The following is a 56199-nucleotide window of genomic DNA, read 5'->3' on the forward strand; positions in this document are numbered from 1 at the left end:
CGACGATATTCTTCTCGACGACCGCGTTGGGCGGGAGCGGCTCCACCGCATAATGCTCGACGCGGTAACGACCGCCCGACTGGCTGAGCTGCAGGAGCTTGACTGCCGTCGAACTGATGTCCACCCCAATCAGCGGCGGCGCTTTCGGACTGAACAGGCCCACATTTTTCCCCTTCCCACGCGCTCTTACGAGCGAAAGATGCGCAGTGACATTAAATACGAATCTTAACCAAATCGCAACGGGCCTAAGAATATTCTCTAAGGCGCTGAAAATCCGTGGGTTTTGTCACGCAAACTGGACGGATTACCGGCGAAATCGGCTATCAGCCGAGCCGGGGCGAGATCTATACTCTGGCCTAAGTCATACCGACTTTGACTGCCATCACAATCCCGGTTGATCATGCGCGTTCTCCTCCGCTTGGTCCGCTACGCGCTCTATCTGGCGCTCAGCGGAGTCCTGCTCGGGTGCCTCGCAATAGGCATCGCTTATTGGTTGATTTCCCCACGCCTGCCGTCGGTCGAAACGTTGCGCGATGTGCGCCTGCAGGTGCCGTTGCGAGTCTACACCTCCGACGACAAGCTGGTAGCTACTTTTGGCGAAACCCGCCGGATACCGGTTTCCATCGAACAGGTACCCGCCAAGGTCAAGAACGCCTTCCTCGCTGCCGAGGACGCCCGGTTCTACGAGCACCCGGGTTTTGACATGCAGGGCATTTTCCGTGCGGTGTGGCACCTGGTGCGTACCGGTGGCGACAAGGGCCCGGGCGGCTCAACCATCACGCAGCAGGTCGCGCGCAACTTCTTCCTGAGCCCGGAACAGACGTATACACGTAAGATTTCGGAATTGTTCCTGGCACTGCGTATTGAAAATGCACTGTCCAAGGACGAGATCCTCGCGCTGTACCTCAACAAGATCTTCCTCGGACACCGCGCCTACGGCGTGGCGGCCGCCGCCGAGTTCTACTACGGCAAGACGCTCGACCAGCTCGACCTTGCCGAATGCGCGATGCTGGCCTCGCTGCCCAAGTTCCCCTCGACCGGCAATCCGCTGTTCAACCGCGACCGTGCGGTACAACGCCGCAACTATGTGCTCGCGCGCATGAGCGAGAACAAATTCATCACCGAGAAAGAGATGAAGGAAGCGATGGAGCAGCCTGATCGCTCCTACGCGCACGAGCCCCCGATCGAGGTCGAGGCCCCCTATCTCGCCGAGATGGTGCGTGCCGACGCCATGGAACGGCTGGGCAACGACGCCCTGACCGACGGGTATTCCATTCGAACGACCATCGACAGTCGCATGCAGGAGGCCGCCAACAAGGCACTGCGCGACTCGCTGATCGACTACGACCGCCGCCACGGCTACCGCGGCGCGGAAGCGCACGTCGAGCTCAAGCCGGGCGCGAAGCCTGAGGACCTCAACCGCGAACTGGCCAACTTCCGTCCGATCGCTGGACTGGTTCCCGGGATCGTCTCCGAAGTGAGCAAGGAGCAGGCCCAGGTTTACCTGGCCGACGGCCAGACGGTCATCCTGGACAAGGCCTCGGTGGAATGGGCACGTCCGTACCAGAGCGAGAACAGCCGGGGTCCGGCACCCAAGACCGTCGACAGCGTCCTCAAGGCAGGCGACATCGTCCGGGTTGCCCGGAACGATGAGGATAAATGGACTTTGGGACAAATCCCCGCCGCGCAGTCCGCCCTGGTGTCGCTGGACCCGGACGACGGCGCGATCCGCGCCCTCGTCGGCGGATTCAGCTTTGGCCGCAGCAAGTTCAACCGCGCCACGCAGAGCGCACGCCAGCCGGGCTCGGGCTTCAAGCCCTTCCTGTATGCGGCGGCGTTCGAGCACGGCTTCACGCCGGCATCCATTCTCAACGACGCGCCGTTGTCCTTTCCCGATCCCTCTCGGCCGGGCGGCGTGTGGTCGCCGTCCAATGACGATGACAAATTCGAAGGCCCTATGCGCCTGCGCGAGGCCTTGGTCAAATCGGTCAACCTCATCTCCGTGCGCCTGCTGGATGCGATCGGCGTGCGTTACGCGCGCGAGTTCATCACGCGCTTCGGCCTGCCCCTGGAAGCGATGCCCGAAAACCTTTCCATGTCGTTGGGTACGGCTGCGGTGGCACCGCTGATGATGGCACGCGGCTACGCCGTCTTTGCCAACGGCGGCATGCTGGTCGATCCGTACTTCATCGCCACGATCAAGGACCGCGACGGCAAGGAGATCTATACCGCGCAGCCGGCCCGCGCGTGTCGCGACTGCCCCGAGCGCCTGCTGGACGACGCCCGCCTCGCGCGCGCGGCAGCGGCCTCCGCGGCCACGGCAGCTACAGTGCCCTCTGCTACTCCGGGCGATATTGCCGCGGCGGCGACGATCGCTCCTGCCGCCAGCCCCGCCAGCCGCTTCGCTCCGATCGCCGCGGCCAGCGCCGCCACCACGGCGCCGGCCACGCCAGCCGAACCGGGCAAGCCGCGCCTGGCCCCGCGTACCCTGGACGTACGCACGGCCTACCTGGTGTCCTCGCTGCTACGCGATGTCGTGCGGCGCGGCACCGGCCATGCGGCGATGGAACTCAAGCGCAACGACCTTGCCGGCAAGACCGGCACCACCAACGAGCACCGTGACGCGTGGTTCAACGGCTTCAACGACCGCGTGGTCACCAGCGTGTGGGTCGGCTTCGACGACTTCAGCTCGCTCGGACGCGGCGAGTTCGGCTCCAAGGCAGCCCTGCCGATCTGGATCAACTACATGCGCGTGGCGCTCGACGGCCTCGCCGAGCGGCCATTCGCCACGCCTCCGGGTATCAGCACGGCGCGCATCGATCCGGGCTCAGGCTACCTTGCCTCCAGCGATGACGCCGGCGCCATTCTGGAATATTTCAAGAGTGAAGATATCGACCGCCTGGCGGCGCCGCCGCCGGAAGACATGCTCGATGAGGAAGGCCACCAGGAGGCCTACGACATTTTCTGATGGGTGAACACCGACCCCACTCGCGCGGACGCGCCAACGTGCGCGCCGATGACAACCGACGCCGCATCGCCGTGGAGGCGGCGCGGCTGATCAGTGAACTTGGCCTGCGTGACTATCACCAGGCCAAACTGCGTGCGGCCGAGCGCCTGGGTATCCATGACGAGCGGGCGCTGCCGCGCAATACGGAAATCGAGGACGCGCTACGCGAGTACCAGCGGCTGTTCGGCGGCCAGGCACGGATCGATCACCTGGACGCCCTTCGGCGCTGCGCGGTCGAGGCCATGCGGTTCTTCCACACGTTCCAGCCGCGACTGGTGGGTGCGGTGCTGGAGGGCACGGCGGACGAACACTCGGCCGTCTGCCTGCACCTCTTCAGCGACGATCCCGACGCGCTGTCCCATTTCCTGATCGACCAGAATATCCCGTTCGAGCAGATCGATCGCGTGCTGCGCTGGGAGCGGGACGAGCCGGAATCGTTTGCCGCTTACCGATTCCAGGCCGACGATATTCCGGTCGACCTGACTTTGCTGCCGCTGGATGCGCTGCGCCAGGCACCGCTGGACCGTATCGACGGCAAGCCGATGCGCCGGGCCAACGTCACGGGCGTGCAGCAACTTCTGGGCGAGTCCGCGTCCGATTCCTGAGCCGGATTTTCCGCACCCGGAAACGACGACGCCCGCCGAATGGCGGGCGTCGGTTTCAAGCGCCAGCGACGGTACTCAGCGCTTGTCGACCGGTACGTAATCGCGGTTGCCCGGGCCGATATAGACCTGGCGCGGACGGCCAATCTTGGCGTCCGGCGTTTCGTTCTGTTCGAGCCAATGGGCGACCCAGCCCGCCGTGCGGCCAATGGCGAACATTACCGTGAACATCTCCGTCGGGATGCCCAGCGCCTTGTAGATGATGCCCGAGTAGAAGTCGACGTTCGGGTACAGCTTGCGCTCGACGAAGTAGGAATCCTTCAGCGCGGCCTGCTCCAGTTCCATGGCCACTTCCAGCAGCGGGTCATTGACGCCCAGCTCGCCCAGCACCTGGTGGCACATCTCGCGGATGATCGTGGCGCGCGGATCGAAGTTCTTGTAGACGCGGTGACCGAAGCCCATCAGGCGGAAGCCGGAGTTCTTGTCCTTGGCGCGCTCGACCGCCTTGCCCACGTTTTTCGCGTCGCCAATTTCGGCGAGCATCTTGAGCACGGCCTCGTTCGCACCGCCGTGCGCCGGCCCCCACAGGGCGGCAATGCCGGCGGCGACGCAGGCATACGGGTTGGCGCCAGTCGAACCGACCAGACGGACGGTCGATGTCGACGCGTTCTGTTCGTGATCGGCGTGGAGGATGAACAGCAGGTCCAGCGCCTTCGCCGCCACCGGCGACATCTGCAACGGCTCGCTGGGCACCTCGAACATCATGTGCAGGAAGCGCGTGCAATATTCCAGATTGTTGCGCGGATAACGGATGGGCCAGCCGATCGAATAGCGATACGCGGCAGCAGCGATCGTCGGCATCTTGGCGATCAGGCGAATCGCCGCCAGCTTGCGCTGGGCCGGATCGTTGATGTCCAGCGAGTCGTGGTAGAAGGCCGCCAGCGAGCCAACCGCAGCCATCAGCATGGCCATCGGGTGCGCGTCGTAGTGGAAGCCCTGGAAGAAGTTCTTGAGCGACTCACGCATCATCGTGTGGTGCGTGACTTCGTGCTCGAATTTGCCGAATTCCTGCGCATTAGGCAGTTCGCCGTTGATCAGCAGGTACGCCACTTCGAGGAAGTTCGACTGCTTGGCCAACTGCTCGATCGGATAGCCGCGATACAGCAGGACGCCCTTGTCACCATCGATGAAGGTCACCGCACTCTTGGTCGCGGCGGTCGACATGAATCCCGGGTCGTAGGTGAAGTAGCCGGTGTCCTTGTTCAATTTGCCGATGTCGAATGCAGGATCGCCCAAAGTTCCCGAAACCACCGGCAGGCTGGTCGAGCGGTTGGACGTGGCATCGGTTAGAACGACGGTCTTGTCGGACACGAGTGGCTCCTTGGCGCGGTACGGGCCATTACGGCGGTTAGTGCGGGTCGAACCGGCGGTCGAAACCACCGTTGGCCGCGATGCGGCGCACAATTATCGCACAAGCGTTTGAATGGGAAAGCGGTAGGCGCACATCTCGCCGCACGCACACAGGAAAGGCGCATTTCCCGCCTGTTCGCGGCCGTTTCCGGAAGCCGGAAACACAAACGCCGACCCGAAGGTCGGCGCTGGTGTTCACCACCGGATCATCCGGTGGAACGGGCGCATCCCTGCGCCACGCAAAGCCCTGTGAGCTTCGCTTACTTCTGATAGCGGCGCTTGAACTTGTCGACGCGGCCGCCGGTATCGATGATCTTGTGCTTACCGGTGTAGAACGGATGCGAAGCGCTGGAGATATCCACCTTGATGAGGGGATATTCCTGACCGTCTTCCCATTTGATCTTTTCCTTGCTGCTCATGGTGGAGCGCGTAAGGAACGAGAAATCGGTGGTCACATCCTGGAAAACCACCGGGTGGTACTTCGGATGAATGTCGGCTTTCATGGTGGCTCCAGAAAGAAAACGTCGGGCGGAAAAGGGCAGTATGTTATCGTCTCCAATGCCCCCGGCGCAAGTTCTGCCAGGAGCAGGGCTTTCCGCCCCTGGATGACGCGCCCCGTTCCACCCCCGGAGTACCACCCATCGCCATGTTCCAGTGGCTGCAATCTGTTGTCCTGGCCGGTTTTTTTGCCGGCGGTAGCGTTTCCGCGGCGGAGCCGGCGGATTCCCTCGTCCAGTGGCGCCAGCGCCATGCCGAGATCCGGGTCGCACCGGATCCGGACTTCGCGCCGATCGACGCCACCGACGCCAACGGCCAGCACCATGGCCTGGCGGCCGACTACCTGCGCCTGATCAGCGAGCGTTCCGGGCTGAAGTTCCGCATTGTACCCGTCCGGTCGTGGCCGGAGGCGCTTTCGGCGCTGCGCGAGCGACGCGTCGACATGCTTTCCAGCGCCTTCGTGACGGCCACGCGGGAGGAATTTGCCCTCTTCAGCGTTCCCTACCTGCGCCTGCCCTGTGCCGCATTTTCGCGCAAGGGCCGCGATATCCGCCTGGAACAGCTCAACGAACTGGCGGTGGGCCTGGCCCAGGAACACGTCTGCCAGGAAAACCTCGCGCGGCAGGCCCCTCAGGCCAAGGTGACCTTCTACCCCTCCACCTCAAAGGCGCTGACGGCGCTGCACCAGGGCAAGATCGATGTGCTGGTCGGCGACCTGGTGACCGCGCAGGCCGCGGCCAACCGTGCCGGCATCCGCGGCGACCTTGTCGTCGTCGGCCAGATCGGCGAGGACGACCCGCTGGCATTCGCCGTGCGGCGCGACTGGCCGGAGCTCAAGCAGATTCTCGACCAGGCGCTCGGCCAGGTCAGCGTCGAGGACGAAACGCGGCTGCGCCAGCGCTGGCTGAAGGACCTCCTGCCCGGGGTGCAGACCGCGGCACCGGCGCCGGCGGCCGAACCGCAGGCCAGCAGCCTGGCCGGCCAGATCCGGGCCGCGAAACAGGCGCTGGGCGAGGCGACGGCCGCCAACGCCGATGCCCATCGCGCCGCGGTGGGCGAGCTCGATGCCGCACTGGCCGACGATGCCCAGGCCGACGCGGCCAACGCCGAATGGCAGGCATTGCGTACAGCGGCGGCCAGCGCCGCCGCGGATCTGGCCGCGCTCGAACAAGGCCTCGCGCGCGACAACACCGCGAACCTCCTGGCCTGGCGCGCCAGCCTGCCGGAGCGCGCCTCGGTCGAGCAGCTGGAAAGCCTGCTGGCCACCGAACAGGCGCAGCTGGCCGATGCGCGCAGCGCCGTGACGGCGCTGCAGGGCAGCGTCACCCGCCAGCTGGAACGCCCGGCGCAGATCCGCGACGAAATGAAGTCGGCGCAGGATCTGGCCGAAAAATCCAGATCGGCCCCGGAAGCCGCCAAGGACGCCCCCGCCCTCGGTGTCGAGCCGGCGCGTTTGCGGCGCCTTGCCGCCGCGCGGCTGGCCCAGGCACGCATTGCCAAGCTGGAAGAAGAACTGCGCAGCTATGACCTGCGCGTGCGCCTGGAATCGGCCCGCCTGCGCGAACGGCAGCGCGAGGCTGCGGACCGGCAGAGCAAGGTGGAGGCGCTGCAGAACCTTATCCTTGACCGCACCAGCGCTATCGCCGCAACGCTCAACGAGCGCCTGCAGCGCGAAGCTGCCGCATTGGCGGACGCCCATCCCGTACTGCGCGAACCGGCCCGGCTCAACGCCGCCTACGGTGACGAGCTCGCCCAGGACATCTCGCGACTGGCCGAAATCCGCACGCAGAAGGACGAGTACGCGCGACTGCGCCGCGATACGGTGCAGGCCCTGGAGAACACCCGCGAACGCGTGAAGTTTGGCGGAGTCAGCGAAGCGGTCGGCCTCATTCTGCTGGCCGAGCGACGCAAGCTGCAGCCGGTGGCGGTGCTGCGGCGCAAGCTGTCTGCCCTGCAGACTGAACTGGCGCAGACGCGCATCCGGCTGGTCGACCTGCGCGAGGCCCAGCGGGCGCTGGAAGACCCGACCGCACGCGTCGCCGAAGAACTGCGCCGCGTGCCGCAGGACGGCGAGGCCGATCCCACGCTGCGCCAGGCGCTCTACCAGCTCTTCGCCACGCGTGCGGAAGTGCTGCCCCAGCTCACCCTTGCGCAAACGCGCCTGGCCGACGCCCAGACCGAAGCCGAGCAGGAGCTGCGCGACCTCACCCAGTCCACCGCCGACCTGCGCGACATGCTCGACGCCCGGCTGCTGTGGACGCCCAGCCATTCGCCGGTGAACGCTCGCTGGCCACTGGAAATCGTCAACGGCGCGATCGACACGCTGCATCCGGGACGCTGGTGGGACGCCGCCAAGCTCACGGCCCGACTGCTGTGGACGCGCCCGCTGTCGACGCTTCTGGGCGTGGCGGTCCTCACTGCCCTCTGGCTGGCGCGTCGCCGCGTGCCAGCGGCACTGGAGGCGATCGCCCAACCGATGCGCCGGATCCGGACAGACCGCTACCGCCTCACCGGGCGCGCGCTGCTCCTGACGCTGCTGGCCAGCCTGCCGCTGCCGGCGGCGGTGTGGATGCTCTCGCGCCTGCTGCAGCGCGCGGCCGAAGCGGGCTACCCCTTCAGCGATGCGCTGGGCCTCGCCCTGGGCGAGCTGGTCGCGCCGCTGGCCACGCTCTCGTTCCTGCGCTGGCTCACCGCCGATCGTGGCCTGGCAGCCGCGCATTTCCGCTGGGCCCAGGGGCGACGCCATGCACTCGACACCCTGCGCCGCTGGTTGACCGCGGTTTTTGCACCTGTCCACTTCTTCCTTTCGCTGTATTTCTACTACGGTGAACAGCTGGCCAATGCGGGCCTGGCGCGACTGGTGTTCGCCGGCAGCAGCCTGCTGCTGGCGTGGCTGATCTGGCGCTCGTTCACCGACACGGGGCTGTGGGCCCAGCGCGGCAGCCAGAATACGCCACGGCGATTGCAGCAGATCCTGCGCGTGCTGCTGACCGGGTTCGCGCTCTCGTGTGCCGTACTGGCGCTGGCGGGCTATTTCCTGACGGCGGTCACGCTGGCCCGTCACCTGGTCGGCTCGGGCATCGTGGTGCTGGCGATCGGCGTGTTGCAGGGCATGGCCATGCGCTGGCTGTCGCTGGGCGAGCGTCGCCTGGCCCTCAAGCGCATGGAAGAAAAGCGCGGCAGCGAAGAAGCGACGCGCGACGACGGCGAGCTGGAAACGCGCGCGGAATTCGCCGCAGAAGCCGAGCAGATCACGCTGGCCAGTATCAACCAGCAGACCCGTCGCCTGCTGCGCGCCCTGACCACCGTAGTGCTGGCCGGCGCGCTGCTCTGGGTCTGGTCGGAGGTGACGCCGGCGCTGGCCTTCCTGGGCAACGTCAACGCCTGGGAAACCACGTACGCCGTCGATGGCAAGTCGATCACCATCACCGTCACGCTCCGTTCCCTGCTGTTTGCCGCCGTGGCCTTCATGCTCACCTGGGTCGCCACGCGCAATATTCCGGGCCTGCTGGAGATCGGCGTGCTGCGCCGGCTCGACCTCGATGCGCCAACCCGCTACGCCGTCACCGCAGTTTCACGCTATGCCCTTGCCATCGTCGGCGCATTGTTCGGCCTTTCCCTGCTGGGGCTGCGCTGGGGCCAGCTGCAATGGCTGGCGGCCGGCCTCACCGTCGGCCTGGGTTTCGGGCTGCAGGAGATCTTCGCGAACTTCGTCTCGGGCCTGATCGTGCTGTTCGAGCGGCCGATCCGCGTAGGCGATGTCATCACCATCCGCGGCGTCGAAGGCACCGTGATGCGCATCCGCACACGCGCCACGACCATCGTCGACTGGGACAACAAGGAAGTCGTGATTCCGAACAAGACCTTCATCACCGACCAGCTCATCAACTGGACCCTTTCGGACAGCGTGACGCGCGTGGTGCTGAAAGTCGGCGTGGCCTACAACAGTGATCCGGATCTCGTGCGTACCCTGCTGCTGGAGATGGCGCGCAACCATCCCAAGGTGCTCAAGGACCCGCCACCCAGCTGCTGGTTCACGGCGCTGGGATCGAGCACGCTGGAATTCGAACTGCGCATCTTTGTCGCGCACCTGTTCGAACGCAGCGCAACACGCAACGATCTGTACACGGCGATCCTGCGTGAATTCGCGGCGCGCGGTATCGAGATGTCGTACCCGGCGATGGATGTCTGGGTGCGCGAGGCCAATCCGCTCGCACCGCCGGGGCGGCGACCGGATGCCGCAGCGGCCTCACCGGCGCAGCCACGCTGACGCCGGTTTCGTTACGTGTGCGGCCGCCGCGAAAGGGCGGCTGCAACAGGAAAGTTCAGGCGCCGAGCGCCGCGGCGACCAGTTGCTCGAAGCGCGCCTGGTCGACGTCGAGCACGATGCGCGCATTGGCCTTCCGGCCGGACCGGCGCTCCCAGTCGACGATGGTGGCACCGCGGGTATGACTGCCGGTCAGCTCGACGCTGACGTGACGCTCTTCGGCACGCGTGACGCACGCCGGATCCAGCGCGACCGCCATGGCCAGTGCGTCGGCCACCAGCACGCCGGGACGCCCGCGGGCATGGCTGAATTCGCGTGTGCGGCGCGAGATGGCGCCGTAGAAGCGGGCGCGCTGGTCGTCCATCGCCAGCCACTGTTCGAAGCGCTCGAAATCGATCGCATGCCGTACCGTGGCTTCCCAGTCGACGAGGTCGAACTGCGGCCAGCTTTCAAACACGATATGGGCGGCCTCCGGATCGAACCCGATATTGAATTCCGCCGGAACGGAGGTGTTGCCGCGACCGGTCACCGCCCCGCCCATGATCAGCAGACGGGGAATGCGCGTCGGCAGGGTCGGGTCCAGGCGCAAGGCCAGCGCGAGGTTGGTCAGCGGCCCCAGGGCCACCAGGGTGAGCTGGTCGGGCCGCTCGTGACTGAGCCGGAGGATGGCCAGCGCCGCGTGCTCGCGCTCTGCTGTGCGGGTGGCCGGCAGGTAGCCCGTGTCACCAAACCCGTCACGACCATGGACGAACGCCGCGTCGGCCGCCGGCAGCACCAGTGGTACGGGACATCCCGCGTGAACCGGCGTATCGGCGCCGACCAGCTCCGTCAATTTCAGGGCATTGGCAACCGTGTTTGTCAGCCCGACATTGCCCGCGGCGATCGTCAGCGCGGCCACCTTGGCATGCCGGTACGCCATCAGCAGGGCCAGCGCATCGTCTACGCCAGGATCGGTATCGATCAGCAGTGTGGTGTTATCCATTCGGTTCTCGTGAAGTCGTTTCTGTCAGGCGGCCGCGTAGCGTGCGGCAGCGCCGACCCAGCGTGCAACCAGCCGTTCGGCCAGCGGCGGATTCTCCGCCAGCAGCCGCTCGCCGATTTCCTGCACCAGGGGCAGCAGGGCGCTGTCGCGCTGGATGTCGGCAATGCGGAATTCCAGCCGGCCGGTCTGCCGCGTGCCCAGCATCTCGCCGGGGCCCCGCAGTTCGAGGTCCTTCTCGGCAATACGGAAGCCGTCATTGGTTTCGCGCAGCACGTTCAAGCGTGCCTTGGCCATCTGCGACAATGGCGGCTGATACAGCAGCACACAGCTGGAGACCACGCTGCCGCGCCCCACCCGGCCGCGCAGCTGGTGCAGTTGCGCAAGGCCCAGGCGCTCGGCATTTTCGATCACCATCAGGCTGGCGTTGGGGACGTCGACACCGACTTCGATCACCGTCGTGGCCACCAGCACCTTGAGCTCACCGGACTTGAAGGCGTCCATGACGGCCGATTTTTCCTTCGGTTTCATGCGCCCATGGACAAGCCCGACTGGAATACCGGCCAACACATTGCACAATTCTACATGCGCCACTTCCGCGGCCTGCGCCTGCAGTTGCTCGGATTCCTCAATCAGGGTGCAGACCCAGTACGCCTGACGCCCCTCGACGCAGGCGGCGCGAATCCGCGCGATCACCTCGTCACGGCGGGCGTTGGAGATGGCCACGGTCGTGACCGGCGTGCGCCCTGGCGGCAATTCGTCGACCACCGAGACGTCGAGATCCGCGTATGCGGTCATCGCGAGGGTGCGCGGAATCGGCGTGGCCGTCAGTACCAACTGGTGCGGCACGCGGTCGCCCGTGCGGCCCTTGTCGCGCAAGGACAGGCGCTGATGGACGCCGAACCGGTGCTGTTCATCGATGATGACCAACCCCAGCTGGCTGAACGCGACGCCTTCCTGCATCAGCGCATGCGTGCCAATGGTGATGGATGCGCCGCCCGCGACGGCCGCCAGCGCCGCCGCGCGGTTCTTGCCCTGCACCTTGCCGGCCAGCCAGACCACCTCGATGCCCAGCGGTTCCAGCCACGCCCGGAAGTTGCGCAGGTGCTGCTCGGCCAGCAGCTCCGTCGGCGCGACCAGTGCGACCTGGTATCCCGCTTCGACCGCCGTCAGCGCAGCCAGCGCCGCGATCACCGTCTTGCCGGAGCCGACATCGCCCTGCACCAGCCGCAGCATGGGCTCAAGCGCTGCCAGATCGGCCGCCACTTCGGCGCTGACCCGGCGCTGCGCGCCAGTGAGCTGGTACGGAAGCCCTGCCGTGAAGCGCCGGCGCAGACGACCATCGCCCTTGAGCGACGGCGCACTGTGGCGACGCACGTCGCGTCGCAGTTGCTTGAGGCTCAGGTGATGACTGAGCAGTTCTTCGAAGGCCAGCCGCTGCTGGGCCGGATGCGCGCCCAGCGCCAGCCGGCCGACTTCGGCATCCGGCGGCGGGCGATGCACATACAGCAGGGCCTGGCGCAGCGACAACAGGTGCAGATCACGCCGCAGCGCGGACGGGATCAGCTCCAGCTGTTCCTCGCGCGGCAGACGCTCCAGCGCCTTCTGGATCAATCCCGCCAGACGCTTGTATCCAAGGCCTTCGGTCGTCGGATACACGGGAGACAGGTTCTCTTCCACGGCGCCCGGCTCGTCCGACACCAGGCGCTGGTACTGCGGGTGGACGATCTCCAGACTGTTGGCGCCGCGGCGAATCTCGCCGTAGCAGCGCAGCCGCGTGCCGGGCTGAAGCTGATCGACCTGGGCACCACGGAAGTGGAAAAAGCGCAGCACCAGCGTCTGCTGCGAATCGTCTGACAGCGCCACGCGCAGTTGCGGCCGGCCGCGAAAACTGCGTTCGACCGCATCGACCACGCCCTCGACCTGCGCCGCGTCACCCGGCCGCAGGTCGGCGATCGACACTACCCGGGTGCGGTCCTCGTAGCGCAGGGGAAGGTGGAACCACAGGTCCTGCAGGGTGCTGAGCCCGAGCTTCGCCAGGCTCGCGCGCAGGGATGGTCCGACGCCTGGCAGCGCCGACACCGGGACCAGGCCGGGATCTTCCATGAGTGACGTCGTCGGATTCAAAGACAGTCAGGCGAAAAGTTCTTGCGACAGGAACAGCCGCGGACGGAAGCCGGCGGGCGGCTTCCGTCCTGCAGCGGTCAGTCCAGCACAGCGACCAGATCCACTTCCACCTGCGCGCCACGCGGCAGCGACGCTACGCCAACGGTGGCACGTGCCGGGTACGGCGGCTTGAAGTACTCCATCATGACGCCGTTGACGTCACCGAAGTTGCCCAGGTTCGTCAGGTAGATCGTCACGCGTACCACGTCCGAGAACGTGCCCCCGCCGGCATCCACCACCGCCTGGAGGTTGTCGAATACGCGTCGCGCCTGGGTGGCGATATCGCCCGGGACGAGTTCGCCGGTCGCCGGGTCCAGGGGGATCTGGCCGGAAGCGTAGATCGTCTTGTCGACCTTGACGGCCTGGGAATACGGTCCGATCGCCTGGGGTGCGCGATCCGTGACGATGATGGTGCGGGACATGTGGCTCCTTGCTGGTTGGTATTGCGCCCGAACTTCGACGCGACGGTCCGTCGACGACCTGCTCCGGCGGAGCATCCGGCTTCCGCGACGCAGGCCGCGGCGCCGGGCGTCGCGACGTGTGGCGGAAACGTGTTCCTGGCCACTCAGACCGGGTGGCGATAGACGCCGTGCACCACGCCCAGGCGGCGCACCCGACGCATGACGTCAGCCAGGTGCTTGCGGTTCTTCACTTCGATGGTGAACACGATGATGGCGGACATCACGCCGCGATCCTGGTATTCCACATTTTCGATATTGGAATTGCTCTCGGCGATCGCGGCGGCGACGGACGCCAGCACGCCGGGCTTGTTCTGGATGTCCACGCGCAGCTCGACCTTGTAGTCGCCGCTGACGTCGCGGTCCCATTCCATCGCAATGCAGCGCTCGGGCGACTTGCGGAACTCGGTGACGTTCGGGCATTCGAGCCGGTGCACCACCACGCCCTTGCCGGCCGACATGAATCCCATGATGTCGTCGCCCGGCAGCGGGTGGCAGCAGTTGGCGAAAGTCAGCACGCCCCGCTCGGCGCCGGTGATGCGAATGCTCTCGGCCGTGCGCGATACGCGCAGGCGTGCCTTGCCACCCTTCAGGCGCACCAGCTGCGCCGCCACCTGCTCTGCCACGCGATTGCCCAGGGCGATATCGGCGAGCAGTTCTTCCAGGCGCTTGAACTTGTTGTCCGACAGGTACTGGTCGAGCAGGTCCACCGGTACGCTTTCCAGGGCGATACCGGCCTGGTCGAGCGCACGGTCGAGCATGCGATGACCCAGCTCCACGGCGTCCTCGTGCTGCAGGCGCTTCAGGTGATGCCGGATCGCGGTACGTGCCTTCGCCGACACCACCCACTCCAGCCACTGCGGATTCGGTTGCGCCGAGGGCGCCGTGATGACCTCGACCGTCTGGCCGCTCGACAGCCGGGTGCGCAGCGGCGTTAGCTTGCGATCCACGCGCACGGCCACGGCATGGTGACCGACATCCGTGTGCACGGCGTAGGCGAAGTCCAGCGCGGTGGCATTGCGCGGCAGGGCAAGGATGCGGCCCTTGGGCGTGAAGAGGTAGACGTCGTCGGGGAACAGATCGACCTTGACGTTCTCGATGAATTCCAGCGACGAGGCCGTGCGCGCATTGCTGTCGACGAGACCTTCCACCCACTCGCGCGCACGCGAGTGCGCGGCATTGCCGTGGCCCTCGCCGGACTTGTAGGCCCAGTGCGCCGCAACGCCGCGCTCGGCGACCGAGTCCATCTCCTCGGTGCGGATCTGGATCTCGATCGGCGCACCAAAGGGGCCGAATACGACGGTGTGCAGGGACTGGTAGCCGTTGGCCTTGGGAATGGCGATGAAATCGCGGAAACGCGCATCCAGCGGCTTGTACAGGCCGTGTACCGCACCCAGCGCGTGATAGCAGCGCATCACGCTGTCAGTGACTACGCGAAAACCGTAGACGTCCATCACCTGCACGAATGATTTGTGCTCATTCAGCATTTTTGTATAAATACTGAAAGGCGACTTGATGCGACTGACCACACGCGCAATGATGCCCTCGGCCGCCAGGCGCGCGCGCAGGGCGGCCTCGATCTTGGCCATCGCCTCGCGCCGGTTGCCCAGCGCGCTCTTGATCCGCGTCTCGATCACACGATGGCGATCGGGATACATCGCGCGGAAGCCCAGTTCCTGCAGCTCGCCCTTGAACCGATTCATGCCCAGGCGCTGGGCGATCGGGGCGTAGATCTCCAGCGTCTCGCGGGCAATGCGGCGACGCGCCGACGGTTCCATCGCCCCCAGCGTGCGCATGTTGTGCAGGCGGTCCGCCAGCTTGATCAGGATGACGCGCAGATCGCGCGCCATCGCCAGGAGCATCTTGCGGAAACTCTCGGCAGCCGCTTCCTGGCGGCTCTTGAAGTGCAGCTTGTCGAGCTTGGTGACGCCGTCGACGAGTTCGGCCACGGCCTCGCCGAATTCCGCCGCCAGCTCGGCGCGGGTGAGCGGGGTGTCTTCCAGGGTGTCGTGCAGGATGGCCGCGATGATGGTTTCGTGGTCCAGCCCCAGCTCGGCCATGATGGAGGCCACAGCCACCGGATGGGTGATGTACGGCTCGCCGCTCTTGCGCTTCTGTTCGCGGTGGGCGTGGGCGCCCACTTCATAGGCACGGCGCACCAGCACGACCTGCGCAGGCGTCAGGTAGCCGAGCAGCTTTTCTTCCAGCGCGCGGACGTAGGCGGGAGGATCGCTTACGGTCGGCGCCTGCTGCGAAATCAGGGCCGTCTCCACTGGGTGCTCCGCCGAGTGACCAGGCACGCTGCCGCGTGTACCCGGTCGAGACACTTAGAGGTCGTCGCCGCCGCCCTTGAGATCGTCGTCAACTTCAGCCGCAGCCCATTCCAACGCTTCGCGTTCGGCGCGTTCGCGTTCGAGCTTCTCGACCTGTTCGATCAGGGCATTGTCGACTTTGCCATCCGCGATCTCGCGCAGGGCGAGCACGGTGGGCTTGTCGTTTTCCGCCGGCACCAGAGGGTCGGAACCCTTGGCCAGCTGGCGGGCGCGCTTGGTAGCCATCAGCACCAGCTCGAAGCGGTTGTCGACCACTTCAAGGCAGTCTTCTACGGTAACTCGGGCCATGTGAACCTCAAAAACAAAAAAGAATCAGATGCTTGGATGGGGCCCATTGTAGCCGCCGGATTTCCCATGGCGCAAACTGGCTTATACGAAGTTCAGTTGGCCGGTGTATCCTTCGCGGTTCGCGTGCCCGCATGACCTTGAATTCCTTAGAGAGGTCGTCATGTCCGCCCGCTGCCCCACGTCGCAGGAAGCTGTCTGCATGTCGCCCGAATCGCGCTGGAAGTCGTATCGAACGCTGGCATTGGCTGCCGCCATGGTGGTCCTGGCCGGTTGCACGATCGCCAGGCCGCGAACCGACGACCCGTGGGAGAAATGGAACCGGAAAGCCTACGCTTTCAACGACTTCGCCGATCGCACCGTGATCCGGCGCGTGGCCGTGGGCTACCGCAAGGTCACCACCCCGAATATGCGGCGCGTGGTCACCAATTTTTTCACCAATGTGCGCACACCGGTCACCATGGCCAACAACCTGCTGCAGGGCGAGCCTCGCGCCTTCGTCCGCAGCACGGGCCGGTTCCTGATCAACACCACGATCGGCCTGGTCGGATTCTTCGATCCGGCCAGCCAGATGGGGATCAAGCTGCAGGAGCAGGATTTCGGCACCACGCTGGCCAAATGGGGCGTGCCGGATGGTCCGTACCTGGTGGTACCGCTTCTCGGCTCCACCACGGCCCGCGACGTTTTCCGCTTCCCGGTCGACCGCCTGGCCGATCCGCTGGCCATGTATGCGCGCCACCAGTCGGGCCTGCGCTACCACGCCGAATACATGCCGACCTGGCTGTTCCTGGTATCGCTGCGTTCGCGCGGCATCGATGCCGAAAGCCTGCTGGAAGGCGTCTACGACCCCTATGTGTTCTTCCGCGATGCCTATCGCCAGCAGCGCATCTACCAGATCTACGACGGCAATCCGCCGGTCGACGTGATCGAGCAGCTGCAGGGCGTGGACGGGGATTTCGATCCCGAGGAACTACTCGAGGAACAGCGGCAGTTCCAGCAGAACGGCGGCGGACAGTCGGCCACGCACGAGTCGACCAGCTCGGTTGACACCACGACATCCGACGACGCCGCGACGCCCCGCACGGGCGGCTGATTACCGTCGGATTCGCCGTCCGGCAATTACGGACGGATCCGCTTCAGCTTGCCGCCTTTGCCGTAGAACAGATAGGACGCGAGCGCCGGTTCCGATGCCAGCGCGCCCCGGATCCTGAACGGAAAACCCGAGGCCTCCGCCAGAATTGGCTGCGCGGCCAGCATGGCGCGAAGCTGGCCCATCGGCCATTGGGCATTGAGCAGCTTCCGGATCCGCCCGAGTGCCGCCACGTCCCCGGCCGGAACCCCATCGACGTAGATGGGCGCGCGCATCGGCAGCGGGCTGGCCGCTTTTTCGGGCGGCAGTGCAAAACCACCCTGCTGCCAGGTGGCGAAATCCGGCGAGACAAGGCGGAAGTCCTCGACCATGAGACTGCCCAGATCGACGCTGTGCACGGGCGCGCCGGCGCGTGCTTCGAGCAGGTACGCCCTGTCGCCCTCCTGTCCAATCATGAGGTATTGCGGCAGCGACGCCTGGATCCCGTAGGTCGTGTTGCGCTCCTGGAGGTCGGCACCCACGTACAGCACCGTGGCGTCGTCCGCCAGCCAGACGCTGCCTTGCTGATCGGCCAGCCATTGCTGATAGGCCATGTCGGCACCGAGGATCAGGGGCGCGACCAATGACATGGAATCACTCGCGGATGGCACACCGCGCAAAGAGTACCTCCAGCGCCGGCATGTTCACACCGGGGAGGCGTCCTCGCCGGCCTGCAGGCCGAGCAGGGCATCAACTTCGCACAGCTGCGCCAGCGCGAGAAGGCTGGCGGGTGCGTGCCGGATCGGCAGCTCGGTCCCCTGTCGGCGAGCCTGGCGCACCAGCGACAGGACGACTCCCAGGCCGGCACTGTCGGCAACGGTGACCTTGGCCAGATCCAGGGAGCGGGCCTCTCCCCGCGCCAACGGTGCCCGCGCCTCTGCCAGCGCCCGTGCCGCGGTGGCGAACACCAGTGCCCCGGTGACGGCGAGCACGCCGTCCCGGACACCGACCTGGCAAGTCACCGGGGCGCTCACGACTTGGTGTTTTCCAGGCTTTCCAGCGCCTTGGAGCCCTGCGTCTCCAACCGCGCGATGAGAGCATCAAGACCGGATTTCTGAATCTCGGCCGCGACCTGGTTGCGATAGTTCGAGACGTAGGAAATCCCCTCGATCACGACGTCGTAGGCCTTCCACTCGCCTTCCCTGGTCTTGTGGAAGACGTAGTCGACCGGGACTCGCTTGCCGTCATCGAGAATGACTTCGGTACGCACCAGCGAACGCTTGTCGTTGAGCTCGCCCTTGTAGGGCGTGATGTTGATGCGACCACGGGTGTAATTGAGCAGACCCTCGGCGTAGCGGTGGGCGATCGAGTCATAGAACGCCTTGGCAAAGCGCGCGCGCTGCTGCGGCGTGGCGGCCCTGGCGTTCTGGCCGAGCACCAGGATGGAGGCGTAGTCGATATCAAAATGCGGCAGCACGATCTGGTCGATCAGCTTGATGAGCTTGTCGCGGTCGTTGCGCAGCTCGTCCTTGCGGCCTTCCAGGGCGCTTCCGAGGTCATCGGCAATACCCTGCACGACAGCATTCGGTTCGGCCGGCGCGGCCTGCACAGTGCCGACGGCCGCAAACAACGACGCAGCAAAAGCGAAAATGAGAGAACGCATCATCATCCACTCCTTAATTCGTACCGGATGCCTTGGCATCGTCTTTTTCGTTCTTGCCCGGCGAATTGCCACCCACCAGGTACTTGCCGATCAGCTCTTCCAGCTGCATGGAACTCTGGGTCAGCACGACTTCGTCACCGTCCTTGAACATCTCCGGCGAACCGCCCGGCTGCAGGGCAACGTACTGATCGCCCAATAAACCACTGGTGAACACAGCGGCGGCCGAATCGTCCGGTAGCTGGCTGAAGCGCTTGTCGATAGCCAGCGTCACCAGGGCTTCCAGGCGATCAGGCTCCAGCTCGATCGTCTGCACGCTGCCGATGCGCACGCCAGCCACCTTCACGGGCGCGCGAAGCTTGAGCTGGCCGATATTGGTGAAGCGCGCCTTCAGGGCGTAGGTCGGCCCCTGGCGATAATTGGCCAGGCTCGTGGTCTGGGTCGCCAGGTAGCCAAGCGCGGCAAAGCCCAGCAGGATGAAAAGGCCAGTGCCGATTTCGAAGGAACGTCGTTGGGTCATGGCGCTACGGTCGTCGCCTCACATCAGGAATGCGGTCATCAGGAAGTCGATCGCGAGCGTGGCGATCGCGGAATACACCACGGTGCGGGTGGTCGCGTAGGCCACGCCTTCGCTGGTCGGCGCGGTCGTGTAGCCCTGGAACGCGGCCAGCAATGTCACCACGCCGCCGAAGACCAGGCTCTTCCACACGCCGTTGATCACGTCAGTCCACACGTCGACGCTGTCGGTCATGTTGGACCAGAACGTGCCGTTATCCAGTCCGAGCCAGCTCACGCCAACCACATGCGCACCAAGGATGCCCATCAGGTTGAAGATGCAGGCCAGCAGCGGCATCGCCAGGATGCCCGCGAGGAAACGTGGCGTGACGACATATGCCAGCGGATCGACCGCCATCATCTCCATCGCCGACAGCTGGTCGGTGGCACGCATCAGGCCGATTTCGGCGGTGATCGACGTGCCCGCCCGACCGGCAAACAGCAGGGCCGTCACCACCGGGCCCAACTCGCGATACAGCGACAATGACACGACGCTGCCCAGGGCCGCGGTACCACCGAACTTGCTCAGTACATAGTAGAGCTGCAGGCCCAGCACCATGCCGACGAAGAGGCCGCAGGTGGCGATGATCACCAGGCTCATCGCACCAATGAAATAGACCTGCCGTACCGTTTCGCGCAGGTAGCGCAGGCTGCGGGGAACGGCTGAGAGTACCGACAGCAGAAACAGCCCGATCGCGCCGATTTCCGCCAATCCGCTACCGAACACGCCATTGCTTCGCGGTGTCGTCATGGCGAACCCTGCTTGAAACCCAGATCCGCGGCGTAGTCGCGCGCCGGATAGTGGAACGGTACCGGACCATCGGCCTCGCCGCCGAAAAACTGGCGTGTCCAGTCCGTGTCGCCGCGGCGCAGGGTCTCCGGGTCGCCGTGCGCGGCAATCTTGCCGGCGGCGATGAGGTAGATGTGATCGGCGATGCGGCTGACGGCCGACAGTTCGTGCGCCACGACGATGCTGGTCAGGCCCAGCGTCTGATTGAGCGTACGGATAAGCTTGAGCACCTGGTTGAGCGCGATCGGATCCAGTCCGACGAAGGGTTCGTCGTAGATCAGGAGCATCGGGTCGCGCACGATTGCGCGCGCCAGCGCCACGCGTCGGGCCATGCCGCCGGACAGCTCGGCCGGCATCAACTCTGCCGCACCACGCAAGCCGACCGCCTGCAGCTTGGTGAGCACGATCATGCGGATCAGTTCTTCGGGAAGGCGCGCATGCTGACGCAGCGGAAACGCGACGTTCTCGAAGACGCTGAAATCGGTCAACAGCGCGGAGTTCTGGAAGAGATAGCCGATGCGTTCGCGCAGGGCAAACAGCCCCTCGCGATCGAGCGTCAGCACATTCTGGCCGTCGACGCGGATCTCGCCCGTGTCTGGCCGCAGCTGCCCGGTGATGTGGCGCAGCAGCGTCGTCTTGCCCGTGCCGCTGGGGCCCATGACGGCCGTGATGCGGCCGCGCGGGATGTCCAGGTCGACACCGTCGAAAATCGTCTTGTTGCCCAGCCGCGTTTTCAGTCCGCGAATGCGGACCAGCGCCGGATCCTGCGCAGGTGAAGTGACGGTTTCAGTCATCGAAATGGCGAAGGCACGTGGTTTCCCTTCCGGCGCGCCGGTCAGGCAGAGGGGCGCCGCTCGAAATCGGAACCCGCACCGAGCTGGCAAGGTACTGCCATCGGCCGGGGCACGGCGCGGCGTACCTTACGCCATGCGCGTTCCCGGCGAAAGCCGGCGAATTCAGGCGTCCTTAAGCAAATCGCCCATCAGCACGGCGTGCCGCTTTAGCTGGTTTGCCGACTTCAGTCGCTGCGCCGCGACCACGGCACGCATCTCTGCAAGGGCGTCTTCGAAGCGGTCGTTGATGACGAGGTAGTCGAACTCGTGGGCGTGCGCCATGTCGTTGCGCGAATCGTCCAGGCGGCGGCGGATCACTGCCTCGCTGTCGGAGGCGCGGGCACGCAGGCGCCGTTCCAGTTCCTGGCGCGACGGCGGCAGGATGAAAATGCTGACCGAATCCTGCACCTGGGCACGCACCTGCCGGGCGCCTTGCCAGTCGATCTCCAGCAGGACGTCGCGTCCGGCGGCCAGCGCCTGCATCACCGGCGCGCGCGCCGTGCCCTTGAGATCTCCGTGCACCACGGCGTGCTCGAAAAACTCGCCGCGTTCGATCATCAGCTCGAACACGCCGCGCGAGACGAAGTGATAGTGCACCCCGTCCACCTCGGCCGGGCGCGGCGGTCGCGACGTATAGGACACCGACAGAGCGATATCACGCTCGCGCTCGATCAGCGCCTTGACCAGGCTGGTCTTCCCCGCGCCCGACGGCGCCGCAACGATGAACAGGGTGCCGGACATTATTCGATATTCTGCACTTGTTCACGCATCTGCTCGATCAGCACCTTGAGCTCGACCGCCGCCTGCGTGGTGCGCTGGTCGACCGATTTCGAACCCAGCGTGTTCGCCTCGCGATTGAATTCCTGCATGAGGAAATCCAGACGCCGGCCGTTGGCGTCGGCCAGCTTGAGGATACGTCGCGTCTCGGCCAGGTGCGCGGTGAGCCGGTCCAGTTCCTCGTCCACGTCGATACGCGACAGCTGCAGCACCAGTTCCTGTTCCAGCCGCGCCGGATCCGCCGTCTGGCGGAAGTCGGCCAGGCGTGTTTCCAGCTTTGCCCGCAGCGCCGCGCGGATGTCCGGCAGCCACTGGCGCACCTGCGCCACCGTGGCGGCAATGCCGTCCAGGCGTTCGGTGATGAAACCACACAGGCGCTCGCCCTCACGCTGGCGGGTGGCGACCAGGTCGTCCAGCGCCCGGTCCAGCACGGCGAATGCGGCGGTGTGGATCTCGCCCTGGTCGATCTCGGGCTTGACCAGAACGCCGTCCACGGCGAGAAGGCCCACGAAATCGGTGGACATCGCCGGAAAGCGTGCGCCCAGCCGCTGCGCGGCCTGTTCGAGCTGGGCCAGGAGCGGCTCGTTGAACTCCAGCCGCCCGATCGCCGCACCCTGCGACCGCAGCCGCAGACCGACGTCCACCTTGCCGCGGGTGAGGCGGGCCGCGACCCGTTCGCGTAGCTGCGGCTCAATCGAGCGCAGTTCCTCGGGCAGGCGCGGGCTGAGTTCCAGGTACCGGTGGTTGACCGATCGCACCTCGCAGGACAACAGCCCGAGCGGCGTCGTGCTCTCGGCACTGGCATAGGCGGTCATGCTGCGGATCATGGCGGTCCCGGACGGGAAAAAGGGCCGCAATGGTAAACTCCGCCGCCCCAATCCCCAAGCTCCCCTGCCGATGACCGCCTTTCAGCGCCCTTCCGGGCGCGCCCCTGATCAGCTGCGCCCCGTTCTCCTGGAACGCCATTACACCCGCCACGCCGAGGGCTCGGTCCTCGTCGCCTTCGGCGATACCCGTGTGCTGTGCAACGCCACGGTGGAAGAAAAAGTCCCGCCGTTCCTGCGCGGCAAGGGCGAAGGCTGGGTCACTGCCGAGTACGGCATGCTGCCGCGCGCCACCAAGGAGCGCACCCAGCGCGAAGCCGCGCGCGGCGGTCAGGGCGGCCGCACCATGGAAATCCAGCGGCTGATCGGCCGCAGCCTGCGCGCCTGCGTCGACCGCGCCGCACTCGGCGAGCGCACGATCACCCTCGACTGCGACGTGCTGCAGGCGGACGGCGGCACCCGCACCGCGGCCATTACCGGCGCGTACGTGGCGATGGTCGACGCCGTCAATCGCCTGAAACAGCAGCGCCTGATCAAGAAAGACCCGGTCATCGGCGCGATAGCCGCCGTCTCGGTAGGCGTGTTCCGCGGCGTGCCGGTGCTGGACCTGGACTACGCCGAGGACGCGGCGGCCGATACCGACATGAACGTCGTCATGAACGATGGCGGCGGATTCATCGAGTTGCAGGGCACTGCCGAGGGCCATGCCTTCCGTCGCGACGAACTGGATGCCCTGCTGGCCCTGGCCGGCAAGGGCGTGGCGGAACTGGTGCAACTGCAGCGCCAGGCCCTGGCCCACGTCACCGGATGAACCGGCGCATCGTCCTGGCCAGCGGCAACAGAGGGCAAGCTGGCCGAGATGGCCAGCCTGCTGGCGGACTTGTCGATCGAACTGGTCCCGCAATCCGCCCTTGGCATCGACGACGCGGTGGAAACCGGGTTGAGCTTCGTCGAGAACGCCATTCTCAAGGCGCGCCACGCGGCACGCCTGTCCGGCCTGCCCGCCCTGGCCGACGATTCGGGCCTGTGCGTCACTGCCCTGGGCGGGGCGCCGGGCCTGTATTCGGCCCGCTATGCCGGCCAGCATGGCGACAATGCGGCCAACAACGCCAAGCTCCTGGCGGCACTGGACGGCGTCGCCGAAGCCGGCCGCAGCGCCTGGTTTCATTGCACCCTCGCCCTGCTGCGCCACGCGCAAGACCCTGCACCCGTGATCGCCGAAGGGCGTTGGCACGGCCGCGTGCTGACCGCCCCCCGCGGCAGCGGCGGCTTTGGCTACGACCCGGTGTTTTTCGACCCGGTGCGCAACGCCAGTGCCGCCGAGCTTGATCCCGTGGGGAAAAACCACGCCAGTCATCGCGGCCAGGCCATGCGGCGCCTGCGCCAGGCACTCGAAGACGGCGCGCTCTGACGCGCCCGGCCGGTCCGCCGTGTCCGGAAACACCGGACTCCCCGTGGCCGGCCACACTGCCTAGAATAGCCCCATGATGATGACCGCGCCGCCGCTGGCACTGTACGTCCATATCCCGTGGTGCGTGCGCAAATGCCCCTATTGCGATTTCAATTCGCATACCGCGCCCGAAGGTCTTCCGCAGCGCGAATACGTCGATGCGCTCATGGCAGACCTCGACCAGGACCTGGCCGACTACGCCGGCGCGCTGACCGGCCGCCCGATTGTCAGTGTCTTTTTCGGCGGCGGCACGCCCAGCCTTTTCGCGCCCGACCAGATCGGCGCGATCCTCGAACAGGCGAGCCGGCGCATTCCGCTGGTAAGCAACGCCGAAATCACGCTCGAGACCAATCCCGGCACCGTGGAACACGGGGTGTTCGCCGACTACCGCGCCGCAGGCGTCAATCGCCTGAGCTTCGGCGTGCAGAGTTTTGACGACGACAAGCTGGTTCGCCTGGGTCGCATCCATGGTGCCAGCGAAGCACGGCGTGCAGTCGAGAAAGCACAGGCCGACGGTTTTTCCAATATCAATCTCGACCTGATGTACGCCCTGCCGGAACAAACCCTGGCCGGTGCGTTGACGGATATCGACCAGGCCGTCGCGCTGTCGCCCTCGCACATCTCGCACTACCAGCTCACGCTCGAACCTAACACCCGTTTTGCGGCCAACCCGCCGCCGCTGCCGGATGACGAGCTCGCCTGGGATATGCAGGAGGCCTGTCAGGATCGGCTGGCCAAGGCCGGCTATCTGCACTATGAAACCTCGGCCTATGCGCGGGCGCACCAGCAGAGCGTTCACAATCTCAACTATTGGCAATTCGGCGACTACCTGGGCATCGGTGCCGGCGCCCACGGCAAGATCAGCCATCCGCAGACCGGTCAGATCCGGCGGCGATGGAAAGTGCGGGCACCCCGGGGGTACCTGGCGCATGCGGCGACCGCGCGACGGATCGGAGGAGACACGCCCGTCGCTCCGGACCAGATCGCCTTCGAGTTCATGCTCAACGCCCTGCGGCTGGACCAGGGATTCCCCCTGGACCTGTTCGAGCAGCGGTCCGGCCTCGCGCGCAAGGACATCGACCAGGCACTGTTCGCCGCAACGGCCCGCGGTTGGCTCGACGTCGACGGCAGCCAGGTGCGCCCCACCAGCTCCGGCCAGCGTTTCCTCAACGATGTGATCGGACTGTTCCTGCCCTAGCAGGCTGGGGAGCCACCATGCCGACCGCCCTGGTGACCGTCACCATCCATTGCCCCTACTGCGGGGGCACCTATGGCACGACGATCGACATGACCGTCGGAGACCAGTCCTACATCGAGGACTGCGGCGTCTGCTGCCAGCCGATCACGTTGACCGTGTCGGTCGACCTGGACGGCGAGCTCGAATCGGTCACCGCACGCAACGACAGCGACTAGCGGGCTGCCAGTTCACGCTCGGCCTGCCGCCACGGGTTACCGCGGACTGGTGGCAGCCGCCGCGGCGGGAATAGAATCCACGCCACCAGGGTGCGGGGGGAGTACGCCATGCGTCTCACGGATCCATCGGTACGCAAGCCGGCATCAACGGTCGAGCTGACCACCATCAGCGCCAGCTCTCACCTGCCGGTGCGCGTCCGCAGCGCGCTCGAGGGCGTCCTCGGACTCGCCGGCGGCATGCTCGAGCGCCTCCTGGTGCTGGCCCTGACCGAGTACGAACAGGTGCTCTTCAAGCTGGCCGAGAAGGCCCGCAGCAGCGATGAACAGCATTCGGTGTTCGAAACGCTGCGCGAGGTCAAGCGCGGTCGCGCTGACATCGCCCCGCGGTTCATGCTGCACCTGGAATCCACGCTGGCCCAGCTGGATGCCCCGAAGAAGAGCGAACCCAGCAACGCACCGAAGCGTTTCCAGGACCTCTCACTGGTCGATTCGCGCGAACTGGAGGAAGACATCTCGCTGCGCGAGATCGCGGCCAAGGCGGAAATCCGCCACAGCCAGACGTTGTTCGCACTCGGCCATCGTTTCGGCGTGCTCGCCTGTTCGCCAATGCTGGAAGCCGACATGCTCCCCGTTGGCCCCAAAGCCGTCTGCGACGCACTCAAGTTTGCCGGCGGCGCGCTGGTGATTTCGCTGGAGCATCGCATCCTGATGTACCGGCAGTTCGACAAGTCGGTCATGCCAGAAATTGGCATTATCTATAACGCTATAAATGACTACTTGATCGAAAAAGGCATTTTGCGTAATTCGCCGATCATCACGCCGCGCCTGCCCAGCACCCATGCCCTCTCGGAGAACGCCCGCGGCGATGATCACTATTCGCCGCACACGGACCTGGCTGGTCATCGACCGACAACCCCGGACCTGCGCGCGCATCCGGGCCATGCGATGTACGTCCAGCAGGAGGACGGTGAAGCCAGCTCCTTCGGTCTGGGCGAGGCCGACGCCTACAATTCGCCCGGCAGCCACGCGGCACGACCCCGCGAAGCGCGCCCGCTGCCGCATCCATCACCGCGCACGCCGTCCGCATCGCCCCGCGAGGAGCCACGCGACACCGAGGTATTCAGTACCCTGCGCGAATTGCTGGCCGGCCGCCGCGTCACGACCAGCGCCGCCGCTCCTCCCGCAGGCAGCAGCTCCGACTACCAGGCCAGCGCCGAAGACCTCCAGGCCGTGCTGGGATCGCTCCAGTCGCGTCCAGCAGCACCCATGATGATGGGCGGACGCCTGGTGCCGCGCACTGTCGGGCACGTGCGCCAGGACATGCTCAACCAGCTGCGTCAGCTCACACCGGACGGCAAGCCGCCACAGCTGGCCGCCGAGGACGCCGACACCATTGATCTCGTCGGCATGCTGTTTGATTTCATCAACAAGGACGTCAAGGCCACCGGCGCCACGCAATCGCTGCTGACCAAGCTGCAGGTACCGATCCTGCGCGTGGCACTGCGCGACAAGTCGTTCTTTACACGACGCAACCATCCTGCACGCCAGTTGCTCAACACCATCGCCGAAACCGGCCAGTACTGGCTCGACGACAGCGAGAACGAAAGCGACAAGATGCTGGTCGAGAAGATGCAGCTGCTGGTCGATCGCGTCACCGGCGAGTTCGACGGCAAGCTGGAACTGTTCGAAGAGATGCTGACGGACCTGAGCCGTCACATGGGCACGCTGGCGCGCAAGGCCGAAGTGGCCGAACGACGCAATGTCGACGCCGCCAAGGGCCGCGAGCGCCTGGACATGGCGCGCGAACGGGCGATCGGCGCCGTGAACGAGCGCCTGGCCAACCGCAAGGTCAGCCGTCTGGTGCGTACCCTGCTCGAGCAGGCCTGGACCGACGTGCTCGCCCTGACCATCCTGCGCCAGGGCGAAGATTCGGAGAGCTACCAGCGCCGCATCAATGTCGCGGATCGCCTGATCGATGGCACCGCCGCGCACGCCGACGGCGTCCGCGCGGAACTGGAGCAGGGGTTGAGCCAGGTTGGCTTCCACACCGAGGAAGCCCAGACTATGGTGCGGCAGGTGCTCGCGATCGAGGATGAGAGCGCGGCCGATTCCGGCGACAGCGCTGCAACACGCACCGAAGTGGCCATCAAGATCAAGAACAAGGCGCGCCTGGGCGAAGACCCCGCGGCACCCGAGCGCCAGCGCGCCAGCCAGCGTCAACAGCACATCTCGCCCCCCTCGACCTTGAGGAAACCACGATTTTCGAGCGCCTCAAGACCATGCCCTACGGCACCTGGTTCGAGTTCGTCACGAACCAGCAGGGCGAGATGGTGCGGCGGAAACTGTCCTGGTTTTCGCCCCTTACCGGGCGCTGCCTGTTCGTCAACCAGCGCGGCGCACGCACCGACGAGCGCACGCTCGAGCAACTCGCCCGCGACATGCATCGCGGCCAGGTGCGCCTGGTGACCACCGAGCGCGAATCGTTGATCGACCGCGCCTGGCACGCCATCATGGACACGCTCAAGCAATTCACCGGAAAAGGCGTGACTTCCGCCGCTGCAACGTGATGGAGGATCGTGATCATGGTCGAACACCGGCGAGCTCCGCGTAAACGCGCCGAGGAAATCATCCAGGTCACCAACGCCATTACCGGCGAAGTGGTCGGGCGTGTCGGCAATCTGTCGATCGACGGCATGATGCTTGTGGCCAACCGTCCCGCGCGCGAGGACGCCCTCTACCAGTTCATCTTCTCCCTGCCCGACGAGCGCGGACACCTGCACCAGCTCGAAGTGGGCATGCACGAGCAATGGACCGAGCCGGCCAACGTGCCCGGCCAGCACTGGGTGGGAATGCGCTTCATCGATATCGGCGCGGATGACCTCGCTGTTCTGCACGGCTGGCTTGAACGCGGCCGTGCCCAATGGGAATGACGCTTGAAACGCATGCCATGGATGGTCGCCCTCGTCGCGGCCACGGTGCTGGGCACTATCGCGCTATGGATTTACAAGCGCCCCGCCGTCCAGAGCGCGACATTCGTCGTCTTTGGCGGCATCACGCAGGTACAGGTCCGCGGCGCGACAGCGCAATCGGCGGCTGACGCATTCGGCGAAATCGGCCAGCGCCTGCGCAAAGACCACGACGACTGGCACGCCTGGGATCCCAGCGAGCTGACCCGCCTGAACGCGGGGCTCGCCGCGGGGCGCACGGTCCGCGTCAGCGAGTCGCTGGCCGGCCTGATCCGTGAGGCCCAGCGCGGATATGTGCTGAGCGAAGGCCTGTTCAATCCGGCGATCGGCCGCCTGATCGCCCTGTGGGGATTTCATACCAGCAACTTCCCGATCCTGTCTCCCGCACCCACCCGCGAACAGCTCAATGCCTTGTGGACGCAGCCGCCGCGCATGGACGAACTGCAGATCAGCGCCGATGGCAACGTGAAGTCGTCCAACCCCCTGCTGTCGCTCGACCTCAATGCCCTGGCCGAGGGCTATGCCGCGGACCAGATCGCGGCGATCCTGGCACGTCACGGGATCCGCAACGCATTGATCAATGTGGGCGGGGATGTGCTGGCCCTTGGCGATGCCGATGGCCGCCCATGGCGTGTCGGCATCCGCGCCAGCACCGACACGGTATTCGCCGGCGCCGAGCTGCGCGGCCACGAAGCCTTGTTCTCGTCGGGCAGCTATGCGAAGTGGCGCGCCGTGGACGGGCAGCGCTGGGGCCATGTGCTGGATCCGCGCACCGGCGAACCGGCACACGGTGCAATCGCCGTCAGCGTGATTCACCCGAGCGCGGTAACGGCGGATATCACCACCACCAGCGTCATGGTCGGTGGCGTCGAGGCCATTCCCCGCCTGGCCAAGGTGCTGGGCGTGGCGTGCGTGGTGCTGGTTACCGAGGACGGCACGACCTGGATCAGCCCCGCCATGCGCGCCCGGCTGCACTTCACCGAACCGCCAAAGGCCCTGCGCGAAACACCGGACCTTGGCAAGCACTGCGACGGTTCAGAACGTCCGGCCGACACGGCGGCGTCCACGAACACGTCCTGAAGCCGCCATGTGGCACGGACCGGCGCAGGCGCCGGCCCGCATCGGTCAGAAGCGCGCCTTGACGAAGGCGGACGGACCGGAGAGATCGATATTCAGCACGCCGTCGAAACGGCTCTTGTCGGCCACCACGTGGATGCGCTGCGCGCCGTATTCGAGACCGAACCCGATGTTCTCCCACGGGTAGTATTCGGCGCCCAGGGCAAAATTATAGATGTGCCCGGAAATCGAACCGTTGGTCTTCTTCACGCCCGCGATATCGGCGTACATGCGCAGCGAGTCGGAAAACGCGTGGCGCCAGCCCAGTTCCACCAGCGGTGCCCAGGCGTCGACCGAATCGCCCGCCTTGACCTGCTGGTGCGTGTTGTTGACCGTCGCCTCGCCGGCGACAGTGCCCTCGGCGCGGTAGTAGGCGGCGCCCAGGCCCAGGCCGAAGACGTCACGGTCGCCCGCCGGCAACCACCAGCGCCAGGCCACGCTGGCAAGGTCAAGGTTCAGGCTGCCGTGCACCTGCGCGTCCACGTCGAACACGCTGCCGTCGTAGTTGATCGTCCGATCCAGGCTGCGCGTGGCGCTGCGATGGAAACGATATCCGTCGATTTCGATCCCCTGGCTGTCGCCGATCAGGAATCCGACGCGTGCGCGACCCACGACGCGGTCGTCAGTGAGGCCGAAGTCGTCCTCGAAGCTGACATCCGTTCCCAGGATGCCGTTGGAGCCGTTCAGACGCGCCTCCGCGTTACTGTCGGCAAGGTAGGCGCCCAGTTGCACGTAGACGCGGTCGAGCGCGGGATGGGTGTCGGCAAGCGCCGGCGCAGCAGCACCGAGCGCGGCAAATGCCAGGGCAATAGCCGTCTTCTTGTGATGGTTCATGGCTCTTTTACTCAGAATGAAAAAACCGCGACCCGCAGGCCGCAGTGGAATTGTGGCATGCCGCAGCCCCCACCGTGCCCGAATTCGCTGGCCGCGCGCCGATTCCTGTGGCAACCCCCCGTTTTTCTGTACACCGTGCGATGTGCCACAGCGGTGCGACGGCGGAACCCTCGCACCGCTTCGCCGGCGAGCCGCGCAGGCGGCAGTGACTGGCGAAGCGCCGGTCGTGCCGGCAAAGCCGACCCCGCCGGCACGCGGCAGTCACTGCCGATCGCCGATGACGGCCGCTAGATACGGCCCATCAGCAACAGGACAACCAGCACGATGACGACCAGGCCAAGGCCACCGCTCGGTGCATAGCCCCAGCTGCGCGAGTACGGCCACACCGGGATTGCGCTGAGCAACAACGCAATGAAGACAATCAGCAGAATGGTCGAAAGGGCCATATCAACCTCCATGTGGCGGGCCGTGCATTGGGTGGACGGCCGCGAGATCCGGACGGATATCAGCTGCAGCGAATGGATGACGCCGGAACACCGTGATCCACACAGGACCCTCTGGAAAATCTGTGCCACCCGGGTTCCGGACGCAACTGGCTGATTCTTCGGGATTCGCATTTCCGGTGGCTTGCAGGGTGCACGACAGCGGCACCCGGCCGGTTGCAGAATTCTTGGTTTTCCGTCGGATTCCCGTTAAACCCTGCAGCCCGCGCCGCCATCTGTGGCGGCGTCAACGGAGTGAACGTTTCGATGCGCATCCTTCGCACCGGCCTGCTGATCCTCGGATTCGGCGGCGCCCTGCTGTTCCTGGCGGCACTGCTGGTGTCCTACGCGGCACCGCTACGCATCGAGTCGGCCGCCCGGGGCCTGATCGAACGCGAGCTGGTGGCGCGCACGCAGGCGGCCATCGACAATGCCGGCCAGAACAAAGCCGTCAACGCGGTGATGGCCTGGGGCCAGCGAATCGGCGCCGCTGCCGGTGTCGAAAGTACCGCGGTACGCGACGCCGTCACCCGCACGGTGTCCGATATCGTCACGCGCATGCAGGACCCGGCCTGTCCCTGCCGCACGCGCATCGTCGTCGCCGTGGAGTCCTGGGGGAACGGTGTTCTGGAATCGGCCGGCGCGATCAAGGAACGCGTGACGCAGTTCGTCGAGGCGAAATACCAGCAGACCGTTGCCAGCCTGCTACGCGAGTTCCGCCTATTCTGCACTGCCAACGGCCTCGTGCTGCTTTGCCTGGGACTGGCCGTGGTGATACGACGCAAGGCCGACGTGCAGCTCCTGCCCGTTGCGCTGATGCTGACGCTGGCCGCCACGATCACGGCCTACTGGTACCTTTTCGCCCAGGATTGGTTGCACACGATCGTCTTCAGCGACTACGTAGGCCTTGGCTACTTCGCCTATCTGGGCCTTGCCTTCGCCGGCCTGTGCGACATCATCCTGAACCGGGCGCGTATTACGGTACGCGTCCTGAACCGGATCCTGGAGATGATCGGCTCCGCCGCGTCGTCGCTGGCGCCTTGCTGACGACGCTATGACGGCGCATCCCGCGCATCGTCATCCACTCGAATCTTGCGATGCACACCGCCGACCAGCCGCATCAGCGTGCCCGCGTTGCGCTGGCCCTGGTCCTCGTAGTTGTTGTTGAAGATCACATGGACCTGGAACACCTGCGCCGCCAGATCATTCAGCGAAGGCAGGAACGCTTCGAGCTCCTGTTCGCTGTAGTCGTAATTGAAGCGGTCCGACGCCACCGTGGCCTCGCGCAGATTCCAGGTGGCCAGGTTGCGTCCGTGCAGGCGCAGTATCGCCAGCTGCGGATGGGTGGTATCCCAGACGGCGGGAATGCTGTTGGACGGCCCCTGCGGCTCGTCGACCGTCACATTCACCAGCCGGTGCTCACGCTCGAACGCCAGCGTGGCTTCGCGGCGGCCGGCATCGAACCAGGAACGGTGGCGGAACTCGACGGCCAGCATGTAGCGGGCCAACCGCTCGCGGCACTCCAGGATATGGTCGCAGGCCGACCGCGACGCCTTCACCCACGGCGCGAACTGGAACAATACCGCGCCCAGCCGCTTTCCGTTGTGTAGCACCGCGATCGCCTGCTCGTAGCGGCGCCAGAGTTCATCGCGGATTTCCCTCGGGGTATCGCGGTAGTACAGCACCGCGCTGGCGGCAAAATGGGAGGCGAGCGCCGACTGGATATCGCGGGGCAATGCCGCCGCAGGTGTCTGGTGCCCCGTGAACAGCCGGAATGCCTTGATGTTGAACCGGAAGTCGTCGGGCGTACGCGCGATCCACAGACCTGCGTTAGCCACGCTGGGCAACGCGTAGTACGACGAATCGACCTCGACGATCGGAAAATGATCCGCGTAGTAGCGCAGTCGTCCTTCCGCGGAGCTGCAGCCGCGCGGATAAAACTTGCCGCAGGCGATCAGGGTCTTGTCCGTCCAGCTCGCCGTACCGACCAGGATGGTTCCCATCCGCGGACACTACCGCAGAACGGCCGCCGGCGCCGCACCACGCGCCGGCGGCCACTGTCACTGGAAGTCATTGGCGAAAATCAGGTCCGTCTTCTGCAGGCGCATGACGGCAAATTCCCGGTCGATGTCCGATGAGCAACTCCGGGAGGAATAGCCGGCAGCTACGGGCTGGTCGCCGGCCAGCGTAATCCTGAGGAAGCGCGTGGCGTAGGCACTCTGGTTTGCCTCCATGCACGGAGCCAGATAGACCCGTCCGCCATTGGATTCGAATGCTTCGTCGGCGGTTCCCGAGGGAGTCAGACGAAACACCGACGCCGCCGAGTCAATGATTCCACCACCGCTCGAATAGCCGACATAGACGACGCCGCGGTTGCTGCGCACCGCGAGGTCCTGAACCGACGTGACATTGAAAGGCTCGTGGCAGTTGGGGCCAAACGACACATCGAAAAACAGATCCGTGTCGAACTGCCCACCGATCGTGAAGCGGCACAGCAGGGCCAGGCCGTCCGACGTCTGCGGACTGTTTCCGGCGACAATCACGCTGCGATTGTTGTGGATCGCCAGCGACGTGACGCTCGTGGCCGGATAGTTCCGCGGGGAAAAGATCACACTATTCTGCGGCGACGAGGTCTGGCGTCCCTCCGGCGAGACGAGACTGAGCCCGAACGCCGTGCCAGTGGCAGATGTGCCGACGGTTGCCGAAACGACCAGCGAACCATTCGGCATCCGGACTATGCGCGCGGCCTGTTCCTCGTACGTGCCGTTGCCGATGCGGAGCAGGCTGCGCCCGGTCGGGGTGACGCCCATGTTGCCGAACGTCGTGTCTGGTTCGCCTGTCGTCGTGAATCGCGCTGCACCCGAAACGCGTTTGCCCAATCCATCCATGATGGTGCCGAAAACGATCGGCCGGTTCTGATCGTCGACGACGACGGACGTTGGCCGATCGTCCATCGTGCCGCCGTAGTTGAAGCCGATCGCCGTACCGCCGTCACCGGCAAAGCTCGGGTCGTCCTGGCCGTTGGGCAGGAAGCGCACGATGCCGAAATCCAGGTTGCCGCCGGTTCCCGTGGGGGTCGCACCGACAACGACGATACGCCCCTGGGAGTCCAGCACCATGTCCGTCACGCTGGAAAGGAACGCGTCTTTGACCACCTTCCCGCCCGAGCCGAAGTTGGGGTCGAGCGTGCCGTCCGGCCGGTATTTCACCAGTCCGATGCGGATGCCCGTACCGCCGGAAAACGCCAGCGGTCCGGCGGCAATCAACGAGCCGTCGGGTGTGCGCCGGATCGCCGCCACCTGGTCGTTGTTCGATCCGTTGCCATTGAAAAAATCCACCCGCCAGCCCGGCCGGAAACCGCCGGTATTGAAACCACCGTCCAGCGCCGATTCCGCCGCAGGCGCCCCCGTCGCAAGCCCCGCCAACCCCCACACCATCCAACGCACTGCTGCGCAAGTCCGCACGACGAACCCCTCGATCAATGGCACGCCGACAGCTAACGCAAAGAGGTGACGAAAGCGGCAAGCATCGCCGGACCAGGGGGGAATTTGATCAGCGCAGGGGCGTTGCACGGCTTAGGACGCCGCGCGGCCATCAATTCAAGGGGAAACGCTGAGCCCGACTCGTCGCCTCCCGGCGATAAGGCTGCGCTGATCTGATCGATGCTATCGGCAGGAGGCGGGGTGATCAAACGGGTAGGAGGTCATGGGTATCCGGGCGCTGCTCTGCCACGCAATGGATGAGAATGCAAAGGCTTTCTACGGAAGCATGGGTTGGTCAAATCGCCTACAAACCCGCTGACCGTGCTATTGAGCATGCCTCGACCAGGAGGCATTTTCGGCGCCTGAGATCGCCGTCACGTGGGCGACGATGACAGCCGCCACGATGCACTGGCCTCGCACACCTGGCAAAGCGGGAAGCCAGCGACCATCGGGCCGCGTGAATGCTGGATGTGTACGATTTGAGTGTTCCAGTTGTAGACCCTTCGGCGCGGTGACTTCGGAGGCGCCAATGCGCATGCAATTCGTCGGCGGTGAGGCGGAAGCGGGTGGACCACGACATGGCTACGCCGTGCACGGCATCTACCGGAACGAAAGCACCCGGGAACTGGTCGGGATCTTCATATTCGAACAAAGCCCGCAAGAGGATGCAGGCAGGGCCGGCGACAGGCTCTGGCAAAGCGGGCGGTATTCGGTCGTTGGCGGCTTAGGCGTCATACGGCTGGAGAACATCACCGTCGGCGACCGCTGGTACGCCTTCCATATCGCGCCGCGGGCACGTAGCTATCTGGTTGTCGAAGGGTCCGGCGGCCAGGACATTCCGGCCTCGATGATGTGGTCGCCGGAACTCATCGAGCTGTTGTTACAAGCCACCAGTCATGGCGACGCAGCAGGCAAAGTGATCTGCGCCCTGGTCAGCCGGTCATGCGTACCGGTTGCAGAAGGCGTATCCGAACAAGCCGTGCGCCAACTCCAGGCCCATTGGGCGGCGGACCACACGTTGACGGAAATCGTGGGAAAGTAGTTCGCAATAGTGCGTGGAATATTGCGCGCGCAGCGATCGTGGCTACTGGGCTTGCGCGTAAACCATTGATTCCAATGGTGCCGGCAGAGGGAGTCGAACCCCCGACCTACTGATTACAAATCAGTTGCTCTACCAACTGAGCTATGCCGGCGCGGCGGCGATTGTAGGGCGCGCGCTCGGTCTGGGCAAACGGGGTGGGCGTCAGCCGCGCGGATGGTGCTGGGCGTGGAGGCGTTTGAGGCCTTCGCGCGCCACGTGGGTGTAGATCTGGGTGGTCGAGAGCGAACTGTGGCCGAGCAGGAGCTGGAGTGCGCGCAAGTCGGCGCCATGGTTGAGCAGGTGCGTGGCAAAGGAATGCCGCAGGACATGCGGCGAGATGCGGCGCGAATCGATGCCGGCGGTGACGGCCAGCTTCTTCACGACTGTCCAGAACATCTGGCGGGTCATCGCCTCGCCCAGGCGGGTGAGGAAGATGGCTTCGTGGACGCGGCCGCGGGCCAGGATGGGGCGCGCGTCGGCGATGTAGCGTTCAATCCAGTGCTGGGCTTCCTCGCCGATAGGGACGAGACGGTCCTTGCCGCCCTTGCCGCTGACCCGAAGAACGCCCTGGCGCAGGTTGACCTGATCGGCGCGCAGGCCCACCAGCTCGCTCACACGCAGCCCCGTGGCATAGAGCAGTTCCAGCATCGCGCGGTCGCGCAGACCCAGCGGCACGGTCGTATCCGGCGCACGGATCAGTGCTTCCACCTCGGATTCAGACAGGGCCTTGGGCAGCGGACGCGGCAACTTCGGGGCATCGAGCAGCAGGGTCGGATCGTCGCTGACCTGGCCGATCCGCTGCATCAGCTGGTAGTAGCGGCGCAGGCTCGACAACAGCCGCGCGTTGGAGCGCGCGGAGTACTTCGCTTCGCTGCGCGCCGCCAGATACCGGTAGAGCGATGCGCGGGACGCTGACGCCAGCGTCTCCGCCTGCGCAGCCAGCCAGCGGGCAAACCCTTCCAGGTCACTGCGGTAGCTGGCAAGCGTGTTGTCCGCCAGGCCGAATTCGGACCAGGCGCGTTCGAGGAACAGATCGATGGCGCGGCGATCGCCGGCGCTGATCTGGGCACTTTCCAAGGCAGTCATGGGGCGGCGATCAGGGACTTGCAGCCGACAGCGTAAACGGCGAGGCTGCGCGCCGCTATCACCGGTATGCCGTTGCGATGAACCAAGCTCCGTTTCCCTCCGCCCATCTGGGCTGGCGCGCCGCGGCCGCCGTGTACGACCTTCTGCCGCTGCTGGCCATCCTGTTCGCCACCGGCGCCATTGCGCAGGCCGTCACGGGAGGGACCCTCGATCCCCACGCCCTGCTGTTCCGGCTGGCGTTGCTGGCGGTGATCGTCGCCTATTACGCGGTTTCGTGGCGACGCGGCGGGCAGACGATCGGCATGCGCGCCTGGCGTCTTCGCGTCACGCGGGCGGACGGCGGGCCATTGGACTGGAGCACCTGCCTGCTGCGCTTTGCCGTAAGCCTGGTTTCCACGGCCGCCGTCGGCCTGGGATTCCTGTGGTGCCTGGTGGACCGTGACCGCCGTGCCTGGCACGACATCGCGGCAGGCACACGCGTCGTGCGCCTGCCCAAGAATGGCTGAAACCCCTACGGTGCGCGGCGGAAGTAGTACCACGCCGCCGCCAGGACGATCAGGCCCGGCAGCAGGTTGGCCAGCGCCAGGTTCATGCCGTACACGGCGCCCAGGCTGACGACGCCCGAGCGCAGGAAGTACCAGGTCACGGCGGCGACGATACCCAGGAAGATGCGCTTGCCCAACCCGCCGCTACGCAGCGTGCCGAAGGCAAACGGCAGTACGCAGATCACCAGGATCATCACGTTGACGGGCCAGAACAGGCGCGTCCAGTACGCCGCCTGGAACGCCTGCAGATCCTGGTTGTTGCGCTTGCGGTACTTGATGATCCGGCGCAGGTCGCTGACCGACAGGTACTCCGGGCGCACGATCGACAGCGCCAGCTGGCGCGGGTCCAGGCCGGAAACCCACTGCGCCGTGGCCTCGGTCGTGCTCTTGGCACCCTCGTCGGTGAATTCGGTGCGGCGCACGTCCATCATTTCCCAGCGACCGGCCTGGTGACGCGCGCGCTTGGCAATGGCGATGGAACGCAGCTGGCCCTTTTCCTTGAAATCGAACACGCGCACGTCGGCCAGGTCCACCACCCGGCCGGTCGCGGTTTCGGTCATGCTGCCCTGCTTGGCGTTGATCACGGTGTCGCCGTCGCGCGCCCACAGGCCCCAATCCTTGGCGAGCTTGATGTCCTGCGACTGCGCCTGCATGGCGTAGGCACGTGCCCACTGCTCGCCGGCCGGCCCGAGGGTTTCACCGATGGCGGCCACGCCGAGCGTGTACACCGACAGGGAAAGCCCCGCCGAAAGGCAGATCCGCAACTTGGACATGCCGGCCGCGCGCAAGGCGGTGAGCTCGCCCGACGCGGCGAGGGTTCCCAGACCAAGCAGGGATCCGATCAGCGCGGCGTTGGCAAAGGCTTCGTAGGAGCGCCGCGGAATCGTCAGCAGCACCTGCACCAGCACCACGCCCAGACCCGTATCGCCCTTGCCGATACCGGCGGCGGCCACGCTGAACGCCCTGAATGCATCCAGCCCGGTCAGCAGGATCCAGGTCATCGTGACCGCGCCCAGCACCGACAGCGCGACCAATTTATCCACCTGTCGCAAACGCAGCATCAGTGCGACGCCTTCGGCGCGGGCAGCAGGTCGCTGCGGCGGAGCAGCCAGAACGTCAGCAGGGCCATGGGCAGGTGAACCCACCACAGGCCGATGGCCGGGGCCACCTTGCCCTGCGTGATCGCGACACGGCCAAACTCCAGCAGATTGGCGTAGATCAGGTAACAGGGAATGGCGAGCAGCAGCTTGCCGAAATGCGACACGCGCGGCCCGGAGCGCGACAGGGGCAGCGCCAGCACCGCCAGGATCAGCGCCGAGAGCGGCGCGGCCAGGCGCCAGTGCAGTTCAGCTTTCTGGGCCTGCTCCTTGCTCGCGAGGAGGTCGGCTATCGGGGCGGAGCGCTTGAGCGATTCGGGCGTGGAATCGGTGGCGTTCTCACCCAGGGCAATGTCGTTCTGCTTGAAGCGCAGCAGGCGGAAGTCGTCGTAGCCGATGCGCCCCTCGACCCGGAAGCCGTTGGCCAGGGACAGGAAACGACTCTGGCCGTCACCGTCGTGGCGCAGCTCGCCGGCTTCGGCGGTGATGACGTCCAGGCGGATGTCTTCCCCGTCGGGCCGCTCGCTTTCGACGAACATGCGTTCGAAACGCGTGCCGTCGTCGTTCATTGATGCCACGTAGATCGTGCCCGAGCGCCCGGGCAGCTCCATGAACCGCCCGGGTTCGAGGCCGGCCACCACCATCGAGCGGTTGGCCTCGTCGACCAGGTCGTGCGACAGGCGCATCGCGGCCGGCGCGAGCCAGAAGGACACCATTCCGAGCAGCAGGCTGGCCGGGACGACAAAGATGGCCAGCGGCCGCAACAGGCCCGTGATTGGCAGACCCGAACTCTGCAGCACGGCCATTTCGTTGTCGCGCCACAACCGCCCGTAGGCCAGCAGCACGCCCAGGAAGATCGACACGGGCAAAAGGATAGTCAGCGCATCGACGGTGCGCAGGCCCAGCAGCTCGAACACCAGGTTGGCCGGCAGCCGCCCGCGGGCGACCCGGTCCAGGATGCTGGCCATCGTTCCGCCCAGGGTGACAACCAGCAGCACGGCGGCGGTGGCGACGATGCCAAAGGCCAACTCGCGCAACAGGTAACGATCGAGGATTCTGAGCATGCGCCTGGGTCTATGCGATAATTCCGAGCCCTTGCGCCTGTTACGGCACAAGTCATTCCCCTGAGTTTAACCGGCCTCGTTGCGCGGTGCGGCATAGCGCGCTCCGCCGGGCCCCTACCCGTCCGGTGCCAGTTCATGACGATTCAGTTCTCGCTTGTCGGCTCCACCCCTGAAACCGCCGCGACCGCCGTCGTCGTGGTGGGCGTTTACGAGGAAAAGATGCTCACCGGTGCGGCCGCGCGGATTGATGACGCCAGCGGCGGCGTGCTGCGCCGGCTGATCGATTCGGGCGACATCAGCGGCCGCCTGGGTACCTCGAACGTGCTGTTCGGCCTGCCCGGCGTCGCCGCCGCCCGCGTCCTGGTGATGGGCCTGGGCGAACAGAAGAAATTCGACGCGCTGCGTTTCCAGCGCGTTGCCAGCGACGCGGCCAAGGCGGTCAAGTCCCTGCCGGTCACCGGCGCGGCCTCGTATCTGACCGAGGTCGACGTCCCCGGCCGCGATGCGGCATGGCGCGTTCGCACCGCCGCACTGGCCACCGATTACGCCGCGTACCGCTACACCGCCACCTTCAAGGCCAAGGAAAAGCCCGCACCGGAAGGATTCAACGCCATTGCCTTCGCCGCTCCCGGCGAGCAACAGAAGGCGGTTGACGTCGCCACGGCCGTGGCCGCCGGCGTGCGCTGTGCGCGTGAGCTGGGCAACCTGCCGCCCAACATCTGCAACCCGGCCTACATCGCGGACGAAGCCCGCAAGATCGCCGAGCAGCACACCGGCGTGAGTTGCGAAGTGCTCGAGCGCGACCAGATGCGCGAGCTCGGCATGGGTTCCCTGCTGGGTGTCGCCCAGGGCTCGGCCAATCCGCCCAAGCTGATCGTGTTGCGCTGGAACGGCGGCGGCGACGCCCGGCCGTTCGTGTTCGTCGGCAAGGGCATCACCTTTGACAGCGGCGGCATCTCGCTCAAGCCCGGCGCGGGCATGGAAGAGATGAAGTTCGACATGGGCGGTGCCGCCGGCGTCCTGGGCGCCTTCGTCGCGGCGGTGAAGCTGCAGCTGCCGCTGAACCTGGTTTGCATCGTGGCCGCCGTGGAGAACATGCCGGACGGCAACTCCTACCGTCCGGGCGACGTGCTCACCAGCATGTCCGGCCTGACCATCGAAGTACTCAACACCGACGCCGAGGGCCGGCTGATCCTGTGCGACGCCCTGACCTACGCCCAGCGTTTCCAGCCGCAGGCGCTGATCGACGCGGCCACGCTGACGGGCGCCTGCGTGGTGGCCCTGGGCAAGCATCCGTCCGGCCTCATGAGCAAGGACGACGAACTGGCCCAGCAGCTCCTGGATGCCGGCAACGCGGCGCTCGACCGCGCCTGGCGCCTGCCGCTGTGGGACGACTACCAGAGCCAGCTCGAGTCGGGCTTTGCCGACATGGCGAACATCGGCGGCAAGAACGCCGGCGCCATCACAGCCGCCTGCTTCCTGTCGCGCTTCACCGAGGGCGTCCGCTGGGCGCACCTGGACGTCGCGGGCACTGCCTGGGACGAGGGACGCAAGGGCATGGCCACCGGACGCCCGGTGCCGCTGCTGGTGCAGTATTTGATGGATCGCTGCGCCTGACCGCCACCCCGCGCCTGGTCGCGTTGGCCAGGCGCGTCGCATTCCGCACTTACGGCCCGCTCCGCGCGGGGATTGACCCAGCAAGGTTCCGTGCATGCCCCGCGCCGACTTCTACCTGATCGACAAACCCCGCTTCCGTGAAGATCCGCTGCTGTTGGTCTGCGAGCTGGCCAAGCGGGCGTACGCCAGCGGCCAGCCCACGCTGATCCTCGCCCGCTCGCTGGAACAGGCCGAGGAAATCGACGGCAAGCTGTGGGAATTCGACGAGGACGCCTTCATCCCGCACCAGATCGCCGGCGACGAGGACGACGCCATCACGCCCGTCCTGATCGTGGCGCCCGAATCCACCACGCCCGACCGCCCCCTGGTGATCAACCTGCGCGATGACTGCGCGCCCGGTCTGTTCGAGCGCGTGCTCGAGGTCGTGCCCGCCGAAGAAAACCAGCGCCTGGGCTCGCGCGAGCGCTGGAAGACCTACAAGCACGCCGGCTTCGATCTGAAGAAATTCGATATGTAGCTTTGTGGACGCGGCGGTGACACCGCCCGTCCCGACCGCCCCGCGCTGGAATGCTTCGGGATTGCCGAAGCATCTGCCCTTCCTACAATGGCGCGCATGGCGAACGTCTCCTCCCTGGTCGATGACATTGCACGGCTGTATCCGGCCGTCTACGAGCGTCTGCACGCCCGCTGGGACAAGAACGATCCGCGCCCATCACCCGAATCGCTGGCGGTGATGCAGCACCTTTGGGCCAGCGGTCCCCTGACGATGGGCGAGGCCGCCCGGCATTTTGATCGCGCCCTGTCGGCCATCAGCGAACTGACCGACCGGCTGGAAGCGCGCGGCTGGATCGCGCGCAGCGTGGACAGCCGGGATCGCCGCCGCATCCTGATCTGGCTGACCGACGCCGGCATCGCCCTGCTGCAGCGGACCCGGGAAGTGCTCTCCCGCGAGGCACTTTCCGCCGCCCTGCAACGTATGGATGAGCACCAGCGCCAGCAGCTGCTGCAAGGACTCTCGGCCCTTGTCGAGGCCTCCCGCTCCCTTCCCCCACCCCTGGAGTCTGATCATGAGCCATAGCCATACCTGCCAAAGCTGCGGCATGCCCATCGAAAGCGGTGCGTACTGCCATTACTGCGTCGACGAAAGCGGCCAGCTGCAGGCCTTCGACGAACGCTTCGAGCGGATGGTGCAGTGGGTGCTCGGCCGCGAGCCGACGACGCCGCGCGCTATCGCCGAAGCCCGCACGCGCGAGTACATGCGCCAGATGCCGGCCTGGAAAGACCACCCGCGGCTGCAGGCCTGATGCCCGCGACAGCGAATCCGGCCGCCGTGCTGCGCCGGCGTTGCGCGGACATGGCTACCGCGCTGCGCGTCGCGGCCGATCCGGCGCGCGCCGCCGGCATGCAGGCGTACATGAAATCGGCGATGCCCTTCGCGGGCGCGCCGGCACCGGCCATGCGCCGAACCAGCCACGCCTTGTTCAAGCAGTGGTGGCCGCTGGACGAAACCCAGTGGCGCAACACGATTCTGGCGCTCTGGCAGACCGCCGCGTTTCGCGAGCAGCGCTATGCGGCGATTGAACTGCTGTCCTGGGGGCGTGCGAAGGCACATCGCCAGGCCTCCGCGCTACCGCTGGTGGAGCAGCTCGTCGTCGAAGGCGCCTGGTGGGATTACATCGACGCCATGGCGCCGGTGGTCGGCGACATCCTGCGGGCGTCACCATCAACGGTCACGACGCTGCGCCGCTGGAGCCGTCACGAGAACGTCTGGCTGCGCCGTATCGCCATCCTGTGCCAGCTCGATTTCAAGCACGACACGAACGTACCGTTGCTGTTCGAACTGATGGCGCCGTCGCTGGATTCCCGCGAGTTCTTCCTGCGCAAGGCCATCGGATGGGCCCTGCGCCAGCTCGCACGCACGCAGCCGGACGTGGTGCTGCGCTACGTACGCGAGCACGAATCGCAGCTCAGCCCCCTGAGCCGGCGCGAAGCGCTCAAGCACCTGGCCGGACGCTAGCGGTCCATCGCCGCCTGCTCGCCGCGCAGGAACTCCCTCGCACTCACGGTGCGGCCATCGAGCAGACGGACCTGGTATTCGGTGCCGTCGGTTTCGCTGCGGCTGCCGATGCGGTCGATAAACGTCCCGATGTCCATGGCGGGCGCGCCGGCCGCCTTCCATTTGCGCCGCAGGTGGGCAGCCGCTTCGGCACCGCTGTGCTCTTTGCTGCTACGGATGAACACCAGGTCGCCACGTTGTTCAATCCGGCTGATCAGCTGCTCGATCCGCGCGCGGTCGTCGACCACCAGCGGCGGCGGTATCCGAGTCGATACGGCGACTTCAAATTGCGCGTAGTCGTCACCGACGAGCGCGTTCTGCAGCGCGACCAGACGTACTTCCCAATGCCGTCCGGCGTGATCGAACCGCATCAGGTCGCCAGGACGGATCGAACGCCGTCCGGCGATAGTGATGCCGTCGCGCATCATGACGCTGGCCATCACCTGGCCGCGGGTGATGTCGTCGATCGACAGCAGCAGTGCGCCCTGGGAGCCCGGCAATGCCGACGTCGTCCGCTGGCGCGCCGTCATCGCCGCCACCGTGTCGCCGGGCGCCAGCGGCGCCTGTACGGAAGGCGAGTGTCCGCGTTCACAGGCTGCCAAGGCCAAGGCGCCGGCCACCAGGATCCACTGCCATCGCATCATCACCCCGCCGCGCGGGACTTTCCGAATCGGTTCCATCCCTGCACCTGCACTGGTCAGAACAACGCTGCCTTCTGGTTGTAGTCGCGATCCGGCTTGCCGGACATGAACCGGTCGGGCGACAGATCGCCCCCGTAGGCGATATGAAACGTCGTCTCCGTATACCACTGCCCCGCATAGCTTGTATGGCGCGCGTTGGTGGCGACACGACCGGATTGCCCCGGACCCAGCCCCATGACGCGCGGCCGTGCGATGCGCCAGGGCTGGCCGGCGTGCTGCGTGCAGCCGATGCCTACCGACAGTTCATCGGCCGACTCCAGGCGCAGGCGAAGGGAACAGATCTCGAACGGCAGCTGCCCGAGTGGTTCTTCCACGCGGTGGTGCGCGCGAAATTGCTCCCATTCCGAGAGCGTGATGTGCTCGATCGAGCACCAGCCGGTGCCCTGCCGCAACGGGAACGCCCGCGGCAGGGCGGCGCGCCGGATCGACCCGGGTGCACCGCGGGTGGCTTTTGTCCACTGGATGGTGACGACCTGTACCGCGACGCGCGGCAATGCCTGTTCTTTCGCCATGATTGCCGATAGACGCACGGGGACAACGCCCATTGTCGCGCATTTTGCGCGGCAGGCGCCCCGCGCCGTGCACGCCCGCGCCGATCGCCCCGGCGTCAGTGGTATACATCGCGACATCGCGTGGCACAGCGCTTGCTGCCCTGAAATCGGCGCCCGCACGAAGGTACCGGACAGGAGCATCGCCATGAAGAAACCCGAACGCAGCGACCGCCGCGGCCGCAACCCCAACCAGGTGCGCAGCTCCGGCGTGGACGGCAAAGAGAAGGCCCGGCGCGACAAGGCGGGCAAGGAACAGCCCGTCAACACCGGCAAACCCGGCCAGGGCTACGCCCCCGACCTGTAAAGCGTGACCATCGGCACGGCGCGCCGCGCAGCGGATTTGCAACGCCAGGGACATTGCCTACGCTAGCGGCATGTCCCAGGGTCTTTCGTACGAAACCCGCCACCGCGCCGGCGATGCGCTGTCCACGCATCGCCACGCCACGGCCTATGCCGCGCTGACGCTCGCCGGCTGCTACCTGGAGCGCAGCGCCGACGGGCCGGTTGCGTGCGCGCCGGGCACGATGATCGTGCATCCGGCTTTCCACGCGCACGGTAACCGGTTCGGACACCTTGGCGCCCGGGTCATCAACATTCCGGTGTCCGCGACGGTCAACACCCTCACCGTGTGCCAGGCACACCACCTGGGCGAAGCCCTGGATGTCTTCCGCAACGCCCCTGCCTTGCTGGACGAGCTGCTGCGCGCCGCGCGGCCCCACCAGCGGCATGCGCTGGCGGACTGGCACGCGCCGTTCCTGGAAGCGTTGCGCGCCGGCGACGAGCCCGTGGGAACAATCGCGACGCGTCTTGGCGTATCAGCCGCCCACGCCAGCCGTTCGATCCAGGCTGCGTATGGAATGTCGCCGCAATTGCTACGGCGCGAGTACCGCTGGCGCAGTGCCCTGGCGATGCTGCCGACCACACGCAGCCTGGCGGATATTGCAGCCCTGGCGGGCTTTGCCGACCAGAGCCATCTCACGCGCGTCACCCGCAGCATTTCGGGAGCGTCGCCTGCCGCACTGCGGCGCGGGATCAAATGCGTTCAAGACCCCGCGACGGTCCCTCCGGTCGAATAGCCACAACGGTCCGCAGCGACCTCATCGACGGAAAGACGCCATGAAGCCGCATACTCTCTTCGCCTTGCCGGCGCTGTTCGGCCTGGCCCACCTGATGGCATCCCTGGTCAGCGCCACCCCTGCCGCAACGACGCCGTCCAGCACGCCGGCGGCCGTTTCGGCCATCGGCGAGTCGACCAATGCCATCCTGCAAGGCGACAGCGCACGTGCGGTGGCGGCGTTGCGCCAGGTTCCAGCCGGACAGTTCAGTCCGGGCGATGCGGACTATCGTCGCTGCATGGTGGCGCGCTATGAGCGTTCCTCGCCGGAACTGGCGTTCGAGACGCCCGTGGACGGCTTCGTGCGTGATCTCCTGGGCGAATACCAGGCCTACTGGTGGCGGGCGCTGGCGCAACCGGCCCGCGCGTCCGAGGAGGAATCGCAGTTGCTGGCGCGATTGCACGCTCTGCTTGGCGACACCGCCGCCGGCGCGGAATGGGACGCGGTCGAAACCCTGATCACCCGGCGCCTGGAAAGCCTGGGCTTTCACGCGCAGCTGGGACGCACACCACCACTGCGCGATCTGATGGTCTGGGGCCGGCACGAGGTCAAGATGTTCGCCGTCACGCTCCCGGACGAGAGCGTGCAAAACGTGCCCGTCGCCCTGCTCGACGATTTCGCCAGCCGTGGCTGGAGCTACTACGCGCGTTGCGGCCGCGGCTCGTCCGGCGGGTGGGCGACGGAAGACACCGTATTCGCCGTCCGGCCCTGGTATCCGGACCTGGAGTCAGACCCGTTCCGCGCGAGCCTGCTGGGCCATGAATCCCAGCATTTCGCCGACAAGCAGCGCTACGAGAACCTGGCGGATTGGGAACTGGAGTACCGCGCCAAGCTGACCGAGCTGTGGATGGCCCGTGACAGCGCCGCTGACCTGCTGGACAAGCTCACACGCAGCCAGGGTGACAACCCCGCCTCGCCCCACACCTACGCCAACCGCCGCGTGCTGCACGACCTTGCCGACACCTTGCGCCGGTCCGGCACCCCGGCAGAAGCCGACCACCTGGCCACCGTTGCACCGGAAAAACTGCGCAAGGCTGCGCAGTCCACGCTGCAGGCCGACACCGCTAGACGGACACCGCTGGCAAAGCGTTAAGCCAGCGTGACGGGCGGCTGTCGGCAAGGCGCAGAAACGTCGCTCAACGGTCGCCAAAAACTGGAATTGTCGACGATCTTCAACGTGCCGGCGCCAGCGCCGGCACCGTCACACCTTTTTACGCACCCTCTAAAATCTGACAGCGCTCCGCGCCGCCCGACTAGGGCATATGATGGATCTGCCCGTCGGCGGGTTTCTTTATTTTGGCGGAGAAACGCCATGACCTTTTCCGAACGCCGCAAAGTGGTGCGGCAACGTCCCAACGACATGGAACGTGGTCTCAACGCCACCCAGCTCGCGACACTGCGCGGACTGGAGCATTTCGGCTGGGAACTGAAATTCGTGCGTCGTCCGCTGTTCCAACCGCCGGTCGCCGTCGTGTTCGATCCGGATCGCAGCCACTATGCGGTGCTCGACCAGGACGGTTCGCTTGATGAGCATCCGACGCTCAAACTGAGACACTGAGCCTTCGCCGCCACCCGGCGGCAGCCCATCCACCGCGCCGGGCGATCGCGTTCGCGCGGCCTGGCGCGTGTTGTCCCGGGTTGGTCGACACGCAGGTGCCTGCCGCACTGCCGCAGCTGCACCATCATGCGCTGCCGCTACGCCATTGCAAGCATCCTTCGCTGACTCGCCTGTCACCGCCGTCAAATCTCAGGATCTGACACCACTGCTGCGTATCCTGTCGCTCTCGTCGGCAGCGCCTGCACGCCTGCGTTCAGACCGGAAATCCGCGTCTGACGGTGGCGGCCGGCCGCAGACGGGATACACAGGGCTTGTTTTGCAGAAGGAGATGCAATGTTGTCTATCCGTACACTGGCCGGCACCTGCGCCGCGGCGCTTTGCGGCCTTGCCAACGCAGCCACCTATGTCGATGTGCCCGTCACGGGCGCCAGGGATCACGCGTTCGGCCCCAACGGCATGCTCTACATCACGGCGGGCGCAAAGCTGCACCGCTACGACACTGCCACCTGCCAGCTGCTGCCGCCCATTGCACTGGGTCAACAGCTCGTGGGCGTCGATGTCTCCATCGACGGTCGTTTTGTGGCGGTCGCCGATCGCGCCGTGGAGAACGGCAAGGTTCATGTCTACGTCTACGACGGGTTTGGCTCGCGCCTGCCGCGCAAAGTGGAATATCCGGCAGATTTCGGCGAGAACGGCAGTTTCATGGTCGCGTGGATGGCCGACTCAAGCCTCCTGATCAGCGGCAGCTACAGCGGTTCGGGCTGGGTGCCGCTGCGCCGCTACGAACCTACGCCCGGAACGGTCACGACCATCGGCCGCGTGCAACAGAATTCCATGCTCGCCGCCAGCCGCGACGGCATGACGGCCGCCATCGCCGAGTCGAACATCAGCAGCGGCCCGGTGCACGCCTGGGACCTGGACACCACGGCCATCGGTGCGTCGGCGCGCATGAACTGGTTCGCCTTCGAAGCAGCCATCGACGCCAACGGCAGCCGGATCGTCTCGCCCAGCTACAACGGTGCGTATGTGTACGAACGCGTCGGCAACCAGCTGGTGGAAACCGGCCGCATCGGACAGTACGCCGAGTGGGGACCGTTGTCGGCTGTCTTTTCGCCCGACGCCAAGCGACTGGTCACAGCCGACTACGGCTGGAGTTATGGTGTCGGCGCCGCACAGCGCGGCGTGAAAATCTACGACGCCGATTCCCTGACCCTGCTGAGCACGATCGACCCCTACCCCTTCCCGTGGAATGGAAACCACGCGCTGGGCCAGGGCCGGCTCACGCTGTCGCGCGACGGTCACTGGCTGGCCGCCACTATCAATGGCGCGGTACGCCTCTACGACGTGCATGAGGAGCTGGGCACTGACCGCAAGCCAGTGTCCGCTTGTGCGACGAAGACGCCGTCAGCGGATTCCCTGCGGTTCGAACGCGGGCTGGTGGAGGAAATCGACCGTCTGCTTCCGCGCAAGGTCGATGCAATGGGTCAGTTCGTCGAGTAGTTGTCTCGTGTCTGACGCCCGCCAGGGACCTGGCCGGCGGATGTTCGCTGCGCGCCGGCAGGGACCGCTGGCGCGCAGCACCCGGCCGCGGTTCATCGTGCGCCGGGTTCCACCTGAAGATCCACGACGAGCGCCGCATGATCGGAGTAGAACCTTCCCGGGCCGTGCCGGGCCAACCGCTGGTCGATCACCTGCGCACCCCGCACGGCCAGCCCCTTGCCGCGCAGCCACACGAAGTCGATGCGCTGCGGCACTTTGCGGTCATAGTGCGGGCTCCAGGTCGAGCCCGGGAAGCGGCACACATCCGGATGGGCCACGCGATACGCGTCCACGAAGCCCGCGTTCGTCATCTGCGCCGTGGTACGCAAGGTGTAGTACTGGCCTCCATGGCCGGCGCAGCGTGCCCAGCGCGACGTCCAGTCGCGCGCAGGCAGCGTATTGAAATCACCGGCGACGATGGTCGGCGCGCGACCGCTGACCTGGCGGCGCAAGGTGGACAACACACCGCGGACATCGGCCAAGCCGCTTTTTTCCGAATGGACAATCTTCCAGCGCGAATGGACCGCTGCCTTGCCCGCATCGCGTGCACGGACGTTTTCCTCCATCATGTCGCCGCCCCAGGGTTCGTCGTAGGACAGCCACACGTCGTACAGGTTGACTTCCCGACCGGCCGGCATGCGTACGCGAATGCCGCCCAGGTTGAACGCCGTGATGTCCGGATGCTCGGGCTTGGGGTACGTCTCCACGACCGGATACCGGGTGAAAATCCACAAATTGTCTTTATAGATCCCGCTGCCCGGCGAGATCTGCACCGCCTCGTAGCGGCCCTTTCCCAGTGCGGAATTGAGCCGCTCCACGATCGCCGGCGCTGCGCCGTAGGTCTCGACCACGAAGAAGATGTCCGGCGACAGCTCGACCACCTGGTCGAGCAATTGCGGCAGATTGCCTTCGCCGGCGCCACTGCCCCCGAGAAAGATGTTCCAGTACAACACGCGCACCGCATCGCCGGACGCTGGCGGAGCGGCCAGTGACGGCACTGGAACAGCAAAGGCAACCGCCAGAAGCAGCGCCCGGCCGAGAACCTGCATGATTTCAGCGATGCGACGGGTCATTGCCAATTCCCTGGGTGATTGCGGCGATCGTAGTGCCGGGATCCGCGCACGGGAATACACCGCATCCCGACGCCGGCGTGTGTACGGTGGGTGCGTCACTCCGGACCCAGCCGGCGCGACCGGGCTCACCCGGTTTGCATCGCCGCTTCGGCAAGTACCTGATGCAAAAGCCGTCTTTGCGCGCCGGCACGGGCGTGATTCTGGCACGCTGGTTTCATAGGGCTTTGCGCAATCCGCGCTTTCCCGCATTCTTTGCCTACCGCCACGTTCACTTTTGGAAGGTGTCATGGTGCCGTTTTACAAGACTTTGCTCGGACCCATCCTGCTCACCCAGGCCCGCTACGTGCGCAAGAGCACCCCGCGGCTGCCCGAGGCCGAAGGCGAACGCGACGGCAGCGTCGGAGCGGGCCCGGATACCTTGCGCCTGCTGGTCGTGGGCGACTCGTCCGCCGCCGGCGTCGGTGTCAGCCGCCAGGACGAAGCCCTGGCCGTTCCGCTGGCGCGCCGCATTGCCGAGCTCACCGGACGACGCGTCCAATGGCAGCTCGTGGCCCGTTCCGGCGTGGTCACGCACGAAGCCCTCGATCTCGTCCGCGAGGCCGCGCTACGCCCGGCCGATATCCTGGTGACCTCACTGGGCACGAACGACGTCACCGCACAGCACAGCCCCTCGCGTTACGTCACGGCGTATGCGGCGCTCGTGGACGAGCTCCGGCGCCGCACCGGCTTCCGGTGGTTCATCGCCAACGGGCTTCCGCCCATGCACATGATGCCCGCGGCGCCACAGCCGCTGCGCTGGTACCTGGGCCGCTGCGCCTGCCGCCTGGATACGGCATTGCGGCGGTGGCTCGAACACCTGCCGGAGGCCGACTACTGCTCGCTGCAATGGGCCCAGGCCCAGGACATGGCATCCGATCGCTTCCACCCTGGCCCGCGCCAGTACGCGCAATGGTCGGCAGAACTGGCGCGCAAGATCGCCGCCAAGGTGGACGCTACCGAAAACGCGGCCGCATGAGCGTCCGGTCAGCCGGGGAATTCCGCCCGCAGCAATCCGTAAAGGGCGGAATCAGACACCTCGTCGCCGACGCGCCATCGCTGGCGTAGCAAGCCCTCGCGACGGAAGCCCAGATGTTCGACCAGCCGGCACGAATCGAGATTGCGCGGATCGATGTCCGCTTCGATACGTTCCAGGCGCAGAACATCGAACGCGTGACGCAGGATGCAGCGCAGGCCCTCGCGCGCCAGTCCCTTTTTCCAGTGATCCGGATGAACGATATAGCCCAGTTCGCAACGGCGCTGTTCCCGATTGATCAGGAAGAGCGTAAACAGCCCCACGACATGGCCCTCCAGCGTGGCCGCCCACGGCAGGTGATCCATCAGCCCGCCTGTGCGGCGCCATTCGAACCATTCCACCGCCTGGCGCCGGTCAGTCCATGGCGGAAAGCTCCAGTAGCGCATGCCACGCGGATCGGAATAGATCGCATACACGGCATCGATGTCACTGCGCCGGATCGCACGCAGTTGCAGTCGCTCCGTCGCCAGTTCCGGCACTTCGGCAATGATGTCTTCCATCGTTCCCCCGCTGCAGATCGACGCATTCTGCCATCGCCCGCCAACACCCGTCGCACGGAGAAAGTTGCTGCATGACCACCATCCTCATTCCGGGTATCAAAGGCAGCGAGCTGACCGACAGCTATCCGCTTGACTGGCCGACGCGCTGGAGCCTGGAAGACATGGTTTTCGGCGACGCCTTCGAGAATCCGCTGGATTTCGCGTTGATCGACGGCCGTTTCGAGGCCAATGACGGGCATCGCATGCTTCCGTCACGCCCCATCCGCTATGTCTACGGCGAGATCGTCGGCAAGCTACGGGCATGGATGCCTTCGGTGCCGCTGCACGTGTTCACCTACGACTGGCGCCGCCCGATCGAACACGCGGCAACCCGGCTGGCCGAGCTCGTGAGCGAACTGCAGGGGCGCCAGCGCGCGCTGGGGCGCAAGGACACCATCCACTTCGTCACGCATAGCATGGGCGGCCTGGTGCTGCGCGCGATGCTGGGGTTGCGCGGCACCTCGGCGTTCGAAGGGATCGGGCGCGTCGTCTTCATCGCGCCGCCGTTCAAGGGCTCGCATGCGGCGCCGCAGATGCTGGTCGCCGGCGAACGCGACGGCTGGTTCGGTACGGACGAGGACTACCGCAAGATTGCCCGCAGCTTTCCATCGGTCTACCAGCTGACACCGCATTTCGCCGGCAGCTCCGTCGACGAGGCGGGAAGCCCCGTCGATCTGTTCGATGCCGGCCTCTGGCAGGCCAATGTCCGCGACGGCACCGGTGGGTTCCAGGCGCGTTTCGTCACCGATGCCGAGGCCTTTTCCCGCGGCCCCGACGCGCGCTACGGCGGCAATAGCAAGGCGCCGCTGGTGAGCGATGCGGCCCTTGCCAGCCATGCCGAACACATCCTGGTTCTGCAGGGCGCGGGTATTGAGACACCCTGGCAGCTGCAGGTACAGACCCGAAATGAGCAGAACCCGAACTGGTTCGATTTCGCCGGCATGCACCGCGACCGTTTCGGCGACGGCCGGGTCAACCTGCGCAGCTCGGCGATTCCTGGCATCACCCTCGCGGCCTACACCGGGGTACCGGACCACGGGCGAACCTGCCGGGACACGCGCATCATCAATACCGTCTGCCTGTGGCTGGAGGGCAAGCACGCCCTGAAGATGAGCCCCCGTACCCCCGAGCACCCGCAAGATCGCCGGGGTCGCAGCTACTTCGGGACCTGGGACGGTGATCCGGCGAGCTTTCCGCAACACATCGTGTAGCAGACCTAGCCGGCCTGGCGCATACGCTGTTCCACCAGCGCGCGGATGGGCGCAGGGGCCTTGCGTACGCAGCCGGCATCGTAGGGCGGCTGCGGGTCGTACTCGATGCCCAGTTGAATCGCCATGGCGGCTGCATCGCCGGAAATCCGTCCAGCCAGGGCCAGTGCCATGTCAAAGCCCGCACTCACGCCGGCGGCGGTGACGATCTTTCCGGCGAACACCACCCGTTGCGGCAGTACGTCGGCGCCGTAGCCGGCGAGCTGGTCGACGTCAGACCAGTGCGTCGTCGCGGGGCAACCGCGGAGCAGTCCGGCTGCCCCCAGGATCAGCGCACCGGTGCACACCGATGCCGTCCACTGGCTTGTGTTGTGCGCCGCTCTCACCCAGTCCAGCAGGCGCGGATCGCGCACCGGCGTCGCCGCCGTCGGGCCACCGGGAACGACAAGAATCTCGGGAGCCGGTGCGGCGTCCAGCGGCTCCGTGACGACCTGCAGAAATCCCGTATCGCTGGTCAGTATGCCGCCGTCGGCAGAGACGAACTGCAGCGTGGCGCCCGGCAGGCGCGAGAGGATTTCGTAGGGACCGATCGCATCGGTCGCCGTGAATCGGGGAAAGAGCGCGATGGCGATTTTCATGGCAGGGCCTCGGTGGGAGAAGTCGTGCGACGGAACTGGGCGCGGTAGTGCGATGGCGAAACGCCGAACTGCGCGCGAAAGCGGCGCGTGAACGCCTCGGTGGTGGCGTAGCCGCATTGGCGCGCGATTGCGCGCACGGGCCGGTCGGTATCGACCAGGCTTTGCTGCGCCTGGGCCAGGCGCGCGCCCAGCAGCAACTGCCGCGGCGACTGGCCGAACTCACGCTGCGTCAGCCGGCGCAGCTGCCGCTCGCCGACGTGGACGCGCTCGGCGAGGGATTTCACCACCATGCGTTTGCGCGCTGGCGCCAGCAGCACCGAGCGCACGCGCTCCAGGCGCGGCGTCTGCGCGACCTGGAGCGCCAGGGGTTCGCTGTACTGGCTCTGGCCGCCCGAGCGCCGCACCGAACACACCAGCTCGCGTGCGACGGCCAGGGCCAGCTCCCGCCCGTGATCCGCCTCCACCAGCGCTAGCGCAAGATCGATACCTGCCGTCACGCCGGCGGACGTCCATCGATTGCCGTCACGGATGAAGATGGCGTCGGACGCCACGCTGACGGCGGGGAACAGGCGTGCCAGCAACGCCGCGTAGCGCCAGTGCGTCGTCGCGCGCCGGCCGTCGAGGAGCCCGGCCTGGGCCAGCAGGAAAGCGCCGCTGCACACGGCCGTCACACGCCGGGATCGCGCCGCCAGGCGCGCCAGCAGGGCAATCAGGGCGCGGTCCTTCATCGCTTCGCGTGTACCCAGGCCGCCGGGCACCAGCAGCGTATCGATCTGTTTCGGCAGGCCGCGTGCGCCCTTCGCACAGACGTCAAAGCCACTTTCCGTCGGCACGGCGCCTGGCTCGGCCGCCACGACATGGATGCGGTACCGATCGCTGCCACCCGCGTGACCGGCCGTCGAGAACACGCTGGCAGGCCCGGACAGATCCAGCGATTCGATACCGGGATAGATCACGATGACGATGTCGCGCGGCGCTGGCATGTCGGCATCATGCCAGGATCGTCCGTGTCCGATAGGACACTGCCTTGATCGTTTCGGACATCCCTATCCTATCGGGCGCGACCCTGCGGCCGCGCGTACAGCGGGCGGAATCGTGACCTCGGTCATCGTCCAGCGGATGCTCTGGACTGTTCACCACCAGCCCGGCTCCAGCGGTCGGACGTCGCGGGGCCGGCGGGCGAAACGCCCGCGCCGCATCCGCTCGCCGAGTGGTACAGCGAAGCTGATAGGTCCGTAGGCGGATATCGACACACCTATGGACGGATTCGCCAAACCCGTGTACATAGGCCGACGGCCGGATATCGTCGGGGAGGACAGGTCTCCGGCCATCAACCATCGGATTGCGCAAGCGACCGGTGACGGTGCGACCGGATGCGCGCCGTCACCAGCCCGCTGCGCGTGGCCGTCTACGGGCGTCGTCGAGGGCGACGCATCCGGCAGTGCTCGCGGGAAGCGGGAAACGCTGGAGTACCACTGCAAAGGAACGGCAGAACACGTCGCAGCGCACGGCCCCGGGGAGCTCGCACTCCGCCTGGCCGCCGCTGACACCCTGGCGGGGGCCCGGGGCGACGCCGCAGGCAATTCCCCTGATCGCCAAACCGGATCCAGCTCGTTGCCGGCCTTGGGCAGCGCGATGACGCGCGGCCTTTGGAGTGGAGGGTGGAATCCATGTTTAGCTTCAGTACCGGCAAGCGCGCCTTGCTGGCCGCGGCCATTTTTGGCTGCATGATCACCACGTCGGCGCAGGCCGACAAAGAAAGCGTCGTCGAAGTGACCGTCGACGCGACCCGCGGCGTCGACAAGCGCGTCGATTACGCGGCCTTGCAGACCTACGGTCCCTGGGACGACCGCAACTACACGCTGACCCTGGAAGATCTCACGCATCTTTCCAAGCACGAAATCGACGCGGTGGTGCCGATCCCGGCGTTCTACCGCGTGGAGATGCGCAAGGCGAACAAGAAGCTGCCGACCTTCGGTCCGGCGCAGTATCCGCGCAGCGCACTCAATGGGTACCTGGCCAAGTACGGCGGCTACCAGATCAACGGCGTCACCTACAAAGGCCTGAAGGCGCTGGGCACCGGTCAGTACGAAGTGACGCGCGGCCGCGAAAAGGAAGCGCACGAGGAGAACAACTGGCTCAACTTCCTGGGCGGTGAAAAGCGCATTACCACGCCCAATGGCGCTGCCGAATCGGCCGTGGCGATCAACCCGGTCAACACGAACCTCGTGATCGCCGGCACCAACGGCCCCGGCAGCGGCCAGAAAATGTGGCGTTCGACCGACGGCGGCACCACCTGGAGCGGCCCGATCGCGCTTTCCGGCACCTGCTGCGACCCGGCGGTCGGCTGGTCGCCGGACGGCAGCGTGGGCTATGCGACTGCCTTGTCGACGGTGGTGGGCAGCGGCACGAACGTGTTCTTCTACCGTTCGACTGACAACGGCGCGACCTGGACCAAGAGCGCGACGCTCTCGAACCAGAACCAGTCCGACAAGGAATACCTGCACGTCGACATGCACGCGACCTCGCCCCACAAGGGCAATGTCTACGTCGCCTGGCACGACAACAATGTGCAGAAATTCGCCCGCTCGACGAACGGTGGCGTCTCATTCGAAGCCACCCAGACACTCGACAGCGGCAATATCGGCATCGGCAGTGACATCACTTCCGACACTGCCGGCAATGTGTACTTCTTCTACCCGGCCACCTCCGGAGGCAACATCGGCAAGGCCATCCGCATGGCCAAGTCGACCAATGGTGGTGCCAGCTTCGGTGCCGCATCGACGGTATCCGCGACACAGGCTGATTTCGACTACCCGATTCCCGCCATGGAAACACGGCGGGCCTTCGTCTACGTCTCGACCGACACGGACCGCTCGGGCGGCGCATTCAACAACACGATCTATGTGTCCTGGTCGGACGCCACTGCCACCACCAGCAACACCGCCAGTGCGAACCACTCGGTCATCCGCGTGGCCTACTCGCGCAACGGCGGCAGCACCTGGACGGTGACCACCCCGCATTCGACCACCGATACGGGCACCGTGGACCGCTTCAACCAATGGTTGTCGGTGGACCGCAACGGCCGCGTGTTCGTGATGTACTACGACACGCGCAACAGCACCAACCGCACCGGCGTCGATGTCTACTACTCCATGTCCACCGACGGCGGCCAGACCTGGGGTGCCGCCACGCGCCTGACCACAGTCACCTCGCGCAACATCTCCGATTCGTTCGAATGGGGCGATTACAACGGCATGGACATGGTCATGAACGAGATCATGGCCATCTACACGGACAACCGCGATGAAAGCGGCGGTACCGCGCAGTCGGTGGATGTCTACGGCGTTGGCGGATTTGCGCCCACCACCGGCAATGTCGCGCCGACGGCCAACTTCACCTT

54 protein-coding genes, 1 tRNA gene and 2 pseudogenes (2 of these 57 only partly in view) are annotated in these 56199 nt (G+C 66.1%); 27 read left to right on the forward strand and 30 right to left on the reverse strand.

The features are described 5' to 3' along the window. Positions 1-163: the 5' portion of a pilus assembly protein PilM gene (locus tag N4264_RS24620; protein ID WP_261694850.1), read on the reverse strand. It extends 896 nt beyond the left edge of the window; 163 of the gene's 1059 nt are visible here — the first part of the coding sequence; its start codon is at positions 161-163; its stop codon lies beyond the left edge, outside the window. A gap of 237 nt (positions 164-400) precedes the next feature. On the opposite strand from N4264_RS24620, the gene N4264_RS24625 reads away from it, so the two are divergent. After that, positions 401-2968, forward strand: a complete 2568-nt coding sequence (locus N4264_RS24625; RefSeq protein ID WP_261694851.1) for a penicillin-binding protein 1A — start codon at positions 401-403, stop codon at positions 2966-2968. After that, positions 2968-3612, forward strand: a complete 645-nt coding sequence (locus N4264_RS24630) for a hypothetical protein (RefSeq protein WP_261694852.1) — start codon at positions 2968-2970, stop codon at positions 3610-3612. The genes N4264_RS24625 and N4264_RS24630 overlap by 1 nt, the downstream gene beginning before the upstream one ends. A gap of 75 nt (positions 3613-3687) precedes the next feature. Here N4264_RS24630 and N4264_RS24635 read toward each other — a convergent pair whose 3' ends face one another. Continuing rightward, positions 3688-4980 (reverse strand): citrate synthase, encoded by a 1293-nt coding sequence (locus tag N4264_RS24635; protein ID WP_261694853.1) that lies wholly within the window; start codon positions 4978-4980, stop codon positions 3688-3690. Between the two features lie 299 nt (positions 4981-5279). Beyond that, positions 5280-5522: a type B 50S ribosomal protein L31 gene (locus tag N4264_RS24640; RefSeq protein ID WP_261694854.1), complete on the reverse strand. Its 243-nt coding sequence runs from the start codon at positions 5520-5522 to the stop codon at positions 5280-5282. 143 nt (positions 5523-5665) lie between these two features. Between N4264_RS24640 and N4264_RS24645 the strand changes: the two genes are divergently transcribed. Beyond that, a complete protein-coding gene (locus tag N4264_RS24645) occupies positions 5666-9787 on the forward strand; it encodes a mechanosensitive ion channel domain-containing protein (protein WP_261694855.1) in 4122 nt (1373 codons plus the stop codon). Between the two features lie 55 nt (positions 9788-9842). Here N4264_RS24645 and N4264_RS24650 read toward each other — a convergent pair whose 3' ends face one another. From N4264_RS24650 to rpoZ, 5 genes are all read right to left on the reverse strand, one after another. Then, positions 9843-10766 carry a nucleoside hydrolase gene (locus N4264_RS24650; RefSeq protein ID WP_261694856.1) on the reverse strand — a complete coding sequence of 308 codons (924 nt, stop codon included), beginning with the start codon at positions 10764-10766 and terminating at the stop codon, positions 9843-9845. Positions 10767-10790: 24 nt separating this feature from the next. Next, on the reverse strand, positions 10791-12869 hold the full coding sequence (gene recG, locus N4264_RS24655; RefSeq protein WP_261694857.1) for an ATP-dependent DNA helicase RecG: 2079 nt from the start codon (positions 12867-12869) through the stop codon (positions 10791-10793). A 98-nt stretch (positions 12870-12967) separates the two neighbouring features. Then, positions 12968-13351 carry a RidA family protein gene (locus N4264_RS24660; protein ID WP_261694858.1) on the reverse strand — a complete coding sequence of 128 codons (384 nt, stop codon included), beginning with the start codon at positions 13349-13351 and terminating at the stop codon, positions 12968-12970. Between the two features lie 143 nt (positions 13352-13494). After that, the gene (locus N4264_RS24665; protein ID WP_425508298.1) at positions 13495-15687 is read right to left on the reverse strand and encodes a RelA/SpoT family protein; all 2193 of its coding nucleotides are present in this window, start codon (positions 15685-15687) and stop codon (positions 13495-13497) included. 27 nt (positions 15688-15714) lie between these two features. Next, complete coding sequence (gene rpoZ, locus N4264_RS24670) at positions 15715-16008, reverse strand: DNA-directed RNA polymerase subunit omega (RefSeq protein ID WP_261694859.1); 294 nt, start codon at positions 16006-16008, stop codon at positions 15715-15717. Between the two features lie 160 nt (positions 16009-16168). Here rpoZ and N4264_RS24675 point away from each other — a divergent pair, with 160 nt between their 5' ends. Continuing rightward, positions 16169-17098 carry an MlaA family lipoprotein gene (locus N4264_RS24675; protein ID WP_343231981.1) on the forward strand — a complete coding sequence of 310 codons (930 nt, stop codon included), beginning with the start codon at positions 16169-16171 and terminating at the stop codon, positions 17096-17098. A gap of 26 nt (positions 17099-17124) precedes the next feature. On the opposite strand, the gene N4264_RS24680 is transcribed toward N4264_RS24675, so the two are convergent. The 8 genes from N4264_RS24680 to N4264_RS24715 all read right to left on the reverse strand — a co-directional run bounded on the left by N4264_RS24680 (position 17125) and on the right by N4264_RS24715 (position 22516). Beyond that, positions 17125-17688 (reverse strand): hypothetical protein, encoded by a 564-nt coding sequence (locus N4264_RS24680; RefSeq protein ID WP_261694860.1) that lies wholly within the window; start codon positions 17686-17688, stop codon positions 17125-17127. Between the two features lie 90 nt (positions 17689-17778). Next, entirely contained in the window at positions 17779-18108 is a 330-nt protein-coding gene (locus N4264_RS24685) for an STAS domain-containing protein (RefSeq protein WP_261694861.1), read from the reverse strand. Next, positions 18105-18740 (reverse strand): MlaC/ttg2D family ABC transporter substrate-binding protein, encoded by a 636-nt coding sequence (locus N4264_RS24690; RefSeq protein WP_261694862.1) that lies wholly within the window; start codon positions 18738-18740, stop codon positions 18105-18107. The genes N4264_RS24685 and N4264_RS24690 overlap by 4 nt, the downstream gene beginning before the upstream one ends. Before the next feature lie 10 nt (positions 18741-18750). Next, positions 18751-19254, reverse strand: coding sequence for an outer membrane lipid asymmetry maintenance protein MlaD (gene mlaD, locus N4264_RS24695; RefSeq protein ID WP_261694863.1), 504 nt, complete (start codon positions 19252-19254; stop codon positions 18751-18753). Between the two features lie 18 nt (positions 19255-19272). After that, on the reverse strand, positions 19273-20040 hold the full coding sequence (mlaE, locus tag N4264_RS24700) for a lipid asymmetry maintenance ABC transporter permease subunit MlaE (protein WP_261694864.1): 768 nt from the start codon (positions 20038-20040) through the stop codon (positions 19273-19275). Next, positions 20037-20873: an ABC transporter ATP-binding protein gene (locus tag N4264_RS24705; RefSeq protein WP_261694865.1), complete on the reverse strand. Its 837-nt coding sequence runs from the start codon at positions 20871-20873 to the stop codon at positions 20037-20039. The genes mlaE and N4264_RS24705 overlap by 4 nt, the downstream gene beginning before the upstream one ends. A 162-nt stretch (positions 20874-21035) precedes the next feature. After that, positions 21036-21653 carry a guanylate kinase gene (gene gmk, locus N4264_RS24710; RefSeq protein ID WP_261694866.1) on the reverse strand — a complete coding sequence of 206 codons (618 nt, stop codon included), beginning with the start codon at positions 21651-21653 and terminating at the stop codon, positions 21036-21038. Beyond that, a complete protein-coding gene (locus N4264_RS24715) occupies positions 21653-22516 on the reverse strand; it encodes a YicC/YloC family endoribonuclease (protein WP_261694867.1) in 864 nt (287 codons plus the stop codon). The genes gmk and N4264_RS24715 overlap by 1 nt, the downstream gene beginning before the upstream one ends. 70 nt (positions 22517-22586) lie before the next feature. Here N4264_RS24715 and rph point away from each other — a divergent pair, with 70 nt between their 5' ends. From rph to N4264_RS24750, 7 genes and pseudogenes are all read left to right on the forward strand, one after another. Continuing rightward, positions 22587-23324, forward strand: coding sequence for a ribonuclease PH (rph, locus tag N4264_RS24720; protein WP_261694868.1), 738 nt, complete (start codon positions 22587-22589; stop codon positions 23322-23324). Then, positions 23321-23924, forward strand: a pseudogene (gene rdgB / locus N4264_RS24725) (RdgB/HAM1 family non-canonical purine NTP pyrophosphatase). The gene rph and the pseudogene rdgB overlap by 4 nt, the downstream one beginning before the upstream one ends. 73 nt (positions 23925-23997) lie before the next feature. Further along, positions 23998-25161: a radical SAM family heme chaperone HemW gene (hemW, locus tag N4264_RS24730; RefSeq protein ID WP_261694869.1), complete on the forward strand. Its 1164-nt coding sequence runs from the start codon at positions 23998-24000 to the stop codon at positions 25159-25161. Positions 25162-25178: 17 nt separating this feature from the next. Next, positions 25179-25376, forward strand: coding sequence for a CPXCG motif-containing cysteine-rich protein (locus tag N4264_RS24735; protein ID WP_261694870.1), 198 nt, complete (start codon positions 25179-25181; stop codon positions 25374-25376). 237 nt (positions 25377-25613) lie between these two features. Continuing rightward, a pseudogene (locus N4264_RS24740) lies at positions 25614-27838 on the forward strand (DUF1631 domain-containing protein); the annotation flags it as partial. A 120-nt stretch (positions 27839-27958) separates the two neighbouring features. Then, positions 27959-28306: a PilZ domain-containing protein gene (locus tag N4264_RS24745; protein ID WP_261694872.1), complete on the forward strand. Its 348-nt coding sequence runs from the start codon at positions 27959-27961 to the stop codon at positions 28304-28306. Positions 28307-28318: 12 nt separating this feature from the next. Further along, positions 28319-29422, forward strand: coding sequence for an FAD:protein FMN transferase (locus tag N4264_RS24750; RefSeq protein WP_261697703.1), 1104 nt, complete (start codon positions 28319-28321; stop codon positions 29420-29422). Positions 29423-29467: 45 nt separating this feature from the next. Here the strand turns inward: N4264_RS24750 and N4264_RS24755 are convergent, their stop codons facing one another. Beyond that, positions 29468-30292, reverse strand: coding sequence for a hypothetical protein (locus N4264_RS24755; RefSeq protein ID WP_261694873.1), 825 nt, complete (start codon positions 30290-30292; stop codon positions 29468-29470). A gap of 287 nt (positions 30293-30579) precedes the next feature. Further along, the gene (locus tag N4264_RS24760; RefSeq protein ID WP_261694874.1) at positions 30580-30738 is read right to left on the reverse strand and encodes a DUF3309 family protein; all 159 of its coding nucleotides are present in this window, start codon (positions 30736-30738) and stop codon (positions 30580-30582) included. A 303-nt stretch (positions 30739-31041) separates the two neighbouring features. Here N4264_RS24760 and N4264_RS24765 point away from each other — a divergent pair, with 303 nt between their 5' ends. Beyond that, positions 31042-31821 carry a hypothetical protein gene (locus N4264_RS24765; protein ID WP_261694875.1) on the forward strand — a complete coding sequence of 260 codons (780 nt, stop codon included), beginning with the start codon at positions 31042-31044 and terminating at the stop codon, positions 31819-31821. A gap of 5 nt (positions 31822-31826) precedes the next feature. On the opposite strand, the gene N4264_RS24770 is transcribed toward N4264_RS24765, so the two are convergent. After that, entirely contained in the window at positions 31827-32777 is a 951-nt protein-coding gene (locus tag N4264_RS24770; RefSeq protein WP_261694876.1) for a DUF72 domain-containing protein, read from the reverse strand. A gap of 57 nt (positions 32778-32834) precedes the next feature. Then, on the reverse strand, positions 32835-34238 hold the full coding sequence (locus tag N4264_RS24775) for a delta-60 repeat-containing protein (protein WP_261694877.1): 1404 nt from the start codon (positions 34236-34238) through the stop codon (positions 32835-32837). Between the two features lie 547 nt (positions 34239-34785). Between N4264_RS24775 and N4264_RS24780 the strand changes: the two genes are divergently transcribed. Continuing rightward, positions 34786-35298, forward strand: coding sequence for a hypothetical protein (locus N4264_RS24780; RefSeq protein ID WP_261694878.1), 513 nt, complete (start codon positions 34786-34788; stop codon positions 35296-35298). Positions 35299-35373: 75 nt separating this feature from the next. Here the strand turns inward: N4264_RS24780 and N4264_RS24785 are convergent. Both N4264_RS24785 and xerD read right to left on the reverse strand, forming a co-directional pair. Beyond that, positions 35374-35449: transfer RNA gene (locus N4264_RS24785), tRNA-Thr, on the reverse strand. A 50-nt stretch (positions 35450-35499) separates the two neighbouring features. Then, the gene (gene xerD / locus N4264_RS24790) at positions 35500-36423 is read right to left on the reverse strand and encodes a site-specific tyrosine recombinase XerD (RefSeq protein WP_261694879.1); all 924 of its coding nucleotides are present in this window, start codon (positions 36421-36423) and stop codon (positions 35500-35502) included. 77 nt (positions 36424-36500) lie between these two features. Here xerD and N4264_RS24795 point away from each other — a divergent pair, with 77 nt between their 5' ends. Then, positions 36501-36929, forward strand: coding sequence for an RDD family protein (locus tag N4264_RS24795; protein ID WP_261694880.1), 429 nt, complete (start codon positions 36501-36503; stop codon positions 36927-36929). A 5-nt stretch (positions 36930-36934) separates the two neighbouring features. Here N4264_RS24795 and lptG read toward each other — a convergent pair whose 3' ends face one another. Together lptG and lptF are read right to left on the reverse strand one after the other, a co-directional pair. Then, positions 36935-38029, reverse strand: a complete 1095-nt coding sequence (gene lptG, locus N4264_RS24800; protein ID WP_261694881.1) for an LPS export ABC transporter permease LptG — start codon at positions 38027-38029, stop codon at positions 36935-36937. Continuing rightward, a complete protein-coding gene (gene lptF / locus N4264_RS24805; protein ID WP_261694882.1) occupies positions 38029-39129 on the reverse strand; it encodes an LPS export ABC transporter permease LptF in 1101 nt (366 codons plus the stop codon). Before lptF ends, lptG begins: the two co-directional genes overlap by 1 nt. 135 nt (positions 39130-39264) lie before the next feature. Here lptF and N4264_RS24810 point away from each other — a divergent pair, with 135 nt between their 5' ends. The 5 genes from N4264_RS24810 to N4264_RS24830 all read left to right on the forward strand — a co-directional run bounded on the left by N4264_RS24810 (position 39265) and on the right by N4264_RS24830 (position 42763). Further along, a complete protein-coding gene (locus tag N4264_RS24810) occupies positions 39265-40746 on the forward strand; it encodes a leucyl aminopeptidase (protein ID WP_261694883.1) in 1482 nt (493 codons plus the stop codon). A gap of 94 nt (positions 40747-40840) precedes the next feature. Next, positions 40841-41263, forward strand: coding sequence for a DNA polymerase III subunit chi (locus tag N4264_RS24815; RefSeq protein ID WP_261694884.1), 423 nt, complete (start codon positions 40841-40843; stop codon positions 41261-41263). A 96-nt stretch (positions 41264-41359) separates the two neighbouring features. Next, on the forward strand, positions 41360-41824 hold the full coding sequence (locus N4264_RS24820; protein WP_261694885.1) for a MarR family winged helix-turn-helix transcriptional regulator: 465 nt from the start codon (positions 41360-41362) through the stop codon (positions 41822-41824). After that, positions 41814-42050, forward strand: a complete 237-nt coding sequence (locus tag N4264_RS24825; RefSeq protein WP_261694886.1) for a zinc ribbon domain-containing protein — start codon at positions 41814-41816, stop codon at positions 42048-42050. The genes N4264_RS24820 and N4264_RS24825 overlap by 11 nt, the downstream gene beginning before the upstream one ends. Next, complete coding sequence (locus tag N4264_RS24830) at positions 42050-42763, forward strand: DNA alkylation repair protein (protein WP_261694887.1); 714 nt, start codon at positions 42050-42052, stop codon at positions 42761-42763. Before N4264_RS24825 ends, N4264_RS24830 begins: the two co-directional genes overlap by 1 nt. Here N4264_RS24830 and N4264_RS24835 read toward each other — a convergent pair. Next, positions 42760-43482 carry a DUF5329 family protein gene (locus N4264_RS24835; protein WP_261694888.1) on the reverse strand — a complete coding sequence of 241 codons (723 nt, stop codon included), beginning with the start codon at positions 43480-43482 and terminating at the stop codon, positions 42760-42762. The genes N4264_RS24830 and N4264_RS24835 overlap by 4 nt on opposite strands. Positions 43483-43499: 17 nt before the next feature. Further along, entirely contained in the window at positions 43500-44033 is a 534-nt protein-coding gene (locus tag N4264_RS24840; protein WP_261694889.1) for a hypothetical protein, read from the reverse strand. A 166-nt stretch (positions 44034-44199) separates the two neighbouring features. Between N4264_RS24840 and N4264_RS24845 the strand changes: the two genes are divergently transcribed. The 5 genes from N4264_RS24845 to N4264_RS24865 all read left to right on the forward strand — a co-directional run bounded on the left by N4264_RS24845 (position 44200) and on the right by N4264_RS24865 (position 48227). Further along, complete coding sequence (locus tag N4264_RS24845) at positions 44200-44358, forward strand: hypothetical protein (RefSeq protein ID WP_261694890.1); 159 nt, start codon at positions 44200-44202, stop codon at positions 44356-44358. A 70-nt stretch (positions 44359-44428) separates the two neighbouring features. Next, on the forward strand, positions 44429-45130 hold the full coding sequence (locus N4264_RS24850; protein WP_261694891.1) for an AraC family transcriptional regulator: 702 nt from the start codon (positions 44429-44431) through the stop codon (positions 45128-45130). Positions 45131-45170: 40 nt separating this feature from the next. Further along, a complete protein-coding gene (locus N4264_RS24855; protein WP_261694892.1) occupies positions 45171-46262 on the forward strand; it encodes a hypothetical protein in 1092 nt (363 codons plus the stop codon). A 219-nt stretch (positions 46263-46481) separates the two neighbouring features. Next, positions 46482-46727: a hypothetical protein gene (locus N4264_RS24860; RefSeq protein ID WP_261694893.1), complete on the forward strand. Its 246-nt coding sequence runs from the start codon at positions 46482-46484 to the stop codon at positions 46725-46727. A 333-nt stretch (positions 46728-47060) separates the two neighbouring features. After that, positions 47061-48227 carry a WD40 repeat domain-containing protein gene (locus tag N4264_RS24865; RefSeq protein ID WP_261694894.1) on the forward strand — a complete coding sequence of 389 codons (1167 nt, stop codon included), beginning with the start codon at positions 47061-47063 and terminating at the stop codon, positions 48225-48227. A 92-nt stretch (positions 48228-48319) separates the two neighbouring features. On the opposite strand, the gene N4264_RS24870 is transcribed toward N4264_RS24865, so the two are convergent. Further along, positions 48320-49339 (reverse strand): endonuclease/exonuclease/phosphatase family protein, encoded by a 1020-nt coding sequence (locus N4264_RS24870; RefSeq protein ID WP_261694895.1) that lies wholly within the window; start codon positions 49337-49339, stop codon positions 48320-48322. A gap of 286 nt (positions 49340-49625) precedes the next feature. On the opposite strand from N4264_RS24870, the gene N4264_RS24875 reads away from it, so the two are divergent. Next, positions 49626-50354, forward strand: coding sequence for an SGNH/GDSL hydrolase family protein (locus N4264_RS24875; protein ID WP_261694896.1), 729 nt, complete (start codon positions 49626-49628; stop codon positions 50352-50354). A gap of 8 nt (positions 50355-50362) precedes the next feature. On the opposite strand, the gene N4264_RS24880 is transcribed toward N4264_RS24875, so the two are convergent. Beyond that, positions 50363-50911 carry a GNAT family N-acetyltransferase gene (locus tag N4264_RS24880; protein WP_261694897.1) on the reverse strand — a complete coding sequence of 183 codons (549 nt, stop codon included), beginning with the start codon at positions 50909-50911 and terminating at the stop codon, positions 50363-50365. A gap of 71 nt (positions 50912-50982) precedes the next feature. Between N4264_RS24880 and N4264_RS24885 the strand changes: the two genes are divergently transcribed. Next, positions 50983-52161: an esterase/lipase family protein gene (locus N4264_RS24885; RefSeq protein WP_261694898.1), complete on the forward strand. Its 1179-nt coding sequence runs from the start codon at positions 50983-50985 to the stop codon at positions 52159-52161. A gap of 5 nt (positions 52162-52166) precedes the next feature. Here the strand turns inward: N4264_RS24885 and N4264_RS24890 are convergent, their stop codons facing one another. Then, positions 52167-52796 carry a DJ-1/PfpI family protein gene (locus tag N4264_RS24890; protein ID WP_261694899.1) on the reverse strand — a complete coding sequence of 210 codons (630 nt, stop codon included), beginning with the start codon at positions 52794-52796 and terminating at the stop codon, positions 52167-52169. After that, the gene (locus tag N4264_RS24895; protein ID WP_261694900.1) at positions 52793-53779 is read right to left on the reverse strand and encodes a GlxA family transcriptional regulator; all 987 of its coding nucleotides are present in this window, start codon (positions 53777-53779) and stop codon (positions 52793-52795) included. Before N4264_RS24895 ends, N4264_RS24890 begins: the two co-directional genes overlap by 4 nt. Before the next feature lie 687 nt (positions 53780-54466). On the opposite strand from N4264_RS24895, the gene N4264_RS25945 reads away from it, so the two are divergent. Then, a protein-coding gene (locus N4264_RS25945) for a PKD domain-containing protein (protein WP_261694901.1) crosses the window boundary here: on the forward strand, positions 54467-56199 show its 5' portion. 1123 nt of this gene lie beyond the right edge of the window; 1733 of the gene's 2856 nt are visible here — the first part of the coding sequence; its start codon is at positions 54467-54469; its stop codon lies off the right edge, out of view.

Origin of the sequence: Tahibacter amnicola, from assembly GCF_025398735.1 — a bacterium.
In the GTDB taxonomy this organism is placed as follows: Bacteria; Pseudomonadota; Gammaproteobacteria; order Xanthomonadales; family Rhodanobacteraceae; genus Tahibacter; species Tahibacter amnicola.

Bases quoted from the DNA above. Each gene is read 5' to 3' on its own strand.
- N4264_RS24810 (WP_261694883.1), top strand. From the start codon at position 39,265: ATGACGATTCAGTTCTCGCTTGTCGGCTCCACCCCTGAAACCGCCGCG.
- rph (WP_261694868.1), top strand. From the start codon at position 22,587: ATGACCGCCTTTCAGCGCCCTTCCGGGCGCGCCCCTGATCAGCTGCGC.
- N4264_RS24625 (WP_261694851.1), top strand. From the start codon at position 401: ATGCGCGTTCTCCTCCGCTTGGTCCGCTACGCGCTCTATCTGGCGCTC.
- N4264_RS24855 (WP_261694892.1), top strand. From the start codon at position 45,171: ATGAAGCCGCATACTCTCTTCGCCTTGCCGGCGCTGTTCGGCCTGGCC.
- lptG (WP_261694881.1), bottom strand. From the start codon at position 38,029: ATGCTGCGTTTGCGACAGGTGGATAAATTGGTCGCGCTGTCGGTGCTG.
- N4264_RS24735 (WP_261694870.1), top strand. From the start codon at position 25,179: ATGCCGACCGCCCTGGTGACCGTCACCATCCATTGCCCCTACTGCGGG.
- N4264_RS24715 (WP_261694867.1), bottom strand. From the start codon at position 22,516: ATGATCCGCAGCATGACCGCCTATGCCAGTGCCGAGAGCACGACGCCG.
- N4264_RS24830 (WP_261694887.1), top strand. From the start codon at position 42,050: ATGCCCGCGACAGCGAATCCGGCCGCCGTGCTGCGCCGGCGTTGCGCG.
- N4264_RS24860 (WP_261694893.1), top strand. From the start codon at position 46,482: ATGACCTTTTCCGAACGCCGCAAAGTGGTGCGGCAACGTCCCAACGAC.
- N4264_RS24680 (WP_261694860.1), bottom strand. From the start codon at position 17,688: ATGGCCTATCAGCAATGGCTGGCCGATCAGCAAGGCAGCGTCTGGCTG.
- xerD (WP_261694879.1), bottom strand. From the start codon at position 36,423: ATGACTGCCTTGGAAAGTGCCCAGATCAGCGCCGGCGATCGCCGCGCC.
- N4264_RS24745 (WP_261694872.1), top strand. From the start codon at position 27,959: ATGGTCGAACACCGGCGAGCTCCGCGTAAACGCGCCGAGGAAATCATC.
- N4264_RS24770 (WP_261694876.1), bottom strand. From the start codon at position 32,777: ATGGGAACCATCCTGGTCGGTACGGCGAGCTGGACGGACAAGACCCTG.
- N4264_RS24650 (WP_261694856.1), bottom strand. From the start codon at position 10,766: ATGGATAACACCACACTGCTGATCGATACCGATCCTGGCGTAGACGAT.
- N4264_RS24895 (WP_261694900.1), bottom strand. From the start codon at position 53,779: ATGCCAGCGCCGCGCGACATCGTCATCGTGATCTATCCCGGTATCGAA.
- N4264_RS24705 (WP_261694865.1), bottom strand. From the start codon at position 20,873: ATGACTGAAACCGTCACTTCACCTGCGCAGGATCCGGCGCTGGTCCGC.
- N4264_RS24880 (WP_261694897.1), bottom strand. From the start codon at position 50,911: ATGGAAGACATCATTGCCGAAGTGCCGGAACTGGCGACGGAGCGACTG.
- N4264_RS24645 (WP_261694855.1), top strand. From the start codon at position 5,666: ATGTTCCAGTGGCTGCAATCTGTTGTCCTGGCCGGTTTTTTTGCCGGC.
- N4264_RS24755 (WP_261694873.1), bottom strand. From the start codon at position 30,292: ATGAACCATCACAAGAAGACGGCTATTGCCCTGGCATTTGCCGCGCTC.
- N4264_RS24825 (WP_261694886.1), top strand. From the start codon at position 41,814: ATGAGCCATAGCCATACCTGCCAAAGCTGCGGCATGCCCATCGAAAGC.
- gmk (WP_261694866.1), bottom strand. From the start codon at position 21,653: ATGTCCGGCACCCTGTTCATCGTTGCGGCGCCGTCGGGCGCGGGGAAG.
- N4264_RS24765 (WP_261694875.1), top strand. From the start codon at position 31,042: ATGCGCATCCTTCGCACCGGCCTGCTGATCCTCGGATTCGGCGGCGCC.
- N4264_RS24875 (WP_261694896.1), top strand. From the start codon at position 49,626: ATGGTGCCGTTTTACAAGACTTTGCTCGGACCCATCCTGCTCACCCAG.
- N4264_RS24845 (WP_261694890.1), top strand. From the start codon at position 44,200: ATGAAGAAACCCGAACGCAGCGACCGCCGCGGCCGCAACCCCAACCAG.
- mlaE (WP_261694864.1), bottom strand. From the start codon at position 20,040: ATGACGACACCGCGAAGCAATGGCGTGTTCGGTAGCGGATTGGCGGAA.
- N4264_RS24870 (WP_261694895.1), bottom strand. From the start codon at position 49,339: ATGACCCGTCGCATCGCTGAAATCATGCAGGTTCTCGGCCGGGCGCTG.
- N4264_RS24750 (WP_261697703.1), top strand. From the start codon at position 28,319: ATGCCATGGATGGTCGCCCTCGTCGCGGCCACGGTGCTGGGCACTATC.
- hemW (WP_261694869.1), top strand. From the start codon at position 23,998: ATGATGATGACCGCGCCGCCGCTGGCACTGTACGTCCATATCCCGTGG.
- N4264_RS24820 (WP_261694885.1), top strand. From the start codon at position 41,360: ATGGCGAACGTCTCCTCCCTGGTCGATGACATTGCACGGCTGTATCCG.
- mlaD (WP_261694863.1), bottom strand. From the start codon at position 19,254: ATGACCCAACGACGTTCCTTCGAAATCGGCACTGGCCTTTTCATCCTG.
- rpoZ (WP_261694859.1), bottom strand. From the start codon at position 16,008: ATGGCCCGAGTTACCGTAGAAGACTGCCTTGAAGTGGTCGACAACCGC.
- N4264_RS24640 (WP_261694854.1), bottom strand. From the start codon at position 5,522: ATGAAAGCCGACATTCATCCGAAGTACCACCCGGTGGTTTTCCAGGAT.
- N4264_RS24885 (WP_261694898.1), top strand. From the start codon at position 50,983: ATGACCACCATCCTCATTCCGGGTATCAAAGGCAGCGAGCTGACCGAC.
- recG (WP_261694857.1), bottom strand. From the start codon at position 12,869: ATGGAAGATCCCGGCCTGGTCCCGGTGTCGGCGCTGCCAGGCGTCGGA.
- N4264_RS24815 (WP_261694884.1), top strand. From the start codon at position 40,841: ATGCCCCGCGCCGACTTCTACCTGATCGACAAACCCCGCTTCCGTGAA.
- N4264_RS24760 (WP_261694874.1), bottom strand. From the start codon at position 30,738: ATGGCCCTTTCGACCATTCTGCTGATTGTCTTCATTGCGTTGTTGCTC.
- N4264_RS24865 (WP_261694894.1), top strand. From the start codon at position 47,061: ATGTTGTCTATCCGTACACTGGCCGGCACCTGCGCCGCGGCGCTTTGC.
- N4264_RS24780 (WP_261694878.1), top strand. From the start codon at position 34,786: ATGCGCATGCAATTCGTCGGCGGTGAGGCGGAAGCGGGTGGACCACGA.
- lptF (WP_261694882.1), bottom strand. From the start codon at position 39,129: ATGCTCAGAATCCTCGATCGTTACCTGTTGCGCGAGTTGGCCTTTGGC.
- N4264_RS24660 (WP_261694858.1), bottom strand. From the start codon at position 13,351: ATGTCCCGCACCATCATCGTCACGGATCGCGCACCCCAGGCGATCGGA.
- N4264_RS24850 (WP_261694891.1), top strand. From the start codon at position 44,429: ATGTCCCAGGGTCTTTCGTACGAAACCCGCCACCGCGCCGGCGATGCG.
- N4264_RS24835 (WP_261694888.1), bottom strand. From the start codon at position 43,482: ATGGAACCGATTCGGAAAGTCCCGCGCGGCGGGGTGATGATGCGATGG.
- N4264_RS24630 (WP_261694852.1), top strand. From the start codon at position 2,968: ATGGGTGAACACCGACCCCACTCGCGCGGACGCGCCAACGTGCGCGCC.
- N4264_RS24890 (WP_261694899.1), bottom strand. From the start codon at position 52,796: ATGAAAATCGCCATCGCGCTCTTTCCCCGATTCACGGCGACCGATGCG.
- N4264_RS24690 (WP_261694862.1), bottom strand. From the start codon at position 18,740: ATGATGCGTTCTCTCATTTTCGCTTTTGCTGCGTCGTTGTTTGCGGCC.
- N4264_RS24795 (WP_261694880.1), top strand. From the start codon at position 36,501: ATGAACCAAGCTCCGTTTCCCTCCGCCCATCTGGGCTGGCGCGCCGCG.
- N4264_RS24675 (WP_343231981.1), top strand. From the start codon at position 16,169: ATGTCCGCCCGCTGCCCCACGTCGCAGGAAGCTGTCTGCATGTCGCCC.